The 56,451-nt window shown below is 66.3% G+C and carries 48 protein-coding genes; 24 read left to right on the top strand and 24 right to left on the bottom strand.

The genetic code is table 11. The annotated features are described in order from the left end of the window. Positions 1-282: 282 nt before the first annotated feature. From CRT23_RS21550 to CRT23_RS21560, 3 genes are all read left to right on the top strand, one after another. The gene (locus CRT23_RS21550) at positions 283-651 is read left to right on the top strand and encodes a DUF4440 domain-containing protein (protein ID WP_103711732.1); all 369 of its coding nucleotides are present in this window, start codon (positions 283-285) and stop codon (positions 649-651) included. A gap of 584 nt (positions 652-1,235) precedes the next feature. After that, positions 1,236-2,111 carry a transporter gene (locus CRT23_RS21555; protein ID WP_245436468.1) on the top strand — a complete coding sequence of 292 codons (876 nt, stop codon included), beginning with the start codon at positions 1,236-1,238 and terminating at the stop codon, positions 2,109-2,111. A 132-nt stretch (positions 2,112-2,243) separates the two neighbouring features. After that, complete coding sequence (locus tag CRT23_RS21560) at positions 2,244-3,248, top strand: SDR family oxidoreductase (RefSeq protein WP_103711734.1); 1,005 nt, start codon at positions 2,244-2,246, stop codon at positions 3,246-3,248. 21 nt (positions 3,249-3,269) lie between these two features. On the opposite strand, the gene CRT23_RS21565 is transcribed toward CRT23_RS21560, so the two are convergent. The 4 genes from CRT23_RS21565 to CRT23_RS21580 all read right to left on the bottom strand — a co-directional run bounded on the left by CRT23_RS21565 (position 3,270) and on the right by CRT23_RS21580 (position 7,321). Continuing rightward, the gene (locus CRT23_RS21565) at positions 3,270-4,175 is read right to left on the bottom strand and encodes a 3'-5' exonuclease (RefSeq protein WP_245436464.1); all 906 of its coding nucleotides are present in this window, start codon (positions 4,173-4,175) and stop codon (positions 3,270-3,272) included. Positions 4,176-4,348: 173 nt separating this feature from the next. Beyond that, a complete protein-coding gene (locus CRT23_RS21570) occupies positions 4,349-4,600 on the bottom strand; it encodes a hypothetical protein (RefSeq protein ID WP_103711735.1) in 252 nt (83 codons plus the stop codon). Between the two features lie 165 nt (positions 4,601-4,765). Beyond that, positions 4,766-6,025 (bottom strand): MFS transporter, encoded by a 1,260-nt coding sequence (locus tag CRT23_RS21575; protein ID WP_103711736.1) that lies wholly within the window; start codon positions 6,023-6,025, stop codon positions 4,766-4,768. Positions 6,026-6,163: 138 nt separating this feature from the next. Then, the gene (locus CRT23_RS21580) at positions 6,164-7,321 is read right to left on the bottom strand and encodes a Gfo/Idh/MocA family oxidoreductase (RefSeq protein WP_103711737.1); all 1,158 of its coding nucleotides are present in this window, start codon (positions 7,319-7,321) and stop codon (positions 6,164-6,166) included. A gap of 182 nt (positions 7,322-7,503) precedes the next feature. Between CRT23_RS21580 and CRT23_RS21585 the strand changes: the two genes are divergently transcribed. Next, complete coding sequence (locus CRT23_RS21585) at positions 7,504-8,496, top strand: LacI family DNA-binding transcriptional regulator (RefSeq protein WP_181017423.1); 993 nt, start codon at positions 7,504-7,506, stop codon at positions 8,494-8,496. Positions 8,497-9,331: 835 nt separating this feature from the next. Here the strand turns inward: CRT23_RS21585 and CRT23_RS21595 are convergent. Continuing rightward, entirely contained in the window at positions 9,332-10,144 is an 813-nt protein-coding gene (locus CRT23_RS21595) for an IS5 family transposase (RefSeq protein ID WP_103711740.1), read from the bottom strand. Positions 10,145-10,231: 87 nt separating this feature from the next. Beyond that, positions 10,232-10,684: an anaerobic typically selenocysteine-containing protein gene (locus CRT23_RS21600; RefSeq protein ID WP_103711741.1), complete on the bottom strand. Its 453-nt coding sequence runs from the start codon at positions 10,682-10,684 to the stop codon at positions 10,232-10,234. A 219-nt stretch (positions 10,685-10,903) separates the two neighbouring features. Between CRT23_RS21600 and CRT23_RS21605 the strand changes: the two genes are divergently transcribed. After that, on the top strand, positions 10,904-11,461 hold the full coding sequence (locus CRT23_RS21605; protein WP_103711767.1) for a metallophosphoesterase: 558 nt from the start codon (positions 10,904-10,906) through the stop codon (positions 11,459-11,461). 370 nt (positions 11,462-11,831) lie between these two features. Here CRT23_RS21605 and CRT23_RS27960 read toward each other — a convergent pair whose 3' ends face one another. Next, entirely contained in the window at positions 11,832-12,374 is a 543-nt protein-coding gene (locus CRT23_RS27960) for a hypothetical protein (RefSeq protein ID WP_146056456.1), read from the bottom strand. Positions 12,375-13,015: 641 nt separating this feature from the next. On the opposite strand from CRT23_RS27960, the gene CRT23_RS21610 reads away from it, so the two are divergent. After that, positions 13,016-13,258, top strand: a complete 243-nt coding sequence (locus CRT23_RS21610) for a hypothetical protein (protein ID WP_103711742.1) — start codon at positions 13,016-13,018, stop codon at positions 13,256-13,258. Between the two features lie 518 nt (positions 13,259-13,776). Then, positions 13,777-14,732 (top strand): IS630 family transposase gene (locus CRT23_RS21615; protein WP_103711743.1). Its coding sequence is split into 2 segments (ribosomal slippage): positions 13,777-14,116 and positions 14,116-14,732, totalling 957 coding nucleotides; the frame shifts between segments, so codons are not numbered across the junction. Positions 14,733-14,950: 218 nt separating this feature from the next. On the opposite strand, the gene CRT23_RS21620 is transcribed toward CRT23_RS21615, so the two are convergent. From CRT23_RS21620 to CRT23_RS21635, 4 genes are all read right to left on the bottom strand, one after another. Next, positions 14,951-15,319, bottom strand: coding sequence for a hypothetical protein (locus tag CRT23_RS21620; protein WP_103711744.1), 369 nt, complete (start codon positions 15,317-15,319; stop codon positions 14,951-14,953). Between the two features lie 398 nt (positions 15,320-15,717). Continuing rightward, positions 15,718-16,401 (bottom strand): esterase, encoded by a 684-nt coding sequence (locus CRT23_RS21625; protein WP_103711745.1) that lies wholly within the window; start codon positions 16,399-16,401, stop codon positions 15,718-15,720. A gap of 43 nt (positions 16,402-16,444) precedes the next feature. Further along, on the bottom strand, positions 16,445-16,840 hold the full coding sequence (locus tag CRT23_RS21630; protein WP_103711746.1) for a nuclear transport factor 2 family protein: 396 nt from the start codon (positions 16,838-16,840) through the stop codon (positions 16,445-16,447). A gap of 30 nt (positions 16,841-16,870) precedes the next feature. Further along, the gene (locus CRT23_RS21635; protein ID WP_103711747.1) at positions 16,871-17,314 is read right to left on the bottom strand and encodes an OsmC family protein; all 444 of its coding nucleotides are present in this window, start codon (positions 17,312-17,314) and stop codon (positions 16,871-16,873) included. Positions 17,315-17,647: 333 nt separating this feature from the next. Between CRT23_RS21635 and CRT23_RS21640 the strand changes: the two genes are divergently transcribed. Continuing rightward, on the top strand, positions 17,648-18,076 hold the full coding sequence (locus CRT23_RS21640) for a PAS domain-containing protein (RefSeq protein ID WP_103711748.1): 429 nt from the start codon (positions 17,648-17,650) through the stop codon (positions 18,074-18,076). Positions 18,077-18,198: 122 nt separating this feature from the next. Then, positions 18,199-19,449 carry a formyl-CoA transferase gene (frc, locus tag CRT23_RS21645; RefSeq protein WP_103711749.1) on the top strand — a complete coding sequence of 417 codons (1,251 nt, stop codon included), beginning with the start codon at positions 18,199-18,201 and terminating at the stop codon, positions 19,447-19,449. Positions 19,450-19,703: 254 nt separating this feature from the next. On the opposite strand, the gene CRT23_RS28895 is transcribed toward frc (CRT23_RS21645), so the two are convergent. Beyond that, on the bottom strand, positions 19,704-19,874 hold the full coding sequence (locus tag CRT23_RS28895) for a hypothetical protein (protein WP_210202097.1): 171 nt from the start codon (positions 19,872-19,874) through the stop codon (positions 19,704-19,706). Between the two features lie 815 nt (positions 19,875-20,689). After that, positions 20,690-22,006 (bottom strand): oxalate/formate MFS antiporter, encoded by a 1,317-nt coding sequence (gene oxlT / locus CRT23_RS21655; protein ID WP_103711750.1) that lies wholly within the window; start codon positions 22,004-22,006, stop codon positions 20,690-20,692. A gap of 734 nt (positions 22,007-22,740) precedes the next feature. Here oxlT and CRT23_RS21660 point away from each other — a divergent pair. The 4 genes from CRT23_RS21660 (at position 22,741) to CRT23_RS21675 (ending at position 25,885) form a co-directional block, all read left to right on the top strand. Then, complete coding sequence (locus CRT23_RS21660) at positions 22,741-23,139, top strand: CBS domain-containing protein (protein ID WP_103711751.1); 399 nt, start codon at positions 22,741-22,743, stop codon at positions 23,137-23,139. A gap of 294 nt (positions 23,140-23,433) precedes the next feature. Next, on the top strand, positions 23,434-23,715 hold the full coding sequence (locus CRT23_RS21665; RefSeq protein ID WP_055957098.1) for a hypothetical protein: 282 nt from the start codon (positions 23,434-23,436) through the stop codon (positions 23,713-23,715). A gap of 74 nt (positions 23,716-23,789) precedes the next feature. Continuing rightward, complete coding sequence (locus CRT23_RS21670) at positions 23,790-25,616, top strand: hypothetical protein (protein WP_103711752.1); 1,827 nt, start codon at positions 23,790-23,792, stop codon at positions 25,614-25,616. A gap of 59 nt (positions 25,617-25,675) precedes the next feature. Beyond that, positions 25,676-25,885 carry a hypothetical protein gene (locus CRT23_RS21675; RefSeq protein WP_103711753.1) on the top strand — a complete coding sequence of 70 codons (210 nt, stop codon included), beginning with the start codon at positions 25,676-25,678 and terminating at the stop codon, positions 25,883-25,885. A 102-nt stretch (positions 25,886-25,987) separates the two neighbouring features. On the opposite strand, the gene frc (CRT23_RS21680) is transcribed toward CRT23_RS21675, so the two are convergent. Continuing rightward, entirely contained in the window at positions 25,988-27,262 is a 1,275-nt protein-coding gene (gene frc, locus CRT23_RS21680; protein WP_103711754.1) for a formyl-CoA transferase, read from the bottom strand. Between the two features lie 186 nt (positions 27,263-27,448). Further along, a complete protein-coding gene (gene oxc / locus CRT23_RS21685) occupies positions 27,449-29,230 on the bottom strand; it encodes an oxalyl-CoA decarboxylase (protein WP_245436466.1) in 1,782 nt (593 codons plus the stop codon). Between the two features lie 618 nt (positions 29,231-29,848). Here oxc and CRT23_RS21690 point away from each other — a divergent pair. Next, positions 29,849-30,541, top strand: a complete 693-nt coding sequence (locus tag CRT23_RS21690; RefSeq protein WP_055957088.1) for a GntR family transcriptional regulator — start codon at positions 29,849-29,851, stop codon at positions 30,539-30,541. A 36-nt stretch (positions 30,542-30,577) separates the two neighbouring features. Here the strand turns inward: CRT23_RS21690 and CRT23_RS21695 are convergent, their stop codons facing one another. Beyond that, the gene (locus CRT23_RS21695; RefSeq protein ID WP_103711755.1) at positions 30,578-31,618 is read right to left on the bottom strand and encodes a sensor histidine kinase; all 1,041 of its coding nucleotides are present in this window, start codon (positions 31,616-31,618) and stop codon (positions 30,578-30,580) included. Next, a complete protein-coding gene (locus CRT23_RS21700) occupies positions 31,605-33,152 on the bottom strand; it encodes an ATPase domain-containing protein (protein WP_103711756.1) in 1,548 nt (515 codons plus the stop codon). The genes CRT23_RS21695 and CRT23_RS21700 overlap by 14 nt, the downstream gene beginning before the upstream one ends. Before the next feature lie 270 nt (positions 33,153-33,422). Between CRT23_RS21700 and CRT23_RS21705 the strand changes: the two genes are divergently transcribed. From CRT23_RS21705 to CRT23_RS21725, 5 genes are all read left to right on the top strand, one after another. Continuing rightward, on the top strand, positions 33,423-34,517 hold the full coding sequence (locus CRT23_RS21705; RefSeq protein ID WP_103711757.1) for an OpgC domain-containing protein: 1,095 nt from the start codon (positions 33,423-33,425) through the stop codon (positions 34,515-34,517). After that, positions 34,481-35,440: a GDSL-type esterase/lipase family protein gene (locus CRT23_RS21710; RefSeq protein WP_103711758.1), complete on the top strand. Its 960-nt coding sequence runs from the start codon at positions 34,481-34,483 to the stop codon at positions 35,438-35,440. Before CRT23_RS21705 ends, CRT23_RS21710 begins: the two co-directional genes overlap by 37 nt. 129 nt (positions 35,441-35,569) lie before the next feature. Further along, positions 35,570-36,880 carry an oligosaccharide flippase family protein gene (locus tag CRT23_RS21715; RefSeq protein WP_245436470.1) on the top strand — a complete coding sequence of 437 codons (1,311 nt, stop codon included), beginning with the start codon at positions 35,570-35,572 and terminating at the stop codon, positions 36,878-36,880. Then, positions 36,877-38,028: a GNAT family N-acetyltransferase gene (locus CRT23_RS21720; RefSeq protein ID WP_103711760.1), complete on the top strand. Its 1,152-nt coding sequence runs from the start codon at positions 36,877-36,879 to the stop codon at positions 38,026-38,028. Before CRT23_RS21715 ends, CRT23_RS21720 begins: the two co-directional genes overlap by 4 nt. Before the next feature lie 80 nt (positions 38,029-38,108). After that, entirely contained in the window at positions 38,109-38,528 is a 420-nt protein-coding gene (locus CRT23_RS21725; RefSeq protein WP_055957076.1) for an FKBP-type peptidyl-prolyl cis-trans isomerase, read from the top strand. A gap of 51 nt (positions 38,529-38,579) precedes the next feature. On the opposite strand, the gene CRT23_RS21730 is transcribed toward CRT23_RS21725, so the two are convergent. Continuing rightward, positions 38,580-39,692 (bottom strand): PAS domain-containing protein, encoded by a 1,113-nt coding sequence (locus tag CRT23_RS21730; RefSeq protein WP_181017424.1) that lies wholly within the window; start codon positions 39,690-39,692, stop codon positions 38,580-38,582. 1,138 nt (positions 39,693-40,830) lie between these two features. Here CRT23_RS21730 and CRT23_RS21735 point away from each other — a divergent pair. After that, positions 40,831-45,696: an NAD-glutamate dehydrogenase gene (locus CRT23_RS21735; protein ID WP_103711769.1), complete on the top strand. Its 4,866-nt coding sequence runs from the start codon at positions 40,831-40,833 to the stop codon at positions 45,694-45,696. 25 nt (positions 45,697-45,721) lie between these two features. On the opposite strand, the gene CRT23_RS21740 is transcribed toward CRT23_RS21735, so the two are convergent. Then, positions 45,722-47,203, bottom strand: coding sequence for a PAS domain-containing methyl-accepting chemotaxis protein (locus CRT23_RS21740; RefSeq protein ID WP_103711762.1), 1,482 nt, complete (start codon positions 47,201-47,203; stop codon positions 45,722-45,724). A 556-nt stretch (positions 47,204-47,759) separates the two neighbouring features. Here CRT23_RS21740 and rpsU point away from each other — a divergent pair. Then, positions 47,760-48,074 carry a 30S ribosomal protein S21 gene (gene rpsU, locus CRT23_RS21745; protein WP_055957071.1) on the top strand — a complete coding sequence of 105 codons (315 nt, stop codon included), beginning with the start codon at positions 47,760-47,762 and terminating at the stop codon, positions 48,072-48,074. A gap of 139 nt (positions 48,075-48,213) precedes the next feature. On the opposite strand, the gene CRT23_RS21750 is transcribed toward rpsU, so the two are convergent. Continuing rightward, positions 48,214-48,606 carry a response regulator gene (locus tag CRT23_RS21750; RefSeq protein WP_103711763.1) on the bottom strand — a complete coding sequence of 131 codons (393 nt, stop codon included), beginning with the start codon at positions 48,604-48,606 and terminating at the stop codon, positions 48,214-48,216. A gap of 471 nt (positions 48,607-49,077) precedes the next feature. Here CRT23_RS21750 and CRT23_RS21755 point away from each other — a divergent pair, with 471 nt between their 5' ends. Further along, a complete protein-coding gene (locus tag CRT23_RS21755; RefSeq protein ID WP_055957068.1) occupies positions 49,078-49,869 on the top strand; it encodes a class II glutamine amidotransferase in 792 nt (263 codons plus the stop codon). A 288-nt stretch (positions 49,870-50,157) separates the two neighbouring features. Continuing rightward, complete coding sequence (locus CRT23_RS21760) at positions 50,158-51,600, top strand: NAD-dependent succinate-semialdehyde dehydrogenase (RefSeq protein WP_103711770.1); 1,443 nt, start codon at positions 50,158-50,160, stop codon at positions 51,598-51,600. 94 nt (positions 51,601-51,694) lie between these two features. Here CRT23_RS21760 and CRT23_RS21765 read toward each other — a convergent pair whose 3' ends face one another. From CRT23_RS21765 to CRT23_RS21780, 4 genes are all read right to left on the bottom strand, one after another. Next, a complete protein-coding gene (locus CRT23_RS21765) occupies positions 51,695-51,904 on the bottom strand; it encodes a SlyX family protein (RefSeq protein WP_055957066.1) in 210 nt (69 codons plus the stop codon). After that, complete coding sequence (locus CRT23_RS21770) at positions 51,901-52,758, bottom strand: rhodanese-like domain-containing protein (protein WP_181017425.1); 858 nt, start codon at positions 52,756-52,758, stop codon at positions 51,901-51,903. Before CRT23_RS21770 ends, CRT23_RS21765 begins: the two co-directional genes overlap by 4 nt. A gap of 71 nt (positions 52,759-52,829) precedes the next feature. Beyond that, on the bottom strand, positions 52,830-53,735 hold the full coding sequence (locus CRT23_RS21775) for an AprI/Inh family metalloprotease inhibitor (RefSeq protein ID WP_103711764.1): 906 nt from the start codon (positions 53,733-53,735) through the stop codon (positions 52,830-52,832). Continuing rightward, the gene (locus CRT23_RS21780; RefSeq protein ID WP_103711765.1) at positions 53,732-54,697 is read right to left on the bottom strand and encodes a 2-hydroxyacid dehydrogenase; all 966 of its coding nucleotides are present in this window, start codon (positions 54,695-54,697) and stop codon (positions 53,732-53,734) included. Before CRT23_RS21780 ends, CRT23_RS21775 begins: the two co-directional genes overlap by 4 nt. Before the next feature lie 239 nt (positions 54,698-54,936). On the opposite strand from CRT23_RS21780, the gene leuC reads away from it, so the two are divergent. After that, on the top strand, positions 54,937-56,352 hold the full coding sequence (gene leuC / locus CRT23_RS21785) for a 3-isopropylmalate dehydratase large subunit (protein ID WP_055957062.1): 1,416 nt from the start codon (positions 54,937-54,939) through the stop codon (positions 56,350-56,352). The last annotated feature ends 99 nt before the right edge of the window (positions 56,353-56,451 follow it).

Genomic DNA, 56,451 nt, shown 5'->3' on the forward strand with positions numbered 1-56,451 from the left:
CCCCCCCCCCCCCCCCCCCCCCCCCCCCCCCCCCCCCCCCCCCCCCCCCCCCCCGGCGCGGGGCGGGGCGGGTGCATACTCAGGCATGTCACCACCTCGCTCTGAGCCTTCGCCGACCCGCTTGGCTCCTGCCTTGGCCGGCATCACCGTTCTGATTGGGTAATCCATCGCGAGGAGGGCGGCTTTGGCGTCTCTGACGCGGGTCCCGCCGTGCCTGACAAGGGAACGAACGGCGCGCAAGGGGCGTCATCCTTCGACTCTACCGAAGTCGAGGAGACTGATATGGACGATGATCGCGTTTGGTCGTTCGAGAAGAGCTTATGGACCGGCGACGCGGACCATTACCGCGAATTGGTCGATGATGAGTGCCTGATGGTCTTACCGACGCCGCCTTTCGTGCTCAGTGGCGCACAGGCGGTCGAGGCCGTTGCCGCGACACCGCGTTGGTCCAGCATCGAGATCACGAAAGGCCAGATCTCACGTCCCCAAGAAGGTCTCATCATCATCGCCTACCATGCCAAGGCATCGCGCGACGATGAATCGTACGAAGCCAATTGCACGTCGACCTATCGGCGGATGTCTAATGAGGTCTGGCGGGTCGTTCAACACCAGCAGACGCCGCCCCTCTCCATTCCCGCGGTCAACGACTGATCTTCACACGCACCGGCTCCCCGTTTGATTGGGACAAGTTAAGGGACCGAAGGCGATGATGCTGCGCGAGGCATCGCGTGAATGCACGATGCCCCGTCGACTGTCTTCAGCCGGCACCGTACCCACCCTCCTTGTTCGTTTGATGCCGATTGGGCGAGTGGTCGTCGTATCCGCCCGTTTCCGGGCCCTGATCACGAGAGGGCTCGACGCGGCCGGGTGAGGTCGGGCCGGCCTCAGCGGGATCATCGCTGGTCCGAGGCTCGACTAGGGATTTGCCTCTCGACGGGATCGCGTGCGCATCCGTTGATGCCTTGTCCGAACTCATGGTGCCCTCGCAGGTTCGTGCCACATACGGGGAAGAGGCCGCCGCGGATCGAGTTCCGTCCACCGCGGAGGCACAAGACGTCGACTCGGCTGAGACAAGGCATGGACGCGGCGATGGTCAGTGGCTAGCGACAGCGGCAGGTGTTGCGCGTTGGCGACGGCATCGCTGCAACTGTGCGCATTGTGCATAGGAGGTCACCATCATCGCGATCGACATGTCATGAAGCCCAGCCGATGACGGGCTGGTTTGGACCATGGACATGAAGAGCGCTGGGTTTCGTCGGGCAGCACAGGGCGCTGCGACTGCCGTCCTTCTGGTCCTGGCGTTGGGCAGCCCTTTCGCAAGGGCTGGTTCGGCGGCGCAACCGGGACAGACGGTGGGCCAGCTGCCTGGTGCGCCGTTGCTGGTGGGCCTGTATTTCATCAACACGTCAAGCTTCGGCTCGCGCGGCACGACTCCACGCTCCACCGACTCGAACATTAACCTACCGTCGTTCATCTGGGCGACCCCAGCAGAGGTGGTCGGAGGACGACTACAATTCGTTGTCCTGCAGCCGATCGTGGCGTCGAGCACTCGGGGTGCTGCCTATCAGAGCGGCTTCGGCCAGACGCTATTGGCTGCGCAGGTAGCCTGGAAGCTCGGGCATGATGTGAACTTCAGTTATCTCCTAGGCGCCTATCTTCCGAGCGACACCAAGATCGTCATCCAAAATCCGGTCCTGCATCAGCGCTTTGCCATCACTTACAACGGCGACGGATGGAACCTGACGGGAAACTTCCTCTATGGCACCTTCTTCGACACGCGCTCGTCGAGCGGGACATTCTACCCGGACTTCCTCAACCTTGATCTCACGGCCACGAAACATTTCGGCAAGTGGGAAGTCGGGCCAGTCGCCTTCGGATCGACCGATCTACCGACAAACAATTCAAGTTACGCGCGCCAGGGCCAAGTCGCCGTGGGCGCGCTCGTCGGCTACAATTTCGGCTCCGTGAACCTACAAGCCTACGTCACGCGCGACATCGTTCAGCACAACTATGCAGGCTTCGAGACCCGCGGGTGGCTGCGTGCCACGGTGCCGATTTACCAGGACAAGGAGCAGCCTGAGGGAGCTCGTCCCATCCTGCGCAAGTTCTAGGACGAGCCCGGTACGGGGCGCGCCGTCCTGCGCGAAATGCACGCAAGCCGACCCTCCTCGCGCAACGGCCGGCTCCTTTGCGCGTATTTTCCTCAGCGGGCAGATCGCCCGGTTCGACCAGGAGTCGGGTGTATGAGACACAAAGCTCTGCGGGATCAGGTCATCGTCATCACCGGGGCCTCCAGCGGTATTGGATTGACGACCGCACGAATGGCGGCCCAGCGGGGTGCCCGAGTTGTGTTGGCGGCACGCAGCACCGATGTCCTCGCGCGGGTGGTCAGCGAGATCGAGGCGGAGGGCGGTCACGCTGTCGCCGTGACAGCAGATGTCGGTCGGCGCGACGACGTACTGGCGATCGCCGACGAGGCACGAGCGAGCTTCGGCGGCTTCGATACCTGGGTCAACGTTGCCGGCCTGACGATCTACGGCCCGCTGAGCGCGATCGATTACGCCGATCACGAACGTCTGATTCAAACCAATCTCTGGGGCACGGTGCATGGCTCTCTCGTCGCAGTCGAGCACCTGCGCCGGCACGGTGGCGCCCTGATCAATGTCGGAAGCGTGGCCTCCGACCTCGCGTTCCCGTTCCAGGGCCTCTACGCGACCTCAAAGCACGCTGTGAAGGGATTTACCGACACCCTGCGCATGGAACTGATCGCCGAAGGCGCGCCGGTCTCGGTCACCTTGGTCAAGCCCGCCTCTGTCGACACGCCTCTGCCGAACCGTGCGCGCAACTACATGGACCGAGAGCCGACGCTACCCCCGCCGATCTATCCACCGTCCGAGGTTGCCAACGCCATCCTCCATGCGGCCGTACATCCGCAGCGGGACATCTTCGTTGGCGGCGGCGGCAAGATGTTCGTCATGGGCAAGGAGTTCGTGCCTGGCGCCTATGACGAACTCGCACCCGCGATCATTGCCTTGCAGAAGCGCTCCGAAACGCCACGGAACCCGACCGGCGCCCTGCACGCCCCTGTCAACGCTGGCGCGGAACGTGGCGATCCGCCGATCTACGTGATGCGCACCAGCGCGTACACACGCGCCACGCTGCATCCGCTGACGACGCTGTCGATCGCCGCCGGTCTCGCGATGGCGACAGCCCTGCTTCTCGGACGGCGTGTTCGACATCCACTGTGAGGCGGTCGACCTGAGCCCAGCTCAGGCTTCCGGATTGGTTCTGATAGAGAAGCGATCGCGGGCGGTGATCCGATCCGCCACGAGATCGTGGACTTCGCGCTGGTAGACCTCCCGGCAGAGGAAAGCGCGCTCGAGGTCGAGACGCTCTTCCTCAATGTCGATGTACCAGCAGCGTCGCCGCCCGCTCCAGCGGTAACTTCTCCCCTTCAGGACGTCTTTCGTGGAGATCGGAGAACCAGCGGCCCAAACCCGCACCGTCGGCTTGCGCGCGATCTCGAGCAAGCACGCAAGGACGAGGCGCCCAGAGGTTCTCAGAGGCGCTGCGAGGAGTGTCAGCAGTGCGTAGCAATCGTCAATGGCGCGGTGGCCCTTGTGGAAGTAGCCGTGATCGATAAGCAGGTAGCCAAGCTTAAACCCCTCGTGGCCTTCTGCACGCCAGGGCACTTGATGGCAGGAGCAGGCCCAGTTTTTTTCCGCGAAGACCGGCCAGCGGGTCTCGCACATCTGTCGGTCGAAGCTGGCGTTGTGGGCGATTACCACGGCAGCGTCGGCCACCATCGCCGTTACAGCCTCGTCATCAATGCGCTGCCCGGCCAAATCGGTGTCACCGATGCCGGTCAGGCGGGTGATCTCGGGCGGGATAGGCCGGCCGGGGTCGTGGAGTTGGTTGAGCGAATCGAGCACGCGGTAGACTCGACCGCTCGCGCCGTACTCGAACTTGATCATGCCGAGTTCGATCACCGTATCGCGGGTGTGATCGACCCCAGTGGTCTCCGTATCGACGATCAGGCCGATAAAAGTTGGTTCAGTGGGAGGCTCGTCCGCATCCACGAAAGGCTTGAGCTGCCGAAGGACGCGGTAGGCACCTGTCGCCTCGAGGGTATCTGCAATCACATCTAGGGCGTGCGTCGGTGCCACGTTGTCCAAGCCCGGCTGGTCTCCGGTCGCGCGAACCGTGCCCGGGCGATCCCACGGAGAGCCTAGGCGCAGAACTGATCGGACTGAAAGTCATACTAACTTCGTATCCCCAGAAGATTGCCAGTGCTGCGACGCACACCCCGTTGCACAGTTGAGCATTGGCATGCCGTGGCTTCACCCTGCTAGCGCTCGGGCTTGTTAAGCCCAAGGTGTCCATGCGCTTCGACCGGCGTCATGCGCCGAATGGCATGCTCCGAAAACCCGAGGGTATGGAGATCGCCTCTCTGACGATTGGTGATCATCAGGGAGATTGCATGTGGGGCTGTGGAAACCTTCTTGTCGACCAACATCGCATTAGCGACGCGCTCGCTGAAGGCCACGCCCGCCGCGTCGCGATCGAGGAATCTCAGGAGATCGTCGTCGCCTTCTACCATCGTTCGATCCACTCATTCTGCATGTCGAAATTCAATATCTGCCACCGTGTCCCGTCAGTCGACGTCGACGTAAACCCGGGAAGAGCCAGCGCAATCCCGTCTCGCGCACTTTGACAACCGCGGCAACGTCGCAGTCCTCGCGAAGATCTCAGGCCTTCCCTGTCTTCACGGCCTCACGATGCCAAACCGCTGGTCGACGCGCTGCTCGATGAAATACGACGTCGCCCAGATCGCGAGACCGCCCAGCGCCAGCGCGACGCCGACCCAGCCGGTTGAGGGAAGGCCGTATCCGGACACGAGCGCGAACCCTGCTAGCCAGGGTCCGAGGGCATTGGCGACGTTGAAGGCGGAGTGGTTCAGTGCGGCAGCAAGAGTCTGCGCGTCCTCCGCGACATCCATCAGGCGGGTCTGCAGAATGGTGGCGAGTCCGCCTCCACAGCCGATGAGGAAGACGACGGGCCCGAGGGTCCAAAGGCTTCCTGCGGCGTATGGGTAGAGAGCAAGTGCGCAGGCGCTCCAGACCAGGGTCACCCCGGCCGACGGCATCAGCGCCCGATCGGCTGCCCACGCACAGACGAGGTTGCCGAGGGTGAGGCCTAGGCCGAACAGTGCAAGCATCGGCGGGATGGCACTCGGCGATGCATGGGTGACCTCCAGCATCGTCGAAGCCAGATAGGTGTAGACGGAGAACAGGCCACCGAAGCCGATCGCGCCGGTGGCGAGTGTCAGCCAGACCTGACCGCGCCGCAGAGCCCCAAGTTCCTTCAAGGCGCTCGCTCCCTGAGCCGGTGCGCCGAGAGGCGCATAGATCCGCACCAGGATTGCGGTCGCCGTGGCAAGGAGGGCTACGAGGGCGAAGCTCCAGCGCCAGCCGGCGAACTGGCCGATGCCGTTGGCCAGCGGCACCCCAACCACCGTCGCGACGGTCAAGCCAGCGATGATCCGCGACACAGCCTGCGAGCGCCGCTCCCGCGGGACAAGTGAGGCGGCGACCAAGGCAGCGACGCCGAAGTAGGCGCCGTGCGGCAGGCCGGCGAGGAATCGGAAGACCAACATCCAGGAATAACTCGGCGCCAACGCCGACAACCCGTTACCAAGAGCGAACAACACCATCAGGGTGACCAAGAGGGTCCGTCGTGCGACGCGGGCTGCCAGCACGGCGATGACGGGCGCGCCTACCACGACACCCAGGGCGTAGGCGCTAATTACATGGCCAGCCGTGGGGGCATCAATTCCAAGATCGGGAGCAAAGGCCGGTAGCAGGCTCATGGCGGCGAATTCGGTCGTGCCGATTGCGAAGCCCCCGGTCGCCAGCGCTACGAGGATAAGGGTCGGGTGCGACGCAGGCGCTGGGATGCTGGGCGCGTGATCCGCTACGGCCGCGGATTCCAGGGGAGATGTCTGTGGGAGATCGACGACGCTCATCGCAGGCCTATCTTGGACAGCTTTGGGTCAAGGCTAAACATGATGGTCCGACCTCGGATCGGGGCCCGCTGCGGCCTCGCATATGCGATCATAGTTTTGGGGTCCGGTATGGGAGGTATTCTCGCAATGGAGCCGCGATCAGTTCTTCGGCACCTTGTCCTTGCCCTTACCCGGGTTTGATGTGTTGACGAGTTCGGGCGATGCCTTGGCGCGGAGAGACTGGCGCTGGGCCTCCGGATCGATCCGCCGGACGCGAGTCAATGGTTCGAGGCGGACTGGACTACCAGTCTTCAGCGCCTCGACGATGCCTTCCAAAACGCGCACGTCTGCATAACCCTCTTCGCCATCAGGTTCGGGGTCGCGGTCGATCAGGATGCAGTCGGAGAAGTAGCGCAGTTCGCCGCCGAAATGGTCTGTGTTCTTGAAGGTCTCGTGCGTCTTGCTTTCACCGATGGTGACGGTGTGCGCCAAAGACTTGCCGTACATGTATCCGGGGTTCACCTCTATGCTGCCCTTCGTACCCACCACCGTGTAGGTGTCGAGCGTGTTGCCCACATAGGACAGCACGAACTGCGCCAGGCGGTCGCCCGGGAAGCGCAATGTCACCGCGACTGTGTCATCAAAGTCGCCGAGACCTGCTTCAGGGTGCCGTACGCCGACGGCGGAGACCACCTCTGTCGGCTCCGAGCCGAAAACGTAGCGGGCTGCGTTCACCGGGTAAGGACCCATGTCAAAGATTGGTCCGGCCTCAATACCACTGCGAGCCCGGTGGTTCTCGGGCGAGACCATTTGGGTGAAGGTCGAGGCAAAGGTCAGCAAGGTACCAAGCTTGCCCGAACGGATCAGGTCGATGGTCGCGAGGGTCGCGGCCTCGAAATGCAGCCGGTAGGCCACCATCAGCTTGGCCGGCGAGCGCTCCGCGACGTCCAAGATCTCACGGCACTTCGCTGCCGAGACCTCCAGCGGTTTCTCCACCAGCACATGGATCCCGGCTTCCAGGGCGGGAATCGCGAACTCCGCGTGGCGCCAGTTCGGGGTGGCGATGTAGATCGCATCGATCTTGCCCGAAGCGATGAGTTCGCCGAACTGCTCGTAGCCGTAGGATTCCGTGACGCCGTACTGCCTGCCGACACCCTGGGACTTTTCCGGATCACCTGTGACGAAAGCTACCACCTCGGAGTTTCCGGTGTGGGCCACACCCGGCAGCATCGCCTCCTGCGTGATATCGCCGAGTGCGACGAAAGCGTAGCGAACCTTCCGGGCTGCGGTGAAGCCGAGGGCGGATGCGAGGCTCATGCGGGTCTCCGGGTGGGAAAGCGAAGCGTGTCGGGCGTTGCGAACTCGGCCGGAGCCTCGTCGCGTTTTAGGACGGTGGTGTGCAATCAACTGCGCCCTGCGGCCAATGTTGCATACGGATGCAGTCAGTGGCACATGGATGCCTTGCGCTGGGTGCAGGTGGTTCACTCGGAGTTCGTCAGATGAGCAGGACGCGTCCGCCCTCGTCGATTGCTGTCGCCCGGTTGGCCGGCGTCTCCCAATCGGCCGTATCGCGGACCTTCACTCCCGGGGGCGTCGTCTCGCCGGCGACCCGCGCCAAGGTGCTGGCGGCCGCTTCGACGTTGGGCTACCGGCCAAACCTCCTGTCCCGCTCCCTCACGACCGGGCGCTCCGGCATCGTCGCCGTAGCTGTCGGCGGCCTCTCCAACCCTTTCCACGCGATGGCGCTGGAGTGCTTCGCGACCGGCCTGCAACGGAGGGGACAGCAAGTCATGCTCGTCGTGGTCGAGGACGAGTGGGCGCTCGGCTCTGCCGTGGAACTCCTTTCAGGTTATCAAGTGGACGCGGTGCTCAGTTCGCTCTCGGTGAACGCTCGGGATGTCGCCGAGGCCCTGACACGTTTCAGCGTTCCCATCGTCACGATGAACTCCTCGGTGACCAATCGCTGGGTTCGGACGGTGGCGGCCGACGACCATGAAGCCGGCGCCGCAATCGCGAAGCATCTGTACGGGCAGGGCGCCCGTCGCTTCGGCTACATCGCGGGCCGCTCGGGTACGCTTGCCCAGGAGCGCCGCGAGGCCGGCTTTCGGCAGGGCTTGGCTGAGTTCGGTATCACGGACTGCGAAAGGGCGCAGGGCAACCACCATCATAGCGGCGGGGCAGCGTCGGTCCGGACGCTCTATGCGTCTGGCACCGGGCCGGACGGCCTGTTCTGCTTGAACGACCTGACCGCAATGGGCGCCATCGACGCGTTGCGGGTAGAGTTCGGTTTGCGCTGTCCGGACGATGTATTAGTCGCCGGTTACGACAACATCGACGGATCAGCGTGGCCTCCCTACCACTTGACCACGGTCGATGTGGGCATGGACCGTGTCGCTGCCGAAGCCTTCGCGCTGATCGAAGGGGAGGATAGCGGTCCACCAGAAGTCTTGGTGCAGCCCCGCCTTGTCCTGCGCGCCAGCACCCGCAGTTGAGCAGGCAAGGCCGCTTTCTTGCTGATCAAGCGTTCTGCTCGCTGACGCCCAAGGTTTCGAATTGTAACATCTGCGTAGTTTGTCGGAGTCTTGCAACTTCGGCGGCTAAGTTCTGGAAGATGTCACCCCACCGCCCACGTGCCGAGTTGGCTCAGCACTGCCTTCGAGTGTGTTCAGTCAACCAACTTGGGAAGGGTGTCGTCTGCTCTCAGCGAGACACTGTGCGCCGCACCGGCCACGAAGTTGATCGTATCATTGGGAGTCGCGGGCTGCCGTATTCGCCTTCAGAATAGCTCGAATTGTCCAATCGTCGACCTCTGGCATCATTATGCCGAGCAGAACGATGCACGGCAACAGAGTGCACGCCATGTCGAATCCATCGACCATCGCCTGTCGTCCGCACCGGGAACCATTCCGGATCATGAAGCAGGCCATGAGGTTCTGCTTGTTCGCCTCACCGTTGTTGACGAGCACAAGCCCGCCGCCGCCTGCCGGTCTCGTACTTGGATCGGTCGTGGAACTCCGAAATGTTCGAGTCCCCGACGGTTGGATGAACGGCCCCCACGGGCAGGATGAAGATCATGTCTCGCTCCTCTATACTTTCCGGACAGGGCCGTATCAGTGAAGAAGGGCAGGCTTGAAATAGCAGATGCGTACAAAGTTGCGGAAGGCGGACGCGTGTCACGGTCGTCCAGCTTTCACTAAGAACAGAACTGTTTGACGCAACTGTCGCCGTGATGACCAAGTAGGATTTGATCACTCTTCCTCTGGTGGTGAGTTGGAGGTATTCCTCAGGCGAGCGATGTAGAAGAGCGTTTAGAGTCCGTCCGATCAGTCATGACGCTCGGCCGAGTCTTCGGACGAGGATCATGGCGGCGGCGGCGTGGAGGAAGGCCTGGGCCGAGGCGAGGGTCGCCTCCGGGGCTTTCCAAAGGCGGCGGTTGCGGCTGATCCAGCCAAAGAAGCGTTCGACCACCCATCTGCGCGGGTGCACGGCAAAGCCGACTTGATCCTTGGGTTTGCGCACGATGTGGACGGTGATGATCGTTGCAGTCGCGGGCCTGTCGCCCGCATAGCCTGCATCGGCGAAGGCCTTGGCGATGAATGGGAAGGTCCGCCGCGACAGGCGCAGCACCGGTCCGGCCCCATCGCGATCCTGCACGTCGGCGGGCTGTGGGTCGAGGACGAGAGCGCGTCCGTCCGTGTCAACCAGGGCCTGACGCTTGCGGCCCTTGATCTTCTTTCCAGCGTCGTAGCCGCGCGGCCCTCCGCTCTCGGTGTTCTTCACGCTCTGGCCGTCGAGCACTGCAGCAGTAGGCGAGGCGCTTCGACCGACCCGATCGCGGTCCACCATGACAAGGTGATGGTTGATCCGGCCGAACAGGCCGTCGTCGCGCCAGCGGGCGAAGTCGCCGAACGTCGTGCTGCGCGGAAACAGATCCTTCGGGATCATCCGCCACGCGATGCCGCCCCGCAGGACTGAGAAGATCGCGTTCAGGATCTTTCGCGTCGTCCAGACGGGCGGACGACCGCACGAAGCCGGCTCCGGCATCAGCGGCGCGATGACCGCCCATTCCGCATCCGTCAGGTCGGTTTCGTAGCGCAGGTTGGCACGGCTATGCTGCCGGCGAGTGGTCGGGGTCCACATGGCACTTCCAGGTCAGGCTTCAGCACCCTTCTGGAATCACCGCCATCCCGGCCACTCAACCCCTGCCAGACGTTATCGGACGGGCTCTTAGCCAGCAGGAGAAGTAAGCACCAATTTTCCTTCGAAGGGCGCCTTCTGATTGCGATTGCTGGTGCAGGCGTAGGTTTCCTGGCCTGGCTTCAGCGTCCGAATTCGCAGGACACCCTTCCCGTGCTGTTTCACGAGATAACCCTTTTCGCTCGCGACATGAATGAGGTCGCCGTCAGCATGTAGAACGTTGGCGTTCTCGAACTGACCCGGCGCAGTGATCGTGACGGGTTCGGCGGCCTGGCTCACGATGCGAAGTTCCACGTTCGTGTTGGCGGGCAACTTCAATTCGGCAGGGGCACAGATAGGCTTGTCCCCGTCCATCGTGATCGTCAGTTCGACGGGCGGCATCGCATCGCTCGAAGCCGGGGGCAACGGTTTGCTTTGAGCAAGGGCTCCGCCTGCGCATGTGCTGGCCGCCAGAGCACCAAGTCCGAGCAGTGCGTATCGCATCAGGAAAACCTCGACTGAATAGGGTTCTGTCGGGGAATGGATGGCAGCGAGTTAGAGTTCCTTCACGCGGCGGCGCGCCGCAAGGCCGGTTGCACCAAGATCGTAGTTCGGAGGCAAGCGACATTGCGCCAGCTTGAGCGCTATAGAGATTGCACCATCTCGCGGAATGGCAGTGCGCCCGCTCTTATCTCTCCATGGCGCGACTATTTTTCAGGTTGCATGGCAATATTCTTCACCGCTGACACCCATTTCGGTGACGCACCTCTGGTTCAGCGTCGACGCCAGACCTTCGGGTCGGTGGAGGCCCATGACGAGGCTCTGATCGTCCGCTGGAATTCGGTTGTGGGAGTGACCGACGAGGTCTGGCACCTCGGTGACTTCGCCGCCGGTGCCAGCCGCGCGCATTGTGCCGCCGTCTTTGCTCGTCTCAATGGTATCAAGCGCTTGGTGCGCGGCAATCACGATACGAACCGGGTGCTCGAACTACCCTGGACAGAGCCGCCGGTAGAGAATGCCCGTATCACCGTTGGAGATTCCAACGGCTTGGCTTGGCGGCTCTTTCTCTCGCATTACCCGCATCGGTCCTGGCCGGGCTTCTGGCGGGAGACGCGCCACCTGTATGGGCATACCCATGCGTGCCTGCCGGATACGAGCCGCTCCTGTGACGTCGGGGCCGATGCCTGCGATTACCGTCCGGTCGAACTGACAACGCTGATCGCGCGTCAGGACGCAGCGCTGCAGGCTCCCGAGGAAATGGCGGCACGTGGCCTACGTTGAGCCCTTCCGAGGATACAACGATCCCATGATGTCTTGGCCATCGTCGGTCCCCCATGGTGCTGTCGATTCTGCGTCTCATCCCTAATCTGGTGAAGCTCTGCGGGTCCTTCCCGGAAACGCGCCTTCCGGGTTCGGCTCCCTCCGTATAGTAAAAAATGAATTCAGAGTAATATTGACTGTATAGTAGGTCTCGTGATGCGTAGTCCCCAAGCATAGAATGCTGCTCAGATCAAGGATACATCAGGGAAATCGCAGACACCTTCAGGCCAGCCTTCCGATGGTCGTTGGACAGCAAGACGGGGCGTCGTTGCGCCCGCGGGTACCCCTGGGAGCTTAACACTCGCCCGCAACAGCATTTTCCAAATCAAGATCATACCGGGCGATCCCGGTCTTTGGTTCGGCCCCAGTCTCTGAGAGGCGATGATGTTCCAAGCCGCTCCGATTGGCGCGGCGCTTTATTGAACGCGCCAGGACGCGGAGTATTCGCGTTGCCGCGAACGACATCACCCTGAACGATCGCATGCCCAGAGGCGACTGCCAGGATCAACTGCGTCGCGTAGGCGCGAGGTCCACTCCCCTTCAGGGACATCCCCGGGCCGCCGGGGCGGAGCTTGTTGCCGATTAAGCCCCAGGGCGGTGGAATGGGAAGTCGCCTGATGCCTAGGCCTCGATCAAGCAGCGCTGCGGCGTCTTCGATCTGGCCGGCAAGCAGGAGAAGGCCAGGGCGCGTGATCCGAAACGCGTAGTTGCTTTCATCATCCACCTCCACGAGCGAGACGAGCTTCAAGGACAAAGCCTGACAGGCGATATCAACGTTGTCGCGTGTGAACTCGGCCTCAAGCGCGAGAGGTTGTGCAGATGTCCGGCAGGATACCCGTTCGAGAAACAGGCGGCGTCTGAACGTTTGTGCCATATCCCTCGCACACGGATCGGTCACCCCGGATCGATCTTTCGGGGGGGGCAGCATGCCGTCGGGGAAGTTTCGGACTGGTTGCGATCAACGCGTCGCTAGACCACCAAACTGCATGCGGCCGGCTTTCGTCCCCAGCTTCGCTTGAATGGTGAGAGCCGGAAATTCCGGGGTCGGGCCAGAATCGACCATGCCACGCACCTGACAAAATTCCGTGAACCTTTCGCTATCAATCCCCTCAATTTACAGCAGGAAACGATCATAGACCTGCAAACTGCTGACATCCCTTGCCTGTGCTCCAATCAATGACTGATCAACAAGGGCGCAACTCGCAGCCTTCGCAAACCTGATGAGGATGCACGCATTTCCAAATTGCGGCGTGTGCCGCTGAGGTCGCCCATCGTCCTCAGGGGGGGTGTCCAATCGGCCACCAGATCAACGGGTGTGTATCTCCCTTCTACGCCGCAGCCTAAAGGTGCATTTGCTGACTGCGATGTGTGTCACGACGTCCTCGATTCTCGTTCCAGGCCCGCGCTGAATCCCACTAGACGTGAGCGTCGAGCTTGGATGGTGAAGCGGAAATCTCTTGTTGTTCTCCGGCGCTGCCCTCTCTGAAGGGATGGGACCGTTCCAGAAGGCTGCTCATGATGAAGTTGTTTATTGCCAAGATCCGATCCGCCGTCGGGACAAAGCCCTTGGTGACGGTGCGGGCCGCCGCGGAAGGGGAGGCAAGGCTGTTCCTGGAAGCCGCCTATCCGGAGGACGAGATCGTAGATGTTGCCGAACCCAGCGGCTGGGCGAGCGATGCCGATACCGGAAGTTCAGCGGGCGATATTCGCGAGCATGCCGGCGTGGAGTGGCAGGCGCCTTCGAGCCACGCAGATTAACGGATCGATGCGCTCGATCGCTGCGCCCCCGCCAGAGATGGATTGACCCAAGATCGGGCACTTTTCAATGCCTCGGTCTGTGTGGCCTCCCGCGGACCAAGCAGATCCGCTGGGAAGACTGCGCCTTTTCCCTAATCGACTGGCTGGAGGTCTTGTCCGTGATTCGCTATGATTTCTCGTTGTCGCTGTAAGGAGGACGATCGCCCAGGGGAGGGGGAGTGTCTTCCAGCGTTCCAATGGCCGCTGGTGAGATGACACGATAGCTGACTTTCGGGATGCCGCCGACCAGTCGATTACCGTTTCTGTCAGGACTGATGAAGCGCTCGAGTGGGTGCGATTAATGCACGTGGTTCTGGTAACAGCGCGTTGCGATCACGACACCGCTGACCATGCTGGCACGAACCTCGCCGCATTATGTCGGCGCTGCTAGAGCGGTGTCCCATCGGCTTGAATCGTTTGTGGTTTCGAGAGCGGGGTAGATGTGATTCGATACCCGGCCTTCCGTGGAGGAGAGCCGGATGCCCTCAGCCCTGTCAGCGGATCTGCGTGAGCGCGTCGTAATAGCGATCGAGGCAGGAACCTCACGCCGGGAAGCCGCCAGACGGTTCGAGGTCAGTCCGGCTAGCGCCGTGCGCTGGCACAAGGCCTTCGTGCGGGAAGGGCGCACACGGGCAAAGCCGATGGGCGGCGATCAGCGCTCGCACGCCATCGAGGCGCAGGCCGACCTGATCCGGCAGACCTACGAGACGAAGCCCGAACTGTTCCTGCACGAGTTGCGCGACCGTTTGGCCGAACAGGGTCTGCGGGTCGGGGTCAGCAGCCTGTCCCGCTTCTTCAAGCGCCACGGCATCACGCGCAAAAAAACACTGGTCACGCCGCCGAGCAGGAGCGGGAGGACGTGAAGACCGCGCGCCTGTGCTGGTTCGAGCGCCAGCTCGATCTCGACCCGGACAAGCTCGTGTTCCTCGACGAGACCGCCACCAACACGAAGATGGTCCGCCGCTATGGGCGAGCCCCGCGCGGCGAACGCTGCCGGGTTGCGGTGCCGTTCGGCCACTGGAAAACCATCACGGTCACCGCCGGTCTGGGCATCAGCGGCCTGATGGCCACCGCCCTCTTCGATGGACCGATGACCGGCGCTCGCTTCCGCGGCTATGTCGAAGAAACCCTTGTCCCAGCCCTCAGGCCCGGCGACACGGTCGTGCTCGACAATCTGCCAGCCCACAAGCTCAGCGGCATCCGCGAACGCATCGAGGCGGCCGGGGCGAGGCTACTCTACCTGCCGGCCTATTCCCCCGACTTCAACCCGATCGAACTCGCCTTCGCCAAGCTCAAGGCCATTCTTCGAGCCGAGGCCGCTCGAACGATCAGCGACCTCTGGGACACAATCCGACAAGCCTTCAGACGCTTCACGCCAGCCGAATGCCGCTGGTATCTCGCCGGAGCAGGCTACGACGTATATGATCCAACATGATACGATGCCGCTCTAGATCAAACACGATCGCTCCGAGCATCCACACCGACGCTGGGAGGGCTCGTTTCAGCGCGGGGCCTGAGGCAATCTCGTTGGTGACTCCCCACTACGGCGGCGGAGCGCTAACGTCCACGCGACGTCGTTTCCGGCCCCACAGCAACCAGGGCTCGAAGCGCCGCGATGCTTCACAAACGATGATCCTAGCTGGAGTTGGCACCCTATGCCGATGGGGTAGGCATACCCTTCAGGACGGCTTCATGAAGAAGGCGGAGCCAATGGATTGCCTCCCGGGCTTTGGCTTCGGCAATTTCAGCCCGCCGCTCCGCATCCGCCACCGAACTCTTGCTGGTGTTACTGGCCTCGACGATCGCTTCGACGTTCGCGAGCGTGATCGACCAGTCGAATTCGTCGGTCTCCGCCTTCGGCGCGGGCTCAACCCTGCGGGACAGCGTATCGGTAAAGTTCTCCGGAATTAGTCGGTTCAGGTCGTCGTTCGAATGCGGGAACGAAGTGCTGAAGATGTTCCGAATCCGCTCGGCCTCTTGGTCGAGCGAGTCCACGAGAACCGGCTTCTCAGCTGCTTCCATCACGTATGCATCCTCGTCCAGAATACCTTCACCTATTCCAACAGAAACCTAATCTTGTAAAAATCCGATTAAAAGAACGGAGATCCTGCGATCCGGAAGGGCTGCCATGTGAATTATGGGAGTATCTCGATGTAGAGGAACGACGCGGCAAACACGCAAGATCGCACGCATCGGGTCTGCCGAGGGACTTCGCAAAATTCGTTTGGTATGCTGGTACTCTGCGGCTCATTCAGTACAGATACGTCCGTGAAAGCGGGAGAGCGGCAGTCGGGTCAAGTCACTATTGCACAAGGCCCGGATAAGATTACCGCTCTGAAAGACGATGCACAGATATAGAAGAAAGGCGCAGTGCCGGCCCCAGCCAGATGGATCTCCGCATAACCTGCGGTTTCTCGCAGTTATGTTGTGGCGAGAACGAAATCGACGCCTTGTGCGATGATGGCTGGGCTGTACGCGTGTGGGCCGTCGTACTCGACTGCCGTGACCGCGTATCCCGCCTCGCACAATTGAGCGACGTGGACCCTTGCGCTGCGGTCGATTGGGATCTGCTCGTCGTGGGTTCCGTGGGAGAGGAAGATGCGCGGCGCGCCCGATTGCAGATGAACGGACAGGAATCCGGCCGAGGAGACGAGGAGATGGGTGACCACGTGTCCGTTGGCGAGGCCGAGGGAGAGCGTGTAGCTGCCGCCATCGGAATGGCCCGCGAAGACCAGCCGCGTCGGATCGAGGAGGTAGCGGGTGCTGACCTCGGCCAGCGCCTCGTCGACACGCTCCCGATCGGGCCCGTGCCCGCCGATAACGAGGTCCCAGGTCGGAAACAACGATTGGGGTGCAAGCAGCAGGAATCCCCGCGCCCGGGCATGCGCCTCCAGCATCGGCAGGATCTTCTCCGCGCTACCGCCTCCGCCGTGAAACAGAACCACGAGGGGTGTCGGTTGGCGCGGCTCGATCCCCTCCGGCACCACGAGGATCGCGTCGCGCTGAGCGAACAGGCCGAGGGCGTGTCGGCCTGGCGGCAGGGCTTCCCGGGTGGGGAGCCGGTGCGCGAAGGCGAGCCTGCCGGCGAGTCGGGGATCGATCATGCGGAATTCTGCTTATGGGGAATTTTCAAGGGGTGGCCGGCCGTCAGTCGGCCTTGTCCGCCTGAAGCGGCTTGATCTTCAACTGGTCGATCAGCCAGCGCCATCCGCCGTCGGCTTGGCGCCGTGCGGTCTCCGCCGAGATCGTCCCGTTCGGCAATCGTGCGAAGGTCATGGCGAGATCGCCGCTCCGGAGCGCCGGAAGGGTCTCGGCGGCCGGAAAATCGGATTTGCGCGCCAGGAGATCCGCATAGAATTGCCGGATCTCGGCGTGCCCCGTGGCCACGACCTTGCCGGCGGCCAACACCGCGTCACGTTCGTAGAGGGCAACCAACCCCTCCACATCCCCTGCGTTAGCGCGTTCGTTGAAGAGACGGGCAAGGTCTTCCGGCTCGAGGGCGAGGGGTGCGTGGTGGCCGGACGCTTCGGGCGTTGTCGTCATCGCAGATCTTCCTTGAACGAGATGGGAGGCTCAGGTCAGCAGCGTGCCGGCGCCGTCGCGGACCGAGACCGCGATGGGAATGCCAGCCTGCACACTCTCGGAGACGGTACAGAAGCGCTGGAACTGCTCCAGCACCCGGTCGATGCGTGGCACGGCGTCGGCGGTCGCCCCGAGGCTGATGGAGATTGCGATGCCCGTGATGCGCAGCCGGTTCTCGGCGTTGCGCGTGACCTCGCAATGCGCCTCGGCCCGGATGCCGCCGGCTTCCTGCTTGTACTTGCCGAGAGCGAAGACGAGACTGGCGCACAGGCAGTTCGTCACCGCCGAGACGAGAAGCTGTTCGGGAAACGGGCCTTCGCCTTTGCCAATCGGAACGGCCTCGTCAACGACCAGATGAGGGAGGACCCCGCCAAAATCGATCGCGAACTTGTAGCCTTCGATCTGCGTGATCGTGATGCTCGGGCTTGGATTCATTGTGCCTCCCCCTGCCGGTTCTCGTTTATCCGCAACGTGCCGGTCTGGTTCGAGAACGCCGTCACCCCGGCTCAAGCTCCCTTCGCCGGTTGATGATGGCACTGCGAGTTGACACCTCAGCGACGTTGGCATACCAAATACCAACGAATGTTACACCGAAAAAAGCAAGTCCTCGCGACGCCACTGACAAGGCTCCAGCCTGACCGATAAGGAGAGGAATGTTCCATGCCGGTGGATGAGCATCATCCTACTCCAGCTTCGAGCCCGCACGGTCGATGAAGCGGGCAGCGGAGACGACATCCGCGGCACGGGAGGGAGATTAAGGGTCAGCGCATGACGAGCCCAATCGATTTTGCCGCACTTGTGGCGGCGGCCGGCGATGCCGTTGTTGTGTCGGACCCGAGCGGTGCGATCATCGTGTGGAATCCCGCCGCAACGCGGATCTTCGGCTACACGGCGGCGGAGGTGATCGGCCAGTCTCTTGACCTCATCACGCCGGAGCGGCAGCGCCGGCGCCACTGGGATGGTTATGCCAAGACCATGCAGACGGGAGTGACCAAATATGGCGCCGACGTCCTCCGGGTGCCGGCCATCCACAAGGACGGCCACACGCTCTCCATCGCTTTCACGGTTGGGCTGATCCACGGCCCCGACAACGCCGTCAGGGGCATCGCCGCGATCATCCGCGACGAAACCCAGCGCTGGAACGACGAGCGCGACATGCGCCGCCGTCTGGCGGACCTCGAATCCCGCGTCGCCTGAGGGCGACGCGCGACACGCCGCTGGATTCTCGCTCGACGGGACCTTGGCCAACCCAGAACCCGCACCGACCGGGCAAGTCTCGAACTTCGACAATCGTCTAAGCCAACAGGGAGAACGCCACGATGAGCAAGCCGCTCGAGGGTATCAAGATCATCGATTTCACCCACGTCCAGGCTGGCCCAGCCTGTACGCAGCTCCTGGCCTGGTTCGGCGCTGACGTGATCAAGGTGGAGCGGCCTGGGGCCGGCGACGTGACGCGTACGCAGCTTCGCCACGTCGAGGGCGCCGACGCGCTCTACTTCACCATGCTCAATTCCAATAAGCGCTCCCTGACGCTCGACACCAAGACCCCCGAGGGCAAGGAAGTCCTTGAGAACCTGATCAAGCAGTCCGACGTCATGGTCGAGAATTTCGGCCCCGGCGCCCTCGACCGTATGGGCTTCTCCTGGTCGCGCATCCAGGAACTCAATCCGGGCATGATCCTCGCCTCGGTGAAGGGCTTCTCGGACGGTCACCACTACGAGGACCTGAAGGTCTACGAGAACGTCGCGCAGTGCGCGGGCGGTGCGGCCTCGACCACCGGCTTCTGGGACGGCCCGCCCACCGTCAGCGCCGCCGCGCTCGGCGACTCAAACACCGGCATGCATCTCGCCATCGGCATCCTCACGGCGCTTCACCAGAAGAACAAGACCGGCAAGGGCCAGAAGGTTGCCGTCTCGATGCAGGATTCGGTACTCAACCTCTGCCGCGTCAAGCTCCGGGATCAGCAGCGCCTCGATGCTCTCGGCTACCTCGAGGAATACCCGCAGTATCCGCACGGGGAGTTCTCGGACGTGGTGCCGCGCGGCGGCAACGCGGGAGGCGGCGGCCAGCCGGGCTGGGTGCTGAAGTGCAAGGGTTGGGAGACCGACCCGAACGCCTACATCTACTTCACGATCCAGGGCCATGCCTGGGCTCCGATCTGTAAGGCGATCGGCAAGCCGGAATGGGAGAACGATCCGGCCTACAGCACCGCCCGTGCGCGCCAGGACAAGATCATGGACATCTTCGGCACGATCGAGGCTTGGCTCGCCGACAAGACCAAGTTCGAGGCCGTGGACATCCTGCGCAAGTTCGACATCCCGTGCTCGCCGGTGCTGTCGATGAAGGAGATCGCCAACGACCCGTCGCTGCGCGCCAGCGGCACCGTGGTCGAGGTGCCGCACCCGAAGCTCGGCTCGTACCTGACCGTCGGAAGCCCGATCAAGTTCTCCGACATGCAGGTCGAGGTGAAGGCCTCGCCGCTGCTCGGTGAGCACACCGACGAAGTGCTGCTCGACCTCGGCTACACCCAGCAGCAGATCGAGCAATTGCACCAGGCCCGCGCCGTCTGAGGTGCCACACGAGGCAGTCCGTCCTTGGACGGGCCGCGACGAAAACCATGACGGCGCGCCGCGAGGCGCGCCGTTTCTTGTTGGATCAGGCCTGCATCTTCGGTCGGATCAAGATTCACGCCCGAACGCGGGGCTGGCCGTACGCTGACCTGGGACAACGGGCCACCGGCGTAAGAGTCTCAATCGGCGAACCGCCCTATGCCATTACGCTCGCTCGGTGGCAGGCGCCTTTCAAACTGTGCCCCGGTGATGGGCTACCCACTGGAACGAGCCCCGCCCGGCTCGAGAGACATCCTTAAACGCCGCAAATCTGTGTCGATGATCAGGCAATGGATCAGCCCGACCGGCGCCAGATAGGCTATCATGATGTCGAGGCGGCGATCCCGCTCATTCAGGACCAGCATGTCCAGAGCGCTGAGTTCCACGAGGAAGAATCCAGCGGGTCTCCGTCCTGGACATAGGCCCGCTGTTTCCCGGAGTAGCCGCTGATGGCCTTCACGACAAACCGCGTCGCGATTGCATCGTGACGCGAAAAGCGAAATTCAGGAGCGGTCACAACTCTGCGGTGATGTAATCCCAGGCCTGAATTGAGTAATCGCCGATGCAAGTGCGATCGACCGTGTTTCGCAATGATCGAGCTACTCGCGCGGGCGCAGAATGCGAACGGATAGGGTAGCGACCAAGCACTTTGTCTGCTCTAAATCGGCGGCTCCGCACGAGTATGATTCTGGTGTGATGCCTCGGTTTCGCTCCTGCGTCGAGCGCTGATCGGCTCAGCCCTCGCTACGCTGATGGCGAGAAATCATCTGATTTGGTCGTTCTATCCCACGAGGGACGGCCCGGAATTGCGGCCCTGCAACGTGCAAAAATTCGGGAAGGCTGCAAAGCGAATCGTCCATCGGCGCCGTGCCTGTCTCCTTCACCGCGAGCGCTCCGTAGGGCAACCAACCGCTGAAGGGCTCCAGGGCGTCTGGCTCGGCCGGACGGTACCAGCGCCAGACTTGGCGCGCCGCGCTCGGGGCGTACCAGCGGCCGGGTCGGCCCTCCACTAGGATCGGTCCAAGGGTCATGTGGTTGAGCCAGACTCGAGCGACGGATCGCGGGGCCGTGTGCATCGGGCGCCAGGTCGGTGGCATCGGAGATCTCCTGCGAGGCGATCGGGCGAGGATGAAACGGGCGCGGGGGCCAGGACTTGGCGTCCGGCCCCCGCGGGTCTTCTTCGATCGCTTCGGTTAGGCCGTCAGGCCGCGACGATGCGGGGGGCCGACTTGGTCTCGTCGGAGACGGCAAGCGCCTGCGCCACGACGCGCTTGCGCCAGGGCTTCAGCACCGCAATGGCGAGGAGCGAAGCGAGGATGTTGGCGCCGGCGGCCACCAGGAAGACGCCATCCCAACTGTTGGTCGCCTGCTGCAGATAGTTCGCGACCGGGACAAGAAGCGCGGCGGTGCCCTTCGCAGTGTAGAGCAAGCCTGCATTGGTGGCGGCGAACTTGGTGCCGAAGGTATCCGTGCAGGTCGAGGGAAAGAGAGAGTATATCTCGCCCCACGCAAAGAACACGAAGCCCGAGAGCAGCACGAACCACAGCGGGTCATGGCCCCAGAGGTAGAGCATGTAGATGCCGAAGCCTTCCATCGCGAAGGCGACGAACATGGTGTTCTCACGACCGATCTTGTCCGAGACCCAGCCGAAGAACGGGCGGGTCAGGCCGTTCAGCACGCGGTCGATGGTGGCCGCGAAGGTGATGGCGACCATGGTGATGCCCATGATCGTGACAGGCACCTTGTCGACACCGATATCGGCAGCGATGGGCTTCAGGTTTGCGGTGATCATCAGGCCGCCGGCGCCCACGATGACGAACATGAAGTACATCAGCCAGAAGATCGGCTGCCGGGCAACCTCACCGGGGGTGTAGTTGCGCCGGGTCTGGATGACGTTCGTGTTGGCGGCAGCCTCCGGAACCTGCCCCTTCTTCGGCGAGGTGAAGAAGAACGCCAGTGCGCAGACAACGAGACCCTGACCGATGCCGAAGTTGAAGAACGCGGCCTGGAAGCCGTGATCGGCGATCATCCATTGGATCGGAGCGACGGTGAGGGCCGAGCCAGCACCGAAGCCGGCAGCGATGATGCCGGCCGCCAGCCCGCGCTTGTCCGGAAACCATTTCAGGGCGCTGCCGACACAAGTGCCGTAGACCGCGCCCGCACCGATACCGGCGATGACTTGGCCGAGATAGAACATGTTCAACGAGGTGGCGTAGGAGTTGACCACCCAGCCGATGCCGCACAGCAGGCCGCCGAACAGCACCACCACCCGCGGGCCGTACTTGTCGACGAACCAGCCCTCGATGGGAACGAGCCAGGTCTCAAACAGAACGAACAGGGTGAAGGCCCATTGAATCGCCGCGCGATCGAAGCCGAATTTCTTTTGGATGTCAGGGACGAAGAACGTCCATCCGTACTGCAGATTCGCGATCATCACCATGCAGATGACGCCGATGACGAGCTGTCCCCATCGATAACTGTCAGATACGCGCTCGGTTGTGGTTTCCACCCTCGACATGGCTTTTCCTCCGGTAGGCTCTTGCTGAAACGAGTACGCAATCGGATCTGCGGCCGATGCTGCGCACGGGGGCCGTTAGCCGCCGGGCTTGTCGCCGGCTTGGTATGTGGAATACCAGCCTCTCTCGCGTCGAACCAATCGTCAAGAGTTGGTTTCCAAGAAATCGATCTCGCAATGCAGCGTGTTCACCAGATTTCGATGCACTTTCGAGCCCTGACCGGCTGTTCTTCAGCTATCCAGGAAGTCGTCCAGCCCGATTGCAATGCCACGTCCCGATGAGGTGCGGACGATCGCCGAGCCGTTGACCAAGCTGCGCAGGCCGGTGATTTGGCCCATCAATCTATTGACCTGGAAGAGAGTCGCGCGTGAATTTCCGCTTGTCTGCCATGATTTGAACACGCCCGCGCATCGGGGAGATGCGCGATACTGCCGATCGGCAAAGCTGGTGTACCGCACAAGCTTGGTGCGTTGTTAAAGTGGACGAACGTTGGGGCTACGAGTCCAACGGTGTCGATTATAGAATTTTTGCTGCGACGCAGCATAGCCGCCGATGAAATATGTGGCTGGCCCGCGTCGATCGTCTTCCCTGAGCCGCTTTGAAGTGGGGGCGTGAACGACAAATCAACGGATCTGTCGCGTGTTTATGCACAATATTTCAAGGGGCGCGTTGACAACTGAAATTCTGTATACCAAGTTTTCTTCACAAAACGTCACGAGTCCGGAGTATCGGCGCCATGAGCGCGAGCCAGAAGCCTGGCAGTCAAGCCTCGCGCGTGCGCCACATCCGTATGGACCGATCCGTGCGCGAAGCGATGCGCCTCCTCTCGACACCGGACGTCGATGCTTTGATCGTCGTGGACGGAGCCTGCGACGAGACTGGCTGCTTCATCGGAATACTCACGGAGCGGGACATCTTCCGCTCCATGTCCGACAAGGGCCTGGAGACGCTCGACAGTCTGGTCTGGATGCTGACCACGCCGGAATTCGTCACTGCTGACGTGCGAACCCCACCGGCGGACCGGCTGCAACTTTTCTGCGCACACAAGATCAACCATATCGCCATTATGGACGGCCTTTGCCTTCACTCGGTCCAGAGTATCTGGGATTGTGTTGCCGAAGCTCCACACGCTTAGACTGCCCTACGACAGACCTCGGCTGAGATCGGAATCGTCATCGATCGGCGAAGTTCGTGTAGAAACGTTCGACGTTCGGATCCTGCACTGCAAAGGAATTCCGCGGTTTTCAGCCAGAATCTTTTGCAGTGCCCAAATCTTGACCCGGAATGCGTTTGAACTCAGATTCTTTAGCCTCGCTCGACATTGGGCGGGGCAAGGCAAAGTTGGCTCAAGAGAGCTGGCACCCATCATCGTTCGAGGCTTCGGCAAGGTGCCGTTATCCGCGATGAGGGAGTTGAAGGAGTGATCTCCATGCGTTTCCTGGCAATCCTCGACTGCCCGGTGATCTTCAGCGGCGAGAATAGCTATGGGATGACCAGCATCGATATGTGCCCGTCGACCGGGATCACGAGCGGGCTGATCAGTCGGCACGTGAAAGTGGTCGACGGTCGCCTGATCGCGGTCTGCATCTGGACCAGCGAGTTCTGCTGCCGCAAGTACTTCGATGCGGCTTGGTACGGCAAGGCAGCCGACCTATGGGGCGACCAGTATCAACTTCGTCTCGAGGCAATCGAGGAACCCCAGGCCGCCTGAGCATACGCGCCTGAGAGGCATCCGGGCGCGGATTTCAGGCAGTCCGGCCCACGCGGACAGCGGAGTGCTTCGGCATGACCAGCCATGCCCTGGCCAACCCGCCGCAGGTCGTCGATGCCGACGTCCACGGCCCCTGGAATCCCGGCATAGAATCGAGCTTGCCGCGCTCGATCCTTCCGCTGGCCACCGTCTTCCGCGCCGAGAACGTCGAGACTCCTCTCGCTGAAGCCTATGAGATGAGCGATGTCAGCGGGCTGCCGCTGACCCAGGTCGTCCGTTTCCGGCCCGAGCGACTGGTGGTCCACGAGGTTCTGATCCGCGTAATGGCGGATCTCTCCGTACCGATGGGACAGACCTACGGCGATCTCGGCGTGAACTTCCGCGCGATCGTCTCGATCATCCTGTGCGAGGGCATCGCGGATCACGCCCGGGAGATCGCCGCCCGCCATGCGGAGATTTGCTCCATCGCCGCCGCGCTCTTGGATAGCGAGATTGCCGCGATGCTGGACGAGCGTCATCCGTGTGCCGAGGTCACGGAGCCGGCGTCGTGGCTTCGCTTCTGGCGCCTGCGCGATCGGAGGACGAGCCCTCACGTGCAGGAGAGGTGGGACCCGGCGAGCCGAGCCGAGCACCATCTCGAGGCTTGGCAGGTTCGGACGATCGCGACCGACGATCCCCTCTCAGCAGCGGCCTGTGCAGCGCTTCGCTGCGTGGTCGCAAGTCTCATCGGCCGCCGTGGCTTCCTGATTCGCGACCGGGTGCTCCTTGGCAGGCTGGCCGGCACCCTCGTGTCGAACGGCTATGGTAGCCGCGTCCTAGGTGAGATGATCGAGCCCTGGATCCAGGAGATCGTGGCGCGCCATGGCTACGTCCGCCTGGAAGCACAGCCAGCCCCGGTGATCCTCAACGTCAAGGGCTCCTCCGCATCTGGCAAGAGCACGATCCGGCCCTACCAACGGGCACTGGTCGAGGCCCTGGGGCTCGACTGGCTGGACTTCGCGCTGATCACACCCGATGTCTGGCGCAAGTTCCTGCTCGACTACGACAGTCTGGGGCCAGCACGACGCTACGCCGGACCGCTCACCGGCCACGAGGTCGAGATCGTCGACCGCAAGCTCGACGGCTACATGGCGCGCAAGGCGGATGCCGGACGCATCTCCCACCTCCTCATCGACCGCTTCCGCTTCGACAGCTTCGCGGTCAATCCCGGCACCGAGATGGGGAGCCAACTGCTCACCCGCTTCGGGCATCAGGTTTACATGCAATTCATGATCACGCCGCCGGATGCCACGGTGGAGCGAGCCTGGAAGCGCGGCGAGCAGTTCGGCCGCTACAAGGCGGTGGAGGACCTGCTGGCGCACAATGTCGAGGCCTATACAGGCATGCCGCGGCTTTTTTTCACCTGGGTGCTGCGGCCCGACAAGGAGGTCCATTTCGAGTTTCTCGACAACAGTGTGCCGGAGGGTCAGCGGCCCCGCACTGTCGCGTTTGGGTCGAATGGGGTCATGAATATTCTCGACGTTCAGGTTCTGCTCGACATCGATCGCTATCAAGCGATCAACATCCAAGCCCGCGATCCGGAGGCGGTCTATGTCGGCGTTCCTCCCCCAGAAAGGCTTGGGGCGATGCGCTTCCTGCGGGATTGCCTGCGCCGGATGACGATCATCCGCTTCGCCGATCACGCTACCGGGCGGGTGCTCGCGCATCTCGAGAACGGGCGCCTTGCCAGTCTAGCGCCGATGCTCGCCGAGGCGGCCCCAATGGTGCATCAGGTACTGACCGCCCTGGATGTGCTCTCGTCGGCGGAGGCGACCGTGGACACCGGCGAGGCCCTCCGGATTAAGGGGGCATGCACCCTCGGTGCCTGGGGCGAGGACGCAGCGCCTGAACCACCGACCTGACGGCGTTCACAAAGGTGCGGCGTCAAGGAAAATTATCGGCCGCGACCTGTTAATTTGCAGTGCAGCATGAGAAAACCGCACTGCAATATGCCGTCAGGAGGCCGGCCGTACTCGCATCCATCCTCGTAACGATCTTCACCCTCATCGCCCTGCAGGTCGTGCTGGTGATCAAGCTCGCCGATTGGCTGTCGCAGGACAGCGGGTCCGTCGAGGGCCACAACGAGATTATTGCCGGTGCCGGCCACGGCCGCTTCGCCGGCATCGCCTGAGCCGTTCGACCGTTCCGAGGAGCAGTCTTCCTAAAAGGGGGGGCGGCATCGAGGGATCGAGACCGCGCGAGTTGGGAGGAGAAACCGGGTTGAGGGACGGGATTACTCGGCGGCGCTCTTCCGGACTGAGCCGATGGCGCCGGACTCGGCGATCTTAAGGCGCTCGGCTTCGGAGTAGCCGAGGACCTCGGAAAGGATCTCCTCGGTGTGCTCGCCGAGCAGGGGCGACCGGGTGATCTCAGTCTCGCTCGCCGAGAGCCGGATGGGATTGCCCACCGTCAGGTACTTGCCGCGGGTGGGGTGATCGACTTCCACCACGGTGCCGGACTTGCGCAGGGATTGGTCCTCCGCGATCTCCTTCATGGAGAGGATCGGGCCGCACGGCACGTGCAGAGCGTTGAGGATCTCCATCGCCTCGAACTTGGTCTTCGACATCGTCCAGGATTCGATGCGGGTGAAGATCTCGTTCAGGTGCGGCAAGCGAGCGTTCGGCGTGGCGTAGTCGGGATGGGTCGCCCAGGCGGGTTCGCCGATGACATCGCAGATCTGCGGCCACACAGCTCCCTGCGTAATGAAGTAGATGTAGGCGTTCGGGTCGGTCTCCCAGCCCTTACACTTGAGGATACGGCCCGGCTGGCCACCCCCGGAATCATTGCCGGCGCGCGGCACCGAATCACCGAACGGGATACCCTCGCCGAACTGGCTGTATTCCGGCAGGGGGCCGCGCTCGAGGCGCTGCTGGTCGCGCAGTTTTACGCGGCACAGGTTCAGCACCCCGTCCTGCATGGCACAGTCGACGCGCTGGCCGAGGCCGTTCTGGGTCCGGTGGTACAGGGCTGTGACGATGCCCAGTGCCAGATGGAGGCCGGTGCCGGAGTCGCCGATCTGGGCCCCCGTCACCATCGGGATATCGGTGCGGAACCCCGTGGTGGAGGCAGCACCGCCGACGCATTGCGCCACATTCTCGTAGACCTTGCAGTTCTCGTAGGCGCCCGGGCCGAATCCCTTCACCGAGGCGAGGATCATGCGCGGGTTGGCGACGTGGATCGCCTCCCAGGTCAGGCCCATCCGAGCGAGGGCACCGGGGGCGAAGTTCTCGACGAGAACGTCGCACTCGCCGATCAGACGCCACAGCACCTCGATGCCCTTCGGATTCTTGGTGTCGAGGGTGATTGAGCGCTTGTTGTGGTTCAGCATCGTGAAATACAGGCTGTCCACATCGGGGATGTCCTGCAACTGCTGGCGCGTGGCATCGCCCACGCCCGGCCGCTCGACCTTGATCACGTCCGCGCCGAACCAGGCCAGAAGTTGCGTGCAGGTCGGGCCCGACTGGACGTGCGTGAAGTCGAGGATCTTGACGCCTTCGAGGGCTTTCATGGCACAGGCTCACCTATCCGGGAGACTTCAGCGCGGGCATTCGGCGAAACGACGATCGCGGGAGGAGGCCCTCCCGCGCGGCGTTGACGGCGCCGCCCTGGCCGGAGCGTACGGAGCCCCCCAGGAGAGGCCGCGCCGTGCCTCCGGAGACGAAGCCGATCTCCGGAGGTGCTGCCGTCCGTCAGCTCAGGCGGTCTTCTTACGGACCACAGTGCTTGTCGGGTTCAGGCTGCCGATGTTGCCACTCTCAGTGCCGGCGGCGGGGTCGATAACGGCGTTGATCAGGGTGGGCTTGCCCGAATCCATCGCCGCGTTGACCGCCTGCGAGAGCTCGTCCGGCGTCGTGACGTGGACGCCGACGCCGCCGAAGGCCTCCATCATCTTGTCGTAGCGCGAATCTTTCACGAACACCGTGGTGCCGGGATCGCGGCCGGTGGGATCGATGTCGGTGCCGCGATAGATGCCGTTGTTGTTGAAGACCACGATGCAGACCGGCAGATCGTACCGGCAGATCGTCTCGACCTCCATACCGGAGAAGCCGAAGGCCGAGTCGCCCTCCACTGCGAGGACCGGCTTACCGGTCTCGACGGCGGCCGCCACCGCGAAGCCCATGCCGATGCCCATGATGCCCCAGGTGCCGACATCCAGGCGCTTGCGCGGCTGGTACATGTCGATGATGCCGCGGGCGAGGTCGAGGGTATTGGCGCCCTCATTGACGAGGATCGCGTCGGGCCGCTCCTTGATGATGGTCCGGAGTGCGCCCAGCGCTCCGTGGAAGTCCATCGGAGCCGAATTCTTCTTCAGCTTCGAGGCCATCTTGGCGAGGTTCTCCTCCTTCTTGGTCCGGATCGCATCAGTCCAGGCCGTGGGGGGCGCCTGCCAGTTCTGGCCCATGCCGTCGAGGAGAGCGGTGACGCAGGAGCCGATGTCGCCGACCACCGGAGCGACGATCTCGACGTTCGAGTCCATTTCCTTCGGCTCGATGTCGATCTGGATGAACTTTTTCGAGCCGGGGGCGCCCCAGGTCTTGCCCTTGCCATGTGAGAGCAGCCAGTTCAGGCGCGCACCCACCAGAAGGACGACGTCCGCCTCCTTCAGGACGAGGGAGCGGGCCGCGCCGGCCGATTGCGGATGGGTGTCGGGGAGGAGGCCCTTGGCCATGCTCATCGGCACGTAGGGAATACCGCTGCGCTCGACGAGGTTGCGGACCTCCTCGTCGGCCTGGGCGTAGGCGGCGCCCTTGCCGAGAACGATCAGCGGACGCTTGGCGCCCTTCAGCACGTCGAGCGCACGGGTGATGGCACCCGGGGCCGGCAGTTGCGCTGGAGCGGCGTCGATCACCTTAACCAGGGACTTGGCGCCGGCCTCGGCGTCCATGACCTGGGAGAACAGCTTGGCGGGCAGGTCGAGATAGACGCCGCCTGGGCGGCCTGAGACGGCGGCGCGGATGGCGCGGGCAACGGCGATGCCGATGTCAGCGGCGTGCAGCACGCGGAAGGCGGCCTTGCACAGGGGCTTGGCGATGGCGAGCTGATCCATCTCCTCGTAGTCGCCCTGCTGCAGATCGACGATCTCGCGCTCGGAGGAACCCGAGATCAGGATCATCGGGAAGCAGTTGGTGGTGGCGTTGGCCAGCGCCGTCAGACCGTTGAGGAAGCCGGGCGCGGAGACGGTTAGGCAGATGCCGGGCTTCTTGGTGAGGAAGCCCGCGATCGCGGCGGCGTTGCCGGCGTGCTGCTCGTGGCGGAAGGAGATGACGCGCATGCCGGCGGCCTGCGCGAGGCGGCCGAGATCGGTGATCGGAATGCCGGGCACGCCGTAGATGTTGTCGATGCCGTTGAGCTTCAGCGCGTCGATGACGAGGTGGAAGCCGTCGATCTGCTCGCCCGCGTGATCGGACGTGACACCAACGCCGGTGGCGACGTCGTGGACGGCCTGCGTGGATTCTGAGCCAGCGGTTCTATCCATGGTGTTTCCTCCATTTGGGGCGCTTCTTGTTGGATGGCGCGCCGTTCTTGGTCGTGTTCGAACGTATGAGGCCGTCGTTTGACTGAACTCGTTCCGAGTGGCTCAAGTTTTCAGCGTAAGGTAACGACCAATCTGTCAGCATCCCTGCGGCTGATATTCAAGATATCTCGAGATTCGCTCAGACGTAGGCTGTTAAAACAAGACTATATCAATTCGTGCTGATCGATCGCTTGGGGATCGGTCTGCGTTACGCGAGGATCTGATCGAAGGATTGTGTTGAGTGCAGTGCTGCCAATCCCAATCATCCAATTGTCAGTCCAAGAATGGTGGCATACCAAATACCACGTGTCAAACTGGATCTGGTGAATGGTTTGGGCTTGCGATCGCTCTCTGGCGCCCTGCACCGGAACGGAAAACCGATGCTCCGTTCGATACGGGCAGCCGTTCGTCGTCACAGCTTGGTGAGTCGACGTAGCTATGTTGTTGTTGCAGGGGGGATATTCAAATCTTGTCCCGGGTCAAACGCTCGGGTTTCCTTGTGTTCCGAGAGCGGGTTCGGCATGTTCCGGACCAAATTGACGGTGCCTCAGCGTCCTACCGATCGTTCCAGGTGTAAGCATGGTTGAGTCCACGACCTTTCAGATCAAGCCGCTCGCCGCCACGTCGAGCTTGCGTGCGCTTGCCTACGATGCGCTGAAGGAAGCCATTACCAACATGAACATCTACAGCCAGCGCGACGAGGTCAGGCTCGACGAGCGCAAGCTGTCCCAGGATCTCGGTGTCAGCCGCACTCCAGTCCGCGAAGCCCTCACGGTTTTGGAGCAGGAAGGTTTCGTTCGGTTCGAAGCCCGTCGCGGCGTCTTCGTGATCAAGAAGTCGAAGAAAGAGATCGTTGCGATGATCCAGGCTTGGTCAGCCCTGGAGAGCATGGCCGCACGACTCGCTTGCGAGCACGCTACCGACGAGCAACTCGGCTGCCTGCGTATCCATTTCCCTGAATTCTACGAGGGGCGCCCAACCGATCACATGGATGAGTACTCGGATGCAAACATCCGGTTTCATCAGAAGATCATCTCGCTCGGCGGCTGCGATGTGATCAAGGACATCACCAGCAACCTGCTGATGCATGTCCGCGGCATCCGAAACACCGCCCTGCGCCAGGGCGACCGGGCAGCGAACTCAATCAAGGAGCATGTTGAGATCATCCAGGCCCTTGAGGCACGAGATGCTGAGCGCGCCGAACGCCTCGTGCGCGAGCACGGCCTGGGCCTCGCCCGCCACGTCGAGAAGTACGGCGACTACCTCGACTGAGGAGGTGAGGACGCTGGTCTCTGCGATTGCGGTTTCTCAGTAGCTCGGGACCAGCCGTTCCTCCGGCAGCGGCGCTTCCATATGGAAGTGCAGTCCGCTGACTGCATAGTCGATAGCCACGGTAGCGTTACACTGCTGTGCCAGGACCCGCTGAAGCAGAGTCGAGCCGAAGCCCTTGCGCTGGGGCGGCGTCACCGCCGGCCCACCCAACTCCGTCCAGTCGAGGGTCAGGCGCCGTCCGGTGTCACTTGCCAGGACATCCCATACGATCGTGATCCGGCCACCCGGTTCGGAGAGCGCTCCGTGTTTCGCCGCGTTCGTGGTCAGCTCATGGAATGCCATTCCGGTTGGGACGGCGAGGTCCGCTGCCAGCTCGATCACTGGCCCCTGGAGGTGGATACGTTGGCTCTCTGCATCGTTGTACGGGCTGAGCTCGTTCTCTAGCAGCTCGTGCAGGGGAGCCGTCTGCCAATAATCCTCAGTGAGGAGTGTGTGGGTTTTGCCCAGCGAGACGATCCGGTTGGAGAAGGACTGGTAGAACGTTTCGACATCATGGGTGGACCGTGCTGTGGCGCCGAGCAGGCCCTGCACCGTGGCGAGCGTGTTCTTGACACGATGATGAAGCTCTCGAATCAGCAGGGCTTGACGTTCATGAGTCTTCTGGCGCTCGTCCAAGTGGGCGGCCACCTCCCACTGGCGGCGACGGGCGCGCAGGGCTGAACGTACCGCATTGGCGAGCACCGCCGGATGGAACGGCCGCTCCAGCAGGGTCACGTTGCCGAGTAGGCCGTTCAGGCGTTCGTCGGGTGAGGCGCCACGATGGCTAAGCAGGAGGAAGGGAAAGTCGGACCAGGGGGGTTGTCGCTCGGACCATTCGGCGATCGCCCGTCGGTCCGAGTGCAGGAGAGCCTCTTCGGTGATCACCGCGCAGGCCGCAACATCCAGGTCCGCCACCAGGTCCGCTAGGTTCGCCTTGATCCGCGAATTGATGCCGACCTCAGCCAGGATCGCGGCAGCGATGCGCGCGTCGCGTCCGCCCGGTGCCAGGATCAGCGCGATGGGATCAGGCTGCGCCATGGGAGCCGGTCTGACTGCCGGTGATCTGCGCCGATGAAGTGGGTCGGTCATCAAGAAGATCGGCGCGGTCGCCCTCGAAGGTCGGCACGCCGGTGAGCACGCCACGAAAATCCTTGAGCACCTCTCCCACCCGGAGGCCCTGGGAGTCGATCCGGAACTCTCGGATCGTGTCCTCGTGCGGACCGGTGCGCTTCTTCAGGACCGAGAGGGCGCGGCGCACATGGCCGCCCGCCTCGAAGAAGCGGAGCATCACCACTGTGTCGCTGACATAGGTGAGATCGACCGGCGCCTCCATCCGCCCCACCATCCCATGCTGGGCGAGCACTAGGATCGTCACCACACCCTGCTGGTTCAGATAAGTTGTCATCTCGTGCATCTGCAGCACCAAGTGCGGCTGCCCACTCATGGCGCTCATGTAGCCTGTGAGGCTGTCGATCACCACGACTCGCGCACGATCGGTCTCGACCGCGTCGCGGATTCGTCCGGCGAAATCACCCGCCGAGACATCGGCCGGGTCCATCTGTTCGATCCGTAGGCGGCCGGATTCGATGTGGTGGCCGACCGCGAAACCGATCCCGGAGGCCCGTCGCTGAAGGATCCCGACGGTCTCGTCGAAACTGATGATGAGCCCGTGCTCGCCTCGATCGAGGGCGGCCATCAGGTAACCGAGGGCGAGGGTCGACTTACCGGCACCCGAAGGGCCGATGATGAGGCTTGTGGTGCCCCGGTCCAAGCCGCCGCCGAGGACCGCGTCGAGTTCCGGAACCCCGCAGGCAACAGTCTCGGGCTCGAATTGAGCATGGTGATCCGCTGCTACGAGGCGGGGAAAGATGCGAACCCCGCCACGTCGCAGCACGAAGTCGTGGAAGCCGCCCTCATAGGAAGTGCCGCGCATCTTGATAATGTGCAGCCGACGACGTCCGGCGCCGTAGGTCGGTGTCACTTGTTCGAGGCGGAGAACCGCGTGGCTGATGGAATGCAGGTTAAGATCGTCGTCTTCAGAGCTGAGATCGTCGAGCATCAGCACGGTGGCGTTGTTGAGCAGGAAATAGCTCTTCAGCGCCAGCACCTGCCGCCGATATCGCAGTGAGCCCTGCGACAGCAGGCGGATTTCCGACAAGCTGTCAAATACCACCCGGACTGGATTTACGCGCTCGATCTCGGCCAGTGCCATCCGGACCGTTTCGCCCAGTTCCAAGTCGGATGAGTGGATAAGGCTTTGCTGCTGCTCCGAATCCAGGCTGAGCTCCGGCGGAACCAACTCGTAGATTTCGACCCCGTCCAGGGACCAGCCGTGGCGCTCAGCGACCGAAAGAAGTTCGCGCCGGCTCTCCGAGAGGGTGATGTAAAGGCCGCGCTCACCCCGCTTCAAGCCATCGAGAAGAAATTGCAGCCCGAGGGTCGTCTTGCCACTGCCCGGCCGCCCCTCGATGAGATGAGCTCGCTGCGCCGCGTAGCCGCCGTGAAGGATCTCGTCGAGGCCCGGCACTCCGGTCGGGATCGGCGCGGCGTCGCCGGCGACGGGGGTCTGCATGGATAGATCCGCAACGTGAAAACCGCGTCCATCATAGGTGGGGCGCCCCTCGGCGTCGCCGGTATTTATGCCACACCGCCGGGGTATGAACCCCGCTGTGCGTCCATGATGCCTGCAGCGGTTTGCAAGATCGACCTTCGTCCATCTCCGCCGAAGGTTGCCCTTTGCAGAACCGCGAGGGCACCGTATCAGGGCCGCCCTTGCCGCGCGGCCGCGAGATACAGCCCGCCTCGCATCTTTCCTTTCGAGCTACCGGAGTGCGGAGCCCCGATGCGCGAACCGAACGCGGTGGATTTCTGGCGGGGCCTGGCCCTCGTCACGATCTTCGTGAATCACATTCCCGGCAACACCTTCGAGCGCTACACGTATTCGCAGTACGGCATTTCAGATGCCGCCGAGCTGTTCGTCTTCCTCGCCGGCTGGTCGATCGGGATCGCCACGCGCAATCGCGACGGAAGCCCCGAGCCGCGGCTCAAGACCGTGCTGCGGCTTATGTCGCGCACCATCGAGGTCTACCGCGCGCAGATCACCACGATGGCGCTCGCCCTCGGCATGATCGCCGGCACCGCTCTGGTGCTCGACAACCCGTTGCTGCTCGAATGGCACAATGCCGGAAGCTTCTTCGCGGATCCGATCCAGACCATGGTCGGGTTCGTGCTGCTCACTCATCAACTCGGCTTCTTCAACATCCTGCCGCTCTACGTCGTGCTCCTCGGCATCGCACCCGTCTTCGTGCTGATCGGGCGGGTGAGCCGTCTCGCCGCCCTGTTCCTGTCTTTCTTGCTCTATGCCTCGAGCTTGGTGTTCGAGTGGAACGTGCCATCCTGGCCGGGGGAGGGCGATTGGTTCTTCGATCCGCTGTGCTGGCAGCTTCTGCTGGTTCTCGGCTTCACCATGCAGGACTGGAGCCGGACCTCACCCTTGCTGAAGCGCTGGTCGCGTCGGCTCCTACCGGCGGGAGTGGTCATCGTTCTGACCGGCATCGTCCTCTCGGTGCTCGAACTACGGCCTGATCCGCTCCTCGTTCCCGATCCGCGCCTCGTCTTCACCTTCGACAAGACCTACCTGTCCCCGGCGCGGGTCATCCACTTTCTCGGCGTACTCCTCGCTTTCCAGACGCTCTACGGGTTTCTCGCCCCGCGGCTCGGATGGATCACGGCCTTCCTCGCCAGTCTGGGACGAAATTCGCTTGCGGTCTTTTCCATCGGCTCACTGCTCAGCCTGGCCGCGCAACTCGTGCGCTTCTGGACTGGCGGCGGTGTCGTTGTTGACGTTTTCGTCGTAGGGTCCGGCCTGTTCGCACTGGGTTTCACCGCATGGTTCGTCGAATGGCGCTCCCGAAAGCCGCGGGTCTCCTCGCCCTGAGCCTGGCTCTCCTCTGCCCGTTCGGCGGAGACAGAGCCTGGGCGCAGGAGCCGACGGCCCATCAGGACCCCGCGAAGGTGGGAGCTCCGCCCCCGACTGTGGTCTCGCCTCCGAGCGTCGCTGCCGGTCAGGGGCCGGACGCAGAGGCAGTCGACGTGACCCTGTCGCCGGAATGTCGGGTGCCGGGCTCGAAGCTCTACACTCTGGCCCGCCTCGGCGCGGTCAAGGCTGCGCTGAAGGAAAAACGCCCGGTCCGCGTGCTCGCCATCGGTGCGTCGACCATGGGACTCGGATCCTCGGCCACCTACCCGGTCAAGCTGGAGACCGCCCTCGAGCGCTCCCTGCCGGATGTCGACGTGGTGGTGGAGAGCCGGGGCTTGCAAGGCGAGATCGCGTCGGGGGCGGGCGAGCGCCTGCGCAGCATGGTTGCGGAAGTGGAGCCCGACCTCGTCATTTGGCAGGTCGGCTCCCACGATGCGCTTGCCCGGGTCGATCTCGATGCCTTCGGCACGGCCCTCGACGAGACCGTGCAATGGATCAAAGGGCATGAAATCGACGTCGTGCTGGTCAGTCCGGTCTACACCGCGAGCCTTGCCTCGGATGACTATTACACCAGCCTCGTGCGCAAGGTGCAGGAGGTCGCCTTGCGCGAGGGCGTACCGCTGGTGCAGCGCTACGAGGCCATGCGCTATCTCGCGCGCCGCAACGACAAGGGCGAGGGGCATCTCCTTGGCAGCCAGTTCCGGCTGAACGATCTTGGGCTGCGCTGCATGGCCGAACACGTCACCCGCGCCATTACCCTGTCGCTGCTGCAGCCGGATCCAGCCTCGACGGGCAGCGCCGGGCGACCCGCCCTGACCTTGGCGCCACCGAAGGAATCTGCCGGGACCAAGCCACCTGCGACGGCGCCCGCCGGGCCCTGAACCAAAGCCTTAACCGCTCGGCTTAACTGCGCCGCAATGGCGAAGGCCCTACACCGGCCTGGATCGGGCGGGGGCCATTCGGTGAGCATAGCGACGGACAGGATCGGAGCCACCGGTGCATGGAGCGCGCTGACGCGTCTGCGCGGCGGTGCCGCCGGAGCGGCGATCCACGTCTTCGCGATTCGCATCGGCGCTGCCGGCTTCGCCTATGTCGGACAGGTTCTGATGGCGCGCCTGATGGGCGGCACCGAGTACGGGATCTTTGCAGCGATCTGGGTCTGGATCGCGATCCTCGGTCATTCGGCCACCCTCGGCCTGTCGCAGGGCGCCTGCCGGTTCATTCCAGCGGATCAGGCCCGGGGTGACCTCGCTGCCGTCCGGGCCTACCTCATCGGCGGTGCGACCGTCACGCTGGCCAGTGCTCTGGCCGTCGCCCTCGGCGGTCTCGCCCTGGTCTGGGTGGAGGGCTCCCTGCTGGAGGGGCCCTATGCCGCCCCGCTTCTGGTGGCAGCGCTGGTGCTGCCGCTCTTCGCCCTCCAGGATTACTGCGAGGGCGTGGCCCGCGGTCAGAACTGGGCCGTGCTCGCCATCGCGCCGCCGTACCTGCTGCGGCAGGGCCTGATCATGGCCGCCATGCTCGCGGCTGTCGGGTTCGGGGCCCCGGCGGAGGCGCGCGTCGCCGTCCTGTGCACCCTCATGGCGACTGGAATCGCCGTGTCGATCCAGGCCGCCCTGCTATTGCGGCGCCTCCAGGCGATCCTGCCCACCGGACCACGCCGCTATGCCTGGCGGCGCTGGTTGCGCGCCTGCCTGCCGATCGCGGGAAGCGATCTCGCCACGTCTGCGGCCAGCTTCATCGACGTCGTCGTGCTCAGCCTTCTCGTTCCACCCGCCACGGTGGGATTGTACTTCGCCGCGACCCGGATCCAGCAATTCGTGGTCTTCGTTCATTTCGCCGCCACGGCCGCCACGGCGCAGCGCTTCACCGCGGCCCATGCGGCCGGAGACCGGGCGCGGCTCGCCGATCTGATCGCACTGCAGGCGCGTCTTACCCTGGCGGCCACCGTCTTGATCGGAATCGCCGTCCTCGCGGCCGCGCCCCTCCTGCTGGGCCTGTTCGGCCCCGAATTCCGGGACAGCCTGCCCCTCCTCGCTGTCCTCGTCGCCGGCAGTGTCGCCGCCAGCGCCTTCGGTCCGGGCGAAGACCTGCTCAACATGCTGGGCGGTGAGCGCCTCGCCGCCGGGGTCGCCGTCGGCATGCTGGGTCTGGCCGGTGGCCTCTGCTTCATCCTGGTCCCGATGCTGGGGGTGATCGGAGCCGCCGTCGCCATGGCTCTCGCGACCGTGGTGCGAGCCGCTGCCATGGCCTGGGCGGCGCACGCGGTGCATGGTCTGGTCACACCGGTCCGGATCGGTCTGTTCGGGAGATGGGGTCGATGAGCGCCGCTCACGCCCGGCGGATCGCGCCGGCCTATACACATGCGATCACGACGCTCGCGTCTCTCGGGCGCGAAGCGGCGGCCTGGGACGACCTCTCGGCGCGGGCGGGGGACGCCCATCCCTTCTTCGGTCGACACGTGATGCAGGCCCATCTGGCGAGCGGCCTGGCGTCGTCGGACCTGCGGGTCGTCGTCGTGCGTGGGCCGGAGCGCCTCGAGGCGGTGCTGCCGTTTCGCCGCTCCTACGATATCTGCGGACTCGGACGATCCGTGCTGTTGCCGTTCGTATCGCCCTTCATCACCGCGTCCGCCCCGCTGGTGGCCGAGGGCCCGGACAGGCCCGCGATTCTGACCGCCCTGGTGGAGGGCCTTGCCGCCGCTTCCGGCGGGCGGGCATGGCGCTGGCCGCTGCTCTCGGTCGAGGCGGCGCCGGGCCAGGACCTGCTCGCCGCGATGGCGGAGGCCGGGTGGGATCTCGGCGAGGTGGCGCGGTTCGCCCGTCCGGTCCTCCATAGGCGCGCCGATCATGCCGCTTTCCTGGCCGGGCATCCGCATCCCTCGCGGCTCAAGGATCTGCGTCGCCGACAGCGCCGCCTCGCCGAGGGCGGTTTGGTGAGCCTTGAGACCGTGACGCAGGGGCCGGCTCTCGCCCGCGCGGTGGAGATTTTCCTCGACGTCGAGGCCGCCGGATGGAAGGGGACCGCCGGCAGCGCCATGGCCTGCCGTACGGCGCATGCGGCCTTCGCCCGCGCGGTCTTCCGGGCCGAGGGAGGTCCCGTCGGCATCCGGGCCGACACCCTGAGCCGCGATGGGACGACCCTCGCCGTCAGCCTCGCCCTGGTGGCGGGGGGAACCGCCTACCTCCTGAAGACTGCCTATGACGAGACCGCCCGGGCCTTCGCGCCGGGCCTCGTCCTTGAGGCGGAGATCGTGCGGGCGCTGCATGCCGACGGTTTCGCCGACCGCCTCGATTCCGCGACCCTGGCCGGTTCCGCCCTGGAAAGCCTGTACCGCGAGCGCGATACCGTCGCGGAGGTCATCGCGGTGCCGGACGGGGCGCGTGGGCTGATCGGGCTGGAGCGGCGTCTCCGGCTCGCCCGCTTCGAGGAGACGGCCCGGGGCGAGGCGCGCCGGCTGCTGCGGCGCTGAGGGCGGGCGCCGAGTGGAATTGTGACGTCCTGGCGAGTCCGTGCTACTGCGCCGCCTCGGCATGCCAGACAGGACCTACCATGCGCCGTCCCCTCTATGCCCTCACCGGAGCCTTGATCCTCGCCATGACTGCATCCGCATCCGCCGAGACCATCACCACCCCCTCGGGCCTCCAGTACCGTGACGAGGTCGTGGGCACCGGCCCCGAGCCGAAGGCCGGCCAGAAGGTCAGCGTCCACTACACGGGCTGGCTCGACGACGGTGGCAAGCCGGGCAAGAAGTTCGATTCCTCGCGGGATCGCGGCACGCCCTTCACCTTCACCCTCGGCGCCGGGCAGGTTATCGCCGGCTGGGATACGGGCGTCGCCACGATGAAGGTCGGCGGGAAGCGCACGCTGATCATCCCGCCGGACCAGGGCTACGGCCCGCGCGGCGCCGGCGGCGTGATCCCGCCCAACGCGACCCTGATCTTCGACGTCGAGCTTCTCGGCGCCCGCTAGTATACCACGCCGGTCGCGTCGAGGTCGCGCGACCGGCGGCCCCGTGCCGCCTCAGTCGGCGGTGTCGGGTCGGGACTCCCGTTGCGCCTCGGGCGCGACCGGCCGGAAGACCAGGCCGACCTCGCCGGACAGGCGCGCGACGAACGTGATGCCGGCGGCTTCCAGCGCGTTCCGGATGGCGGCGCGCGTCCGCGGCCGCAACGCGGCACCGCCGCTCTCCTCGAATCGCTTGATGCTGGAGCCCGAGACCTCGGCGGCCGCCGCGAGGTCCGGGATCGACCAGTTGAGCATCGCCCGGGCGCTCCGGATCAGCGGCCCGGAAATGTCGAACAGCGCCAGGTCCCGGGGCTGGGTCATCACGCTGGCCGTGCTGGTCATGTCGATGACGAGGCCGATCCACTCCCGGACCGAGCGGTCGGGATTGAGCACCGGGACGGCCCGGCTGCTGACCCAGCGGTAATCCCCGTCGGCGCGGCGCAGGCGGTAATTGGCTTCGTAGGGTTCCTGCCGGCGGAAGGCCGTCGCCCAGGCGCTGGCCGCGCGCTCCCGATCCTCGGGATGGATCGCCGAGGCCCAGCCGCCGGCATGCCACTCCTCCGGGGTCTGACCCGTCAGGGTGCACCAGCTCGGGGACGGCTGATGGACCCCGTCCGGGCTCATCAGCCAGACCACGGCCGCGATCGCCTGGACCAGGCCCTCGTAGCGCGCCTGGTTGCGCAGGACCGATTGCGTGGTCTCATGCCGGCTGGTGACGTCCACGATCAGGCCGTCGGCCCGGACCGGACGGGAATCCGGCCCCAGCACCACGTTCCCCTTGAACTCGACCCAGCGCACGGTCCGATCCGGCCGAACGATCCGGAATCCGCGGTCGACCGGAATCCCGGTCCGCAGCGCGGCCGAGACCTCCTCGAAGATCGGGCTGTCCTCGGGATGGACGAGGGCGCGCAGCGCCTCCATCCGGGTGGTCTGCTGGGAGAGGCCGGTGAGCCGGGCGACGCCGTCCGAGAGCGAGAGCACGCCCGACCGGAGGTCGATGGACCAGAGCCCGATCTGCGCCAGTTCCTCGACCAGCCGGAGAATCTGCGCGAGCGAGGCGGGAACGGGCTGACGCGGTTCCTCTCTCGGCGCGGAAATTCCGGAACGGATCAGACTGGCGGAAAACAAGGAATCATCTCTCATGACTACGTAAGTGCAGGCACACGTTGCCTCCACCTTGCTGGATTATGAGAGCCCATCGCGGCAAGTCCAGTTAAAACCCGGGGCGCTACATTAAAGATCATTCACAATAGCTCTGATATTCTACAAGACCGAGGAGGTGTTGCCGCGCCGCAGGGGCGTTTCCCGGCCGCAGCATTGCCGCGGAGCGACGCGCTCGGCCTGAGCCGGAGGCGCCATGCCCTTGGATGTTTGTCTTCGATCGCAACGCGATACGCCGACGCGACGGCTGCCGGACCCGTCCCGGAGCCGCATCCGCCCGGTGGCTGGTCCTGAACCGGCTCCCTTGCGTGCAGAGCCGGACGTCTGCTCCCGCCCCTTGCCGGAGAGCGGGCTGCACGCTCGGCGCGGGGTCGAATCGTGTCGGAGACGGGCGGTGCGCCGGGGGACGCGGTGTCCGCCCGATCGCGGTCGCAGGAATTCTCTCCTCGGGTGATCGCAAGCTCTTCGCGTCTCCCAACCTTCGCGGACGGATGAAGCCTTCGCAGACAGTTGGACACTGTAGTTGCGTGAAAATGACCATCTTCCAAGATTGAAAATGTCTGTTAAAACCCTGGGTTGTCTTCAAGAATTCGTGAGAATTCGAGAATAGAGGATCAGATTAGCACGCATGGATAGGGTCGTTCGTCGCGGGTCGACTTGCCGGACGAGCCCACGCGTCGTGCTGTCGGACCCGCCCCGGATGGCCCGGATACGCTTCAGGCTTCGCGGGCGTGCTTTGGACCGCCTGCTTCTGACCGCTTGATCCAGACCGCGTGCCGCGGCCTCGGCCGCTCTCGGGCGGCACCCGTGCCGCGCGCGGCCCACAAAGCCTGACATCGACCGCCGGTCGTAGCCGCCCGGGCCCGATCCGGCCGTCCGGCCCTGGCAAGAGCCGGAGGCCGATGCTCAAGTGGGGCGCGGCGGCCACCGCGGGCGAATCGCGGGCCGGCAGAGAGATCGGCGACCCGACGATGCGATCCAGCCCCCGTCCCCCCGCCTCCCTCCGCCTAACGGGCCGGCCCCGCCCGAACGCCGCCGCGGCCTGCCGGGAGCGGGGCCAGCCCCGCGCGAGCGCGCCGACGCCCGCCGCAAGGACACGATGACCATGGCTCTGGAACGGAACGCCGCCCTGTCCAGCCCCGAGGCCCGGGGTGCCCGCACGGACCTTCTCGGCGCCGCGGCCGACCGGGTCGCGGCGCAGGGCGGCCCCGGCGGCTTCGTCACCGACCTGTTCGGGCGCGTGCCCCCCGAGGACCTCGCGCCCTACACGGCGCAGGATCTCGCCGATCTCGCCCTGGCGGCCCGGGGGCACCTCGCCGCGCCCCGGCATCCGGGCGCAGCCGCCAACCTGTCCGTCAGTGACCGCGCCGTCCTGCGCGAGGGACGGATGCGCGACCTGACCATCGTCGAAGTCGTCAACGACAACCGGCCGTTCCTGCTCGATTCCGCCCTGGCCGAGCTGACCGAGCAGGGGTTGGCGCCCCACCTCGTCGCCCACCCGATCCTCGGCGTCGAGCGCGACGGCGCGGGCGCCCTGGTCCGGGTGGTGGGGGAGACCACCGCCGACACGCAGGCGGGGTTCGCGCGGGAGAGCTTCATCCACATCCATCTCGACCGGCTCGATGCCGGCGAGGCCCGCACCCGCCTCGTCGAGGGCCTGGCCCGCGTGTTCCACGACGTCGCCCTGGCCACCGACAACCAGGACGCCATGGCCAGCCGGCTGGCCGGCCTCGCGGCGGCCTACGCCGCCGCCCCGCCGCCCCTGCCTTCGGAGGAGGTCGCGGAGGCGCGCGCTTTCCTTACCTGGCTCGGCGCGGGGCACTTCACGGTGCTGGGCCTGCGCGAGCACAGCCTCTCCGGGGCGGAGCATGCCCTGGTGGAGGGCTCGGGCCTGGGGTTGCTGCGCGATCCGGCGGTGGCGGTGCTCCGGCGCGGCGGCGCCCTCGTGGACATGACGCCGGAGATCCGCGCCTTCCTCGAGGGCCCGCAGGCCCTCATCATCACCAAGGCCAGCGTGAAGTCCCGGGTCCACCGGGCCGCCCATCTCGACTACATCGCCTGCAAGCTGTTCGGCGCGGACGGCCGCCTGACCGGCGAGGTCGGCATCGTCGGCCTGTTCAACGCGAGCGCCTACACCCTGCCGACGCGGGAGATCCCGTACCTGCGCGAGAAGGTGGCGCAGGTGGCCCTGCGCGCGGGCCTCGATCCCACGAGCCATGCGGGGCGCGGCCTCCTCGACGTGCTGGAGACCTACCCGCGCGACGACCTGTTCCAGATCGATGCCGACCGGCTCTACCGCTTCAGCCTCGCCATCGCCCACCTCGCCGACCGGCCGCGCCTGCGGGTGCTGTCGCGGCCCGACCGCTTCGGCCGCTTCGTCTCGCTCCTCGTCTACGTGCCGAAGGACCGCTACGATTCCACCGTGCGAGCGCGGATCGGCGCCTACCTCGCCAGCGAATACGGCGGCCGGGTCTCGGCGGCCTACCCGTACTTCCCGGACGGGCCGCTCGCCCGCACCCATGTCATCATCGGCCTGCCCGAATCCGGCGCGCCCGAGCGCGATCCCGCTGCCCTGGAGGCCGGCATCGCCGCCCTGGTCCGCACCTGGGGCGACGAATTGCGGGCGGCCCTCGCCGAGACCCTGGACGGCGCGGAAGCCCGGATCCTGGCCGCCCGCTACGGCGAGGCCTTCTCGGCGGCCTATCGCGAGAGCTTCGCCCCCGCGGTCGCCATCGCCGACATCATGACCCTGGAGCGCCTCAGCCCCGAGCGGCCCCGGGCGGCCGATATCGGCCGGCGCGCCGCCGACCCGGAGGCGCAGATCCGCCTGAAGGTGTTTTCGCGGGGCGCGTCGCTCTCCCTGTCCGAGCGGGTGCCGGTGCTCGAGAATCTCGGCTTCCGGGTCGTCAACGAGCGGACCTACCGCATCCTGCCCCCCGGGGCCGACGAGGCCGGCCGGGTCTGGCTGCACGACATGCTGCTGGAGCGCGCCACCGGCGCGGCCATCGATCTCGGCCGTCTCGAGACCCTTCTGGAGGAGGCGCTCCTGGCGCTCGGCACGGGGCTCGCCGAATCCGACGGCTACAACCGCCTCGTGCTGGAGGCCGAGCTGCCCTGGCGCGACGTCGCCCTGCTGCGCGCCCTCGGCCGCTACCTGCGCCAGCTCCGCATCCGCTACGGCCAGGACTACCTCGCCGCCACCCTCAGCGCGCATCCGGGCGTCGCCCGCGCCCTGGTCGCGCTGTTCCGGGCCCGGTTCGACCCGGCTGCCCCCGGCGACCGCGAGGCGGCCCAGGCCGAGATCCGCGCCGGGATCGAGACGGACCTCGCCGCCGTGACCAGCCTCGACGAGGACCGCATCCTGCGCCGCTTCGTCAACCTGATCGAGGCGGCCCTGCGGACCAACTTCTTCCAGGTCGCCCCGGGCGGCGGACGTCGGGAGGCCATCGCCTTCAAGTTCGCCTGCGCCAAGGTCAGCGGCATGCCGCTGCCGCGCCCGTTCTTCGAGATCTTCGTCTATGCGCCCCGGGTCGAGGGCGTGCACCTGCGCTTCGGCTACGTCGCCCGCGGCGGCCTGCGCTGGTCCGACCGGCCGGAGGATTTCCGCACCGAGGTGCTCGGCCTGGTGAAGGCCCAGCAGGTGAAGAACGCCGTGATCGTGCCGGTGGGCGCCAAGGGCGGCTTTTTCCCCAAGCGCCTGCCCCCGGCCTCGGACCGGCAGGCCTGGATGGCCGAGGGCACCGAGAGCTACCGGATCTTCATCCGGACCCTGCTCGAACTCACCGACAACATCGTCGGCGACGCCATCGTGCCGCCGGCCGACACGGTGCGGCACGATTCCGACGACGCCTACCTGGTGGTGGCGGCCGACAAGGGCACCGCCACCTTCTCGGACATCGCCAACGCCCTCTCGGCCGAGCGCGGCCACTGGCTCGGCGACGCCTTCGCCTCGGGCGGCAGCCAGGGCTACGACCACAAGGGCATGGGCATCACCGCCCGCGGCGCCTGGGAGGCGGTGAAGCGCCACTTCCGCGAGATGGACATCGACACCCAGAGCGACCCGATCACGGTGGCGGGCGTGGGCGACATGTCCGGCGACGTGTTCGGCAACGGCATGCTGCTGTCGCGCGCCCTGCGCCTCGTGGCGGCCTTCGACCACCGCGACATCTTCCTCGACCCGAACCCCGACGCGGCCGCGAGCTTCGCCGAGCGCCGGCGCCTGTTCGACCTCGGCCGCTCCTCCTGGCGCGACTACGACGCCGGCCTGATCTCGCCCGGCGGCGGCCTCTACGCCCGCAGCCTGAAGACCATCCCGCTCTCGCCCGAGATCCAGGCGGTGCTCGGCCTCGCCCAGGACGCGGCGACGCCGGCGGAGCTGATGCAGGCGATCCTGAAGGCGCCGGTGGACCTGCTCTGGTTCGGCGGCATCGGCACCTACATCCGCGCCGCCGCGGAATCCGACGAGGAGGCCGGCGACCGGGCCAACGACGCGGTGCGCATCACCGGCGCGATGGTCCGGGCCAAGGTCATCGGCGAGGGCGCCAATCTCGGGGCGACCCAGCGCGGGCGCATCGAGGCGGCCCGCAACGGGGTCCGCCTCAACACCGACGCCATCGACAACTCCGCCGGGGTGAACACCTCCGACGTGGAGGTGAACATCAAGATCGCGCTGATGACCCCGGAGCGCGACGGCCGCCTCGACGGGCAAGCCCGCAACGCCCTCCTGGTGGCGATGACCGACGAGGTCGCCGCCCTGGTGCTGCGCAACAACCAGCTCCAGACCCTGGCGCTCTCCCTGGCCCAGCACCGGGGCCTGCCCGAGACGGGCTTCGCCATGCGGACGATGCAGGCCCTGGAGGCGGAGGGGCGCCTGGACCGCGGCGTGGAGCTGCTGCCGGACGATGCCGCCATCGCCGAGCGGATGCGCCGGGGGGAGGGGCTGACCCGGCCGGAATACGCGGTGCTCCTCGCCTACGCCAAGCTCGCCCTCTACGACGCGCTCCTGGCCAGCACGGCGCCGAACGACCCATATTTCGACCGGGAGTTGCAGCGCTATTTCCCCGCCGCCCTGCGCCAGCAATTCCCCGACGCGGTGAACGGCCACCGCCTGCGCCGGGAGATCATCAGCACCGCGCTCTCCAACATCATCGTCAACCGCGGCGGGCCCTCCCTCGTCACCCGCCTCGTGGAGGAGACCGGCGCCGATGCGAGCGCCATCGCCAAGGCCTACGCCATCACCCGCGACGCCTACGGCCTGATGGAGCTGAACCTCGCCGTCGACGGGCTGGCCGGCGCCATCGCCGGGCAGGCGCAGATCGCCCTCTACGCCGAGGTGCAGGACCTGCTCGTGGGCCGGATCGTCTGGTTCCTGCGCAACCTCGACCTCTCGGGCGGCGTCGCGCCCATCGTCGCCCGCTACCGCGAGGGCATCAGCGCCCTGCAGGCGGCCCTGCCGGAGGTGATGGGGGAGGCGGTGAACGGGCAGCTGGCCGCGCGCGAGGCCGAACTCGTCGGCCTCGGCATGGCCGCGGCGCCGGCCCGCCGCCTCGCAGCGCTCACCGCCCTGACCTCGGCCCCCGACATCGTCCGGATCGCCGAGACCGGCGGCGGCGCGATGCCCGACATCGCCGCGACCCACTTCGCCCTGGACCGGGCCCTCCGGCTCTCCGAACTCGCGGCGGCCGCCCGGGCGGTCGCCACCGGCGACACCTACGACCGCATCGCCCTTGAGCGGGCCGTCTCCACCATCGCCACCGCCCACCGCCGGCTCACCGCCGAGGTCGTCGGCACGGTGGGGGCCGGGCCCGAGGCGGTGACGGCCTGGAGCCGGAGCCGCGGCGCGGCCCTCGACCATGCCCGCGCCACCCTGGAGGCGGTGACGGCCTCGGGGCTCACGGTCTCCAAGGCGACGGTGGCGGCGAGCCTGCTGGCCGACCTGGCGCGTCCCAAGGGGGCGCCGGCCCAGGGCTGAGCGTCGGCGCGGGGGCGGGCGGCCTCTAGCGGGCGAGGACCCGGGCGGCGTCCTTGGTGGTCTCCACCGCGCGGGAGACCTGGCCGATCGATTGGCCGATCGCCTGGATGTTCTGCGAAATCGCCGCGACCGCGCTGGCGGCGTGCTGCATGTTGCCCGACATGTCCTGGGTGACGACGCTCTGCTCCTCCACCGCCGCCGCCGTGCTGATGGCGTAGTCGCGCATCTGCGTCACGGAAAGCTGGATGGTCTGGAGCGACTCGCCGACCTGCTTGGACACCGCCTGCACGTTGTCGATCTCGCCGGTGATCTGCTCGGTGGCGCGGGCCGCCTGGTTGGCGAGGTTCTTCACCTCCTGGGCCACCACCGCGAAGCCGCGGCCGGCCTCGCCGGCCCGGGCCGACTCGATCGTCGCGTTGAGCGCCAGCAGGTTGATCTGGCCGGCGATGGTCTGGATCAGCCCGACGATGCCGCTCATCGCGCCGGCGGCCTGGGTCAGCTTCTGGGTCGCCTCGGCGGCGGCGACGACCTGGCCCTGGGCCGCCTCGGTGGCGACCCGCGAATGGGCCATGCTCTGCGAGATCTCGGCGACGGAGGCGGCGAGTTCCTCGGAGGCCGCCGCCATGGTCTGGACGTTGCTGGAGGTGGTGCTCGCCGCCGCGTCGGCCTCCCGCGTCTGGCTGTTCGTGAGCAGCACCGCGCCGTCGATCTCGCCGAAGTTCTGGGCGATCAGCCGGCGCAGGTCGTTGAGGAGCGTCACCTGCGCGGTGATGTCGGTGGCGAACTTGACGATCTTGTAGGGGTGCCCGCTGGCATCGAGGATCGGGTTGTAGGAGGCCTCGATCCAGACCTCGCGCCCGCCCTTGGCGACGCGCTTGTACTGGGCGGCCTGGTAGGTGCCCTGGCGCAGCCGGTCCCAGAACTCCGCATAGTCCGCGCTGTCGCGCTCGCCGGGCTCCACGAACATCCGGTGATGCCGGCCGACGATCTCCGGCAGGGTGTAGCCGACGGCGGCGAGGAAGTTCGCGTTGGCGTCGAGGACGGTGCCGTCGAGGTTGAAGGAGATCACCGCCTGGGCCTTGTGCAGGGCGGCGAGCTGGCCCTGCACGTCGGCGTCCTGCCTCTTCTGCTGCGTGATGTCGGTGGCGAACTTGACCACCTTGTAGGGCTTGCCGGCCCCGTCGAGGATCGGGTTGTAGGAGGCCTCGATCCAGACCTCGCGCCCGCCCTTGGCGACGCGCTTGTACTGGGCGGCCTCGTACTCGCCCCGACGCAGCTTGGCCCAGAACGCGGCGTAGGCGGCGGTGTCGCGCTGGGCGGGCTCGACGAAGAGGCTGTGATGCTGTCCGCGGATCTCGGCCAGGTCGTAGCCGATGACGGCGAGGAAGTTCGGATTGGCACTGATCACCGTGCCGTCGAGGTTGAACTCGATGATGCCCTGCGACTTGTCGAGGGCCGCAAGTTTCGCGTCCGTCTCGGCGGCCGACTTCTTCCTTAGACCCAGCATCGAACGCCCCAGAATCAGAACCCCGGACGGGTTCAGGTCGCAGCATTCGATCGTCGCACCGGATGATCCTGCCTGCTGCGCAGAGAAACTGCGACACAAACATTAAAGATCGGAAAATCCGCGCAATCCGGCCGACGATTGGGCAACCATTCGCGCCCCGCACGTAGCAGGTTCTCCGCGCGAAACCTCGGGAAGGCGCGCTTCATCTTATGGAGCGCCCATCATTGCCGCACCGGACGTCGGCGACCACTTCGGAATCCTTGGGGCAGGCGCGCCCGGTGCTGCGTGCGTCCCGGGGGCGACAGGACGCGCGGTTTGTCCCGCCGCCGCCGCGATAATGCGCCCCGGCCGCGGCAAGGCGTGTTGGAACTCGCGGGCGGTTGGTGTATGAGCCTGCCCCAAGTGCAGTTTCTGCGCCGATTCGAGGCCGTCTGACGGACGTCCCGCCCGGGTGAAATCCTGGGTCCGGGACGTTTTGCAGTTCGCGTCGCGGGGCTCCGGGAGGGTCTCAGGGTCGGCGCCGCCCAACAAACATCGTTTCAGAGGATTGAAACCGTTGCAGGTACTCGTTCGCGACAACAACGTCGACCAAGCCCTCCGCGTCCTGAAGAAGAAGATGCAGCGCGAGGGCATCTTCCGCGAGATGAAGCAGCGCAAGGCCTACGAGAAGCCTTCCGTCCGCAAGGCTCGTGAGAAGGCCGAGGCCGTGCGCCGCGCCCGCAAGCAGGCCCGCAAGACCGCGATCCGCGAGGGCCTGATCGCCGCGCCGAAGCCGAAGCCCCGTTTCGGTGCCGGTGCGCCGCGTCGTCCGGGCGGTTCGCCGTTCGCCCCGACCGCTCCGACCGTGCTGCCGCCCGCCGGCAACGCCTGACTCCAGCCGCGCGGAATTTCCGCGCACGGAATCCAGGCGGACGACGGCAGCGCGAAATCGCGCCCGTCGCCCGTCACCGCCTACGAAAACAGCCCGGTCGCTCAGCGGCCGGGCTGTTTTCGTAGGCGGGCGAGAACCGTCAGGCGGCCCGGGCCGCCACCGTCGCGTGCTCGGCCTGGACCAGCACGTCGAGGGCGCGCCAGGGCTTCTGCATGTAGACCGCCTGGGCCGGCAGGGCCTCGCCGCCGCGGGCGTCGCCGCCGGAGGTGAGGACGACGCGGACATCCGGCCAGCGCCGCTCGACGGCGCTCGCCAGGGCGATCCCGTCCATGCCGGCGCCCAGCCGGACGTCGGCGAAGAGCAGGGCGACGTTGCCGCCGGAGCGCTCCAGCACCGAGATCGCGGCCTCGGCCGTGTCGCAGGCGATGACGTCGAGGTCGCTTTCCTCCAGGACGGCGGTCGCGAGGTTGCGGACATCGGCATCGTCCTCGACCACGAGGGCGATCGGGCAGGGGGCGTGTGAGCAATCCATGAAGTCTCCTCAATCGGGCATCGGGCGTGGCGAACGCGGGGAATGGACGGGCGGGACGCGATACGCGGGCACAGGCCAGCCGTGTCCGGCCCGGCCTGATCCTTTCGGGGTACTGATTCTCTCGAAGTGATGCTGCGCCGCCACGGTACAGGGGGCAAGAGTTCGAATCGTTGTTCCGGCTATGCGGTTCCCGCATCGATGATCGGTTCCGGCGCCGCATTCCCGCCGGGCTCGCATGATGAGTGCCCCGCAGGCCGCCGCCCGCCGGACTCGCCCGGGTCCGAGACGGTGCGCCTCTTGCATGGCTGGCTCGGCGCAAGGCCGGGACCGCGGTGGATGTTAACCATGCGTTCACCACGTTAGGCTGACCGTCGGGGGCGTGGGGATCGAAGAGGTTGCACGAGACGGACGCCGCCCAAGCGCGGCGACCGGGTCGGTCGCGTCGTTGAGATCAGGGGGTGTTTGTCCGTCATGTGCCGCTTTCTCGCCTATTCCGGTGAGCCGGTCTTCCTGACCGACCTCGTCTGCGCACCGACGCACTCGCTGGTCCACCAGTCGCTCCATGCGGCCGAGGCGAAGACGGAAACCAACGGCGACGGCTTCGGCATCGGCTGGTACGGGGAGCGGGTCGATCCGGGCCTGTACCGCGACGTCTGCCCGGCCTGGTCGGACGAGAACCTGGTCAACCTGTGCCAGCAGGTGCGGGCGCGGATGTTCTTCGCCCATGTGCGGGCCTCCACCGGCACCGCCACCACCCGGGCGAACTGCCACCCCTTCGCCCATGGCCGCCACCTGTTCATGCACAACGGCCAGATCGGCGGCTATCACCGCATCAAGCGCCGGATCGAGGCGCTGATCCCCGACGCGCTCTACGACGACCGGCGCGGCACCACGGATTCCGAGGCGATCTTCCTCCTCGCCCTGGCCAACGGCCTCGCCGAGGACCCGATCGGCGCCATGGCCCGGACGCTGGCCACCGTGCGCGAGCTGATGCGGGCGGCCGAGGCCACCGAGCCCCTGCGCTTCACCGCCGTGGTCACGGACGGCGAGACCCTGACGGCCTATCGCTGGGCCTGCGACGGCTCGCCCCCGAGCCTCTACTATCGCCAGACCGAGACCGGCCTCGTCGTCGTCTCCGAGCCGATCGACGGCTGCCGCGACGGCTGGAAGGTCGTCCCCAAGGGCGGCACGCTCCAGGCCCGCCGCGGCGGCCCGGTGACCCTCACCGGCCCCGAAGCGGTGGCCGAGCGCATCGCCGCCTGACGCGAGCCGCCGCTCTCACGGTGGCCTCCGTGAGCGCGGCGGCCCTGAAACCGTCGGCGGCTCGGGAGCGCACGCTGCCGGCGCGCCCCTCCGGCTCCGGAATCGCCTGCGGCGTCCCGGAATGACGGCTGGGTGGCATCCGCGATCGGATCGCCCGGGAGACGGGAGGTCCGGTCGGCTCGGCGTGATGGCGGCACGCGGCCGTCGACCCAGCCATCCCCCGACGTGGGTTGCGGCCCGCGCCTGAAGGGCGGACAACCCGGCATCATGGCCATGCGGGAGCCGCCGATGACGTATCCGAACGTGACGCTGCACATCGCCGGGGCCTGGACCGACGGGTCCGGCTCGGAGACCCTGCCGGTGCTGAACCCGGCCACCGGCGAAACCCTCGGCACCCTGGCGGTGGCGACGCGCGACGACCTCGACCGGGCGCTGGCGGCGGCCGAGCGGGGCTTTGCCGCCTGGCGCAAGGTCTCGGCCTACGAGCGCGCCAAGGTGCTGCGCCGGGCCGCCGACCTCCTGCGCGCGCGGGTGGAGGACATCGCCCGCCTCATGACCCTCGAGCAGGGCAAGCCCCTCGCCGAGGCCCGGGTGGAGATCCTGGCGGGGGCCGACGTCACCGACTGGTTCGCGGAAGAGGGCCGCCGCGCCTACGGCCGGATCATCCCGGCCCGCGCCGACGGCGTCGTGCAGATGGTGCTGCGCGAGCCGGTCGGCCCCGTGGCGGCGTTCACGCCCTGGAACTTCCCGATCAACCAGGCGGTGCGCAAGGTGGCGGCCGCCCTCTGCGCCGGCTGCTCGGTGATCCTGAAAGGACCCGAGGACACCCCGGCGAGCTGCGCGGCCATGATCCGGGCCTTCCTCGATGCCGGCGTCCCGGGCGACGTGCTCTCCCTGGTGTACGGCGACCCGGCCGCGATCTCGGGCTACCTCATCCCGCACCCGGTGATCGCCAAGATGTCGTTCACGGGCTCGACCCCGGTGGGCAAGGAACTCGCCGCGCTGGCGGGCCGGCACATGAAGCGGGCGACGATGGAGCTCGGCGGCCACGCGCCCGCGATTGTGTTCGAGGATGCCGACGTCGACACCGCCGTGGCGGTGCTCGGCGCCAACAAGTTCCGCAATGCCGGCCAGGTCTGCGTCGCCCCGACCCGGATGCTGGTGCACGAGGCCGTCTACGACCGCTTTCGCGATGGCTTCGTCGCCTTCGCGGAGGGCCGCCGGGTCGGCGACGGGCTCGACCCCGAGACCACCATGGGACCGCTCATCCATGCCCGGCGCCTGGAGGCGATGGAGACCCTCTGCGCCGACGCGGTGGCGCAGGGCGCCGCGCTCCGCACCGGCGGCAAGCGCATCGGCAACCGCGGCAACTTCTTCGAGCCGACCGTGCTCTGCGACGTGCCGTTGACCGCCCGGATCATGAACGAGGAGCCCTTCGGCCCGGTGGCGCTGATCCAGCGCTTCTCCGACGACGCGGACGCCTATGCGGAGGCCAACCGGCTTCCCTACGGCCTGGCCGCCTACGCCTATACCCGCTCGGCCTCCCGCGCCGTCGAGGTGGCGGCCCGGGTCCAGAGCGGCATGGTCGGCATCAACCATCACGGCCTCGCTTTCCCGGAGACGCCCTTCGGCGGCGTCAAGGATTCCGGCTACGGCAGCGAGGGCGGCTCGGAGGCCCTGGAGGCCTACCTGACCACGAAGTTCGTCAGCCAGGCGCGCGTCGGGGGGTAGGGGGCGTACGGCTCCGGGATCGCGGTTCGACCCTCCCCCGCAGAGGGGGGAGGGTCGTCGCTGCCGCGGGCGCGCCGGCGAGGACAATCACCCCTCAATAATGGGGCGGCGGCGGCTCCGGGGCCCCCGAGCCCGGCCGGTTGGCGGCGGCCTCGACCTCTTCCACCAGCTTGGCCATCTGCCGGGTGAGGGCGTCGATCTGGCGCCACTGGGCCGTGATCGTGGTGTTGAGGTCGTCGATCACCACGTCCTGCTCGGTCAGGCGCATCTCCAGGGCGTCGATGCGGGCGGAGAGATCGGTCATCGCGGCGTCTCGGAGATCGGAGTCTCGGGGATCTTGAGCTTGGAGATCGGGGTCTTGGAGACCGAAGTCTTGGAGCTCGGAGTCTTGGAGATCGGGGATTCGGACATCAGGGTTTCGGGCGCGTGGTCGGGCCGCTCGACCAGGGCCGGGCCGAGGGCGATGCGGCCGTCGAAGACGAAGCAGTCGCCCGTCCAGCGGTTCTCGCAGTCCGGCACCGTCTCCAGGTAGCGCAGGATGCCGCCTGCGAGGTGTCGCACGTCGGCGAAGCCCTTCGCGCGCATGTAGGCGCCTGCCTTCTCGCAGCGGATGCCGCCGGTGCAGAACATGGCCACGCGGGGATGCGCCGCCGGGTCGAGGCCGTCGACGTAGGCGCGGAAGTCGCTGAACCGGGTGATCCCCGGATCGACCGCACCGGGAAAGCTGCCGAGCGCCACCTCGAAGGCGTTGCGGGTGTCGATCAGCAGGAGGCCCGGCGTCTCCAGCAGCGCGTTCCAGGCCTCCGGCGCCACGGGCGTGCCGGCGCCGGTGGCCGCATCGGTGGCGCCGTCGTCGAAGGTGACGATCTCGCGCTTCACCCGGACCTTGAGCTGGCGGAACGGCGGCGCCTCGGCCTGCGAGCACTTGCAGTCGAGCTCGGCGAGCCGGCCGCCGAAGAGCGGGCCGGTGCGCAGCGCCACCAGGAAGGCTTCGATCGCCGGGGCCGGGCCCGCCACCGTGCCGTTCACGCCCTCCGGCGCCAGCAGCAGGGTGCCGGTGAGGCCGAGCTCCGCGCACAGGGCCTCGAGGGGGGCCTGCAGGGCGGCGACGTCCTGCAGGGCGACGAACTGGTACAGGGCGGCGACGGTCAGCGGCATCGGGGGCGATCGGCGGGCGAGGAACAGGGGGTCGGGGCAGGGTCTACGGGGCAGGGTCTACGGGACAGGGCTCACGGGGCGGCGGGATCGACCCGGCGCAGCACGAAGGTGGTGCCGACCTCCGGGTCGCGGCGCCAGCGCCCGTCCCCGGCGGCCACCAGGTTCACCATGTGGCCGCGGCGGGCGTTCAGGGTCAGGTGCCCGTTGGCGAAGCGCCAGGAGACGGGGTCGAACACCGTCAGGCCGCCGTCGCGGCAATTGTCGAGGATGCGCACCGGCGCCGGCGCGGTGCCCGGCGTCAGCTCGATGCGGCAGACGTCCTGCTCACGGTAGCGGTCGAGGGCGTAGGAACCGGGGGCCGGGCCCTCGCCGGCGGGCACGGCCGCGGGCGCCGCGGCGCTGCGCGCATCCGGGGCGGCGCTGCCGGCTCCGGCATCGCCGCCCCCGGCGTAGCCGGCACCGGGACTGGTGGGGACCGCGTCGGTCGGCGGCACCATCGCGACGATCTGGAGCGGCACCAGGCTGAAATGCTCGTCGGCCGCGGCGGCCACGAGGCTGCGGGCATCGACGCGGGTGCTGAACTGCAGCACCGGCCGGACGTCCTTGTCGACGAGGCGCAGGTTGCCGTCGGCGAAGAGCCAGCCGGCGATGTGGTTGAGGATCGGCAGGGCCCGGCGGCACCCGGCCGGGAAGGACAGCCGCCGCCCGGCGGGCCCGCTCACGCCCGACAGGGTCAGGACGCAGCGCCGGGTGCTGCCGTCCCGCGACAGGTCCCAGGTGCCCGGCACCCCCGCGATGTCGCGGGGCAGGCTCGCGACGAACGGTTGCTCGGGTGCGGCGGCCGCCGGCGCGGGCGCCTCCTGCGGCCGGGCGGACTCCTGCACCGGGGCGCTGTCCTGGGCGAGGGCGGCTTCCCGGGCGAGGGCCGATGTCGCCAGCGCCAGGGCGAGGGCGGCGGTGAGGCGCGCGCGGATCATGCCCGGGCCGTCCAGGGCGTCTCCGGCACCGGGGTGAGGGGGCCGCGTCCGTCGAACCAGGCGACGAGGTTGTCCACCACGAGCCGGCCCATGGCGGCCCGGGTCTCGACCGAGGCCGAGCCCACATGCGGCAGGAGCACCACGTGGTCCATGGCCACGAGCGCGGGCGGCACGTGCGGCTCCCGGGCGAAGACGTCGAGGCCGGCCCCCAGGATGGTGCCGGCCTGGAGGGCCCGGATCAGCGCCGCCTCGTCGATGAGGCTGCCGCGCGCGACGTTGACGAGGAGGCCCTGCGGCCCCAGCGCCTCCAGCACCGCCGCGTCGACGATTCCGTTGGTCTCCGGCCCGCCCGGGGCCACCACCAGGAGCACGTCGGACGCCTCCGCGAGGCCGAGCAGGGTGGGGTGATAGGCGTAGGGCACGTCGGCCTGGGGCCGGCGGCCGTGATACGCGATGGCGACGCCGAACCCGTCCAGGCGCCGGGCGATGGCCCGGCCGATCCGCCCGAGGCCGAGGATGCCCACGGTGCGGCCGCGCAGGGTCGGGGTCAGCGGGTAGGTCCGCTGCGGCCAGTGCCCGGCGCGCAGGTGGCGGTCGGCCTGGGGGATCTGGCGCACGGTGGCCAGCAGCAGGCCGAGGGCGAGGTCGGCGACCTCGTCGGTGAGGACGTCCGGCGTGTTGGTGACGACCACGCCCTGCGCGGCCGCCGCCGCCGTGTCGATGGTGTCGTAGCCGACGCCGAAGCTCGCGACGATCTCGAGGCCGGGCAGGCGCGCCAGCAGGGCCCGGTCCACCGGCGCCTGCGCCCCCGTGGCGAGGCCGCGGATGCGCGGGCCGGTCTCGGCCAGGAAGGCTTGCGGATCGGGGACGGTGTCGAGCCGGTGCAGGGTGAAGCGCGCGGCGACGGCGTCCATGACGTCGGGATGCATCGCCTTGAGCATCAGGATGTCGATGGGCGGCATGGGGGTCTCGGTGACGATCGGGATCTGGCGGAAGCCTCGGGGCTCCGTGCCGACAGCTTTAGGCCGCGGCTCCGGACCGGTCCAGTGACCTTGAGCGACCCGCGCCCGGCCCCATGCGGGCGCCTCCGGGCTGCCATCCGCCCGGCGCAGTCGGGTCCCCACTTTCGCTGCGCGCCTTGGAACACTACTAAAGGGACACCGCACTCCGTTTCCCGACGAACAACCAGAACAGCCACGCCATGACAGCGCCGCGCACCCTCTACGACAAGATCTGGGACGACCACGTCGTCGATGTCGAGCCCGATGGCTCCACGCTTCTCTACATCGACCGCCACCTCGTCCACGAAGTCACCAGCCCCCAGGCCTTCGAGGGCCTGCGCGTGGCCGGGCGCCGGGTGCGCCACCCTGAGAAGACCCTCGCGGTGGTCGATCACAACGTGCAGACCTCCGACCGCCGCTTCGGCATCGAGGACCCGGAGAGCCGCATCCAGCTGGAGGCGCTGGCCGAGAACGTGCGCGACTTCGGCATCGAGTTCTACGACGCCCTCGACCGGCGCCAGGGCATCGTCCACGTCATCGGGCCGGAGCAGGGCTTCACCCTGCCGGGCCAGACCATCGTCTGCGGCGACAGCCACACCTCGACCCACGGCGCCTTCGGGGCGCTCGCCCACGGCATCGGCACCTCGGAGGTGGAGCACGTGCTCGCCACCCAGACGCTGCTGCAGAAGAAGGCCAAGAACATGCGCGTCAGCGTCGACGGCACCCTGCCGCCGGGCGTGACGGCCAAGGACATCATCCTGGCGATCATCGGCGAGATCGGCACCGCCGGGGGCACCGGCTACGTCATCGAGTATGCCGGCTCGGCGATCCGCGCCCTCTCGATGGAGGGCCGGATGACCATCTGCAACATGTCGATCGAGGGCGGCGCCCGCGCCGGCCTGGTGGCGCCGGACGCCACCACCTACGCCTATGTCGAGGGCCGGCCGAAGGCGCCCCGGGGCGAGGCCTTCGCCCGCGCCAAGGCCTACTGGGAGAGCCTCGTCACCGACGCGGGCGCCCATTTCGACCGCGAGGTGCGCCTGGACGCCGCCAACCTGCCGCCGATCGTCAGCTGGGGCACCAGCCCCGAGGACGTGGTCTCGATCTCCGGCGCCGTGCCCGACCCGTCGCGGATCGCGGACGAGAACAAGCGCCAGTCGAAGGAGAAGGCCCTGAGCTACATGGGCCTGACCCCCGGCACCAAGATCACCGACATCACCCTCGACCGGGTCTTCATCGGCTCCTGCACCAACGGCCGCATCGAGGACCTGCGGGCGGTGGCCCAGATGGTCGAGGGCCGGAAGGTCCACGCCAACGTCTCCGCCATGGTGGTGCCGGGCTCCGGCCTGGTGAAGCAGCAGGCGGAGGCCGAGGGGCTCGACCAGATCCTCAAGGCGGCCGGGTTCGACTGGCGCGAGCCGGGCTGCTCCATGTGCCTCGGCATGAACGCCGACCGCCTGAGCCCGAACGAGCGCTGCGCCTCGACCTCGAACCGCAACTTCGAGGGCCGCCAGGGCCATCGCGGCCGCACCCACCTCGTCTCCCCCGCCATGGCGGCGGCGGCGGCCGTGGCCGGGCGCTTCGTCGACATCCGCGAGTGGCGCCGCGAGGCCTGAGCCACAATCGACGGGCCGGCCGAAAAATCCGCTGCGATCCGGATTGACGGCCGGCCCCACCCCGCCTAAACGAAACCCCGTCGGCGCCGCAGAGCGGCC

The sequence above is a fragment of the Methylobacterium sp. V23 genome (assembly GCF_002917135.1).
Classification (GTDB): Bacteria; Pseudomonadota; Alphaproteobacteria; order Rhizobiales; family Beijerinckiaceae; genus Methylobacterium.

What these genes read in the sequence shown, in the direction of transcription:
- CRT23_RS21620 (WP_103711744.1), bottom strand. Translation starts at nt 15,319, where the DNA reads ATGGAAGCAGCTGAGAAGCCGGTTCTCGTGGACTCGCTCGACCAAGAG.
- frc (WP_103711754.1), bottom strand. Translation starts at nt 27,262, where the DNA reads ATGAAAGCCCTCGAAGGCGTCAAGATCCTCGACTTCACGCACGTCCAG.
- CRT23_RS21595 (WP_103711740.1), bottom strand. Translation starts at nt 10,144, where the DNA reads ATGTGGACCCCGACCACTCGCCGGCAGCATAGCCGTGCCAACCTGCGC.
- CRT23_RS21585 (WP_181017423.1), top strand. Translation starts at nt 7,504, where the DNA reads ATGAGCAGGACGCGTCCGCCCTCGTCGATTGCTGTCGCCCGGTTGGCC.
- CRT23_RS21695 (WP_103711755.1), bottom strand. Translation starts at nt 31,618, where the DNA reads ATGGCGCAGCCTGATCCCATCGCGCTGATCCTGGCACCGGGCGGACGC.
- CRT23_RS21610 (WP_103711742.1), top strand. Translation starts at nt 13,016, where the DNA reads ATGATGAAGTTGTTTATTGCCAAGATCCGATCCGCCGTCGGGACAAAG.
- CRT23_RS21760 (WP_103711770.1), top strand. Translation starts at nt 50,158, where the DNA reads ATGACGTATCCGAACGTGACGCTGCACATCGCCGGGGCCTGGACCGAC.
- CRT23_RS21740 (WP_103711762.1), bottom strand. Translation starts at nt 47,203, where the DNA reads ATGCTGGGTCTAAGGAAGAAGTCGGCCGCCGAGACGGACGCGAAACTT.
- oxc (WP_245436466.1), bottom strand. Translation starts at nt 29,230, where the DNA reads ATGGATAGAACCGCTGGCTCAGAATCCACGCAGGCCGTCCACGACGTC.
- CRT23_RS27960 (WP_146056456.1), bottom strand. Translation starts at nt 12,374, where the DNA reads ATGGCACAAACGTTCAGACGCCGCCTGTTTCTCGAACGGGTATCCTGC.
- leuC (WP_055957062.1), top strand. Translation starts at nt 54,937, where the DNA reads ATGACAGCGCCGCGCACCCTCTACGACAAGATCTGGGACGACCACGTC.
- CRT23_RS21575 (WP_103711736.1), bottom strand. Translation starts at nt 6,025, where the DNA reads ATGAGCGTCGTCGATCTCCCACAGACATCTCCCCTGGAATCCGCGGCC.
- CRT23_RS21690 (WP_055957088.1), top strand. Translation starts at nt 29,849, where the DNA reads ATGGTTGAGTCCACGACCTTTCAGATCAAGCCGCTCGCCGCCACGTCG.
- CRT23_RS21765 (WP_055957066.1), bottom strand. Translation starts at nt 51,904, where the DNA reads ATGACCGATCTCTCCGCCCGCATCGACGCCCTGGAGATGCGCCTGACC.
- CRT23_RS21560 (WP_103711734.1), top strand. Translation starts at nt 2,244, where the DNA reads ATGAGACACAAAGCTCTGCGGGATCAGGTCATCGTCATCACCGGGGCC.
- CRT23_RS21735 (WP_103711769.1), top strand. Translation starts at nt 40,831, where the DNA reads ATGGCTCTGGAACGGAACGCCGCCCTGTCCAGCCCCGAGGCCCGGGGT.
- CRT23_RS21770 (WP_181017425.1), bottom strand. Translation starts at nt 52,758, where the DNA reads ATGCCGCTGACCGTCGCCGCCCTGTACCAGTTCGTCGCCCTGCAGGAC.
- frc (WP_103711749.1), top strand. Translation starts at nt 18,199, where the DNA reads ATGAGCAAGCCGCTCGAGGGTATCAAGATCATCGATTTCACCCACGTC.
- oxlT (WP_103711750.1), bottom strand. Translation starts at nt 22,006, where the DNA reads ATGTCGAGGGTGGAAACCACAACCGAGCGCGTATCTGACAGTTATCGA.
- CRT23_RS21665 (WP_055957098.1), top strand. Translation starts at nt 23,434, where the DNA reads ATGCGTTTCCTGGCAATCCTCGACTGCCCGGTGATCTTCAGCGGCGAG.
- CRT23_RS21605 (WP_103711767.1), top strand. Translation starts at nt 10,904, where the DNA reads ATGGCAATATTCTTCACCGCTGACACCCATTTCGGTGACGCACCTCTG.
- CRT23_RS21670 (WP_103711752.1), top strand. Translation starts at nt 23,790, where the DNA reads ATGACCAGCCATGCCCTGGCCAACCCGCCGCAGGTCGTCGATGCCGAC.
- CRT23_RS21630 (WP_103711746.1), bottom strand. Translation starts at nt 16,840, where the DNA reads ATGACGACAACGCCCGAAGCGTCCGGCCACCACGCACCCCTCGCCCTC.
- CRT23_RS21640 (WP_103711748.1), top strand. Translation starts at nt 17,648, where the DNA reads ATGACGAGCCCAATCGATTTTGCCGCACTTGTGGCGGCGGCCGGCGAT.
- CRT23_RS21580 (WP_103711737.1), bottom strand. Translation starts at nt 7,321, where the DNA reads ATGAGCCTCGCATCCGCCCTCGGCTTCACCGCAGCCCGGAAGGTTCGC.
- CRT23_RS21700 (WP_103711756.1), bottom strand. Translation starts at nt 33,152, where the DNA reads ATGCAGACCCCCGTCGCCGGCGACGCCGCGCCGATCCCGACCGGAGTG.
- CRT23_RS21635 (WP_103711747.1), bottom strand. Translation starts at nt 17,314, where the DNA reads ATGAATCCAAGCCCGAGCATCACGATCACGCAGATCGAAGGCTACAAG.
- CRT23_RS21750 (WP_103711763.1), bottom strand. Translation starts at nt 48,606, where the DNA reads ATGGATTGCTCACACGCCCCCTGCCCGATCGCCCTCGTGGTCGAGGAC.
- CRT23_RS21705 (WP_103711757.1), top strand. Translation starts at nt 33,423, where the DNA reads ATGCGCGAACCGAACGCGGTGGATTTCTGGCGGGGCCTGGCCCTCGTC.
- CRT23_RS21780 (WP_103711765.1), bottom strand. Translation starts at nt 54,697, where the DNA reads ATGCCGCCCATCGACATCCTGATGCTCAAGGCGATGCATCCCGACGTC.
- CRT23_RS21720 (WP_103711760.1), top strand. Translation starts at nt 36,877, where the DNA reads ATGAGCGCCGCTCACGCCCGGCGGATCGCGCCGGCCTATACACATGCG.
- CRT23_RS21775 (WP_103711764.1), bottom strand. Translation starts at nt 53,735, where the DNA reads ATGATCCGCGCGCGCCTCACCGCCGCCCTCGCCCTGGCGCTGGCGACA.
- CRT23_RS21555 (WP_245436468.1), top strand. Translation starts at nt 1,236, where the DNA reads ATGAAGAGCGCTGGGTTTCGTCGGGCAGCACAGGGCGCTGCGACTGCC.
- CRT23_RS21625 (WP_103711745.1), bottom strand. Translation starts at nt 16,401, where the DNA reads ATGATCGATCCCCGACTCGCCGGCAGGCTCGCCTTCGCGCACCGGCTC.
- CRT23_RS21550 (WP_103711732.1), top strand. Translation starts at nt 283, where the DNA reads ATGGACGATGATCGCGTTTGGTCGTTCGAGAAGAGCTTATGGACCGGC.
- CRT23_RS21710 (WP_103711758.1), top strand. Translation starts at nt 34,481, where the DNA reads ATGGCGCTCCCGAAAGCCGCGGGTCTCCTCGCCCTGAGCCTGGCTCTC.
- CRT23_RS21570 (WP_103711735.1), bottom strand. Translation starts at nt 4,600, where the DNA reads ATGGTAGAAGGCGACGACGATCTCCTGAGATTCCTCGATCGCGACGCG.
- CRT23_RS21725 (WP_055957076.1), top strand. Translation starts at nt 38,109, where the DNA reads ATGCGCCGTCCCCTCTATGCCCTCACCGGAGCCTTGATCCTCGCCATG.
- CRT23_RS21660 (WP_103711751.1), top strand. Translation starts at nt 22,741, where the DNA reads ATGAGCGCGAGCCAGAAGCCTGGCAGTCAAGCCTCGCGCGTGCGCCAC.
- CRT23_RS21755 (WP_055957068.1), top strand. Translation starts at nt 49,078, where the DNA reads ATGTGCCGCTTTCTCGCCTATTCCGGTGAGCCGGTCTTCCTGACCGAC.
- CRT23_RS21600 (WP_103711741.1), bottom strand. Translation starts at nt 10,684, where the DNA reads ATGCGATACGCACTGCTCGGACTTGGTGCTCTGGCGGCCAGCACATGC.